This is a genomic window from Pseudomonas sp. AL 58 (assembly GCF_036348395.1).
Lineage (GTDB): Bacteria > Pseudomonadota > Gammaproteobacteria > Pseudomonadales > Pseudomonadaceae > Aquipseudomonas > Aquipseudomonas defluvii.
The window spans coordinates 111,259-167,729 of record NZ_JAZBQR010000010.1; the positions used below are offsets into that span (position 1 = coordinate 111,259).

Annotated in this window: 53 protein-coding genes, 1 other RNA gene and 1 pseudogene (2 of these 55 only partly in view); 38 read left to right on the plus strand and 17 right to left on the minus strand. The window is 59.8% G+C overall.

Going from position 1 to position 56,471, the window contains the following annotated elements; genetic code table 11:
- The 4 genes from UIA24_RS13025 to UIA24_RS13040 all read left to right on the plus strand — a co-directional run.
- On the plus strand, positions 1-191 hold the 3' portion of the coding sequence (locus UIA24_RS13025) for a cytochrome b (protein WP_065761950.1). 1,021 nt of this gene lie to the left of the window's left edge; 191 of the gene's 1,212 nt are visible here — the last part of the coding sequence; the start codon falls outside the window, past its left edge; its stop codon occupies positions 189-191.
- Positions 191-973, plus strand: coding sequence for a cytochrome c1 (locus UIA24_RS13030; RefSeq protein ID WP_065761949.1), 783 nt, complete (start codon positions 191-193; stop codon positions 971-973). The genes UIA24_RS13025 and UIA24_RS13030 overlap by 1 nt, the downstream gene beginning before the upstream one ends.
- A gap of 117 nt (positions 974-1,090) precedes the next feature.
- A complete protein-coding gene (locus UIA24_RS13035; protein ID WP_065761948.1) occupies positions 1,091-1,708 on the plus strand; it encodes a glutathione S-transferase N-terminal domain-containing protein in 618 nt (205 codons plus the stop codon).
- 17 nt (positions 1,709-1,725) lie between these two features.
- Positions 1,726-2,142 (plus strand): ClpXP protease specificity-enhancing factor, encoded by a 417-nt coding sequence (locus tag UIA24_RS13040; protein ID WP_065761947.1) that lies wholly within the window; start codon positions 1,726-1,728, stop codon positions 2,140-2,142.
- Between the two features lie 82 nt (positions 2,143-2,224).
- Here the strand turns inward: UIA24_RS13040 and UIA24_RS13045 are convergent, their stop codons facing one another.
- From UIA24_RS13045 to UIA24_RS13060, 4 genes are all read right to left on the minus strand, one after another.
- Entirely contained in the window at positions 2,225-2,806 is a 582-nt protein-coding gene (locus UIA24_RS13045) for a BON domain-containing protein (protein WP_065758901.1), read from the minus strand.
- Complete coding sequence (locus UIA24_RS13050) at positions 2,803-3,396, minus strand: phosphoheptose isomerase (RefSeq protein ID WP_065758902.1); 594 nt, start codon at positions 3,394-3,396, stop codon at positions 2,803-2,805. The genes UIA24_RS13045 and UIA24_RS13050 overlap by 4 nt, the downstream gene beginning before the upstream one ends.
- Before the next feature lie 132 nt (positions 3,397-3,528).
- Complete coding sequence (locus UIA24_RS13055; RefSeq protein WP_065758903.1) at positions 3,529-3,900, minus strand: YraN family protein; 372 nt, start codon at positions 3,898-3,900, stop codon at positions 3,529-3,531.
- Complete coding sequence (locus UIA24_RS13060) at positions 3,900-5,720, minus strand: penicillin-binding protein activator (protein ID WP_330523019.1); 1,821 nt, start codon at positions 5,718-5,720, stop codon at positions 3,900-3,902. Before UIA24_RS13060 ends, UIA24_RS13055 begins: the two co-directional genes overlap by 1 nt.
- 187 nt (positions 5,721-5,907) lie before the next feature.
- Between UIA24_RS13060 and rsmI the strand changes: the two genes are divergently transcribed.
- The 18 genes from rsmI to lpxC all read left to right on the plus strand — a co-directional run bounded on the left by rsmI (position 5,908) and on the right by lpxC (position 25,294).
- The gene (gene rsmI / locus UIA24_RS13065) at positions 5,908-6,783 is read left to right on the plus strand and encodes a 16S rRNA (cytidine(1402)-2'-O)-methyltransferase (RefSeq protein ID WP_330523020.1); all 876 of its coding nucleotides are present in this window, start codon (positions 5,908-5,910) and stop codon (positions 6,781-6,783) included.
- A 67-nt stretch (positions 6,784-6,850) separates the two neighbouring features.
- Positions 6,851-7,210, plus strand: an RNA gene (gene rnpB, locus UIA24_RS13070) — RNase P RNA component class A.
- 309 nt (positions 7,211-7,519) lie between these two features.
- Positions 7,520-7,975, plus strand: coding sequence for a division/cell wall cluster transcriptional repressor MraZ (gene mraZ / locus UIA24_RS13075; protein ID WP_065758906.1), 456 nt, complete (start codon positions 7,520-7,522; stop codon positions 7,973-7,975).
- A complete protein-coding gene (gene rsmH / locus UIA24_RS13080) occupies positions 7,972-8,919 on the plus strand; it encodes a 16S rRNA (cytosine(1402)-N(4))-methyltransferase RsmH (protein ID WP_065758907.1) in 948 nt (315 codons plus the stop codon). Before mraZ ends, rsmH begins: the two co-directional genes overlap by 4 nt.
- Positions 8,916-9,209, plus strand: a complete 294-nt coding sequence (gene ftsL, locus UIA24_RS13085; RefSeq protein ID WP_099775725.1) for a cell division protein FtsL — start codon at positions 8,916-8,918, stop codon at positions 9,207-9,209. Before rsmH ends, ftsL begins: the two co-directional genes overlap by 4 nt.
- Entirely contained in the window at positions 9,209-10,942 is a 1,734-nt protein-coding gene (locus UIA24_RS13090) for a peptidoglycan D,D-transpeptidase FtsI family protein (RefSeq protein ID WP_330523044.1), read from the plus strand. The genes ftsL and UIA24_RS13090 overlap by 1 nt, the downstream gene beginning before the upstream one ends.
- Positions 10,942-12,405: a UDP-N-acetylmuramoyl-L-alanyl-D-glutamate--2,6-diaminopimelate ligase gene (locus tag UIA24_RS13095; RefSeq protein WP_065758910.1), complete on the plus strand. Its 1,464-nt coding sequence runs from the start codon at positions 10,942-10,944 to the stop codon at positions 12,403-12,405. Before UIA24_RS13090 ends, UIA24_RS13095 begins: the two co-directional genes overlap by 1 nt.
- Positions 12,398-13,765 carry a UDP-N-acetylmuramoyl-tripeptide--D-alanyl-D-alanine ligase gene (locus UIA24_RS13100; protein ID WP_330523021.1) on the plus strand — a complete coding sequence of 456 codons (1,368 nt, stop codon included), beginning with the start codon at positions 12,398-12,400 and terminating at the stop codon, positions 13,763-13,765. Before UIA24_RS13095 ends, UIA24_RS13100 begins: the two co-directional genes overlap by 8 nt.
- Complete coding sequence (mraY, locus tag UIA24_RS13105) at positions 13,765-14,847, plus strand: phospho-N-acetylmuramoyl-pentapeptide-transferase (protein WP_065758912.1); 1,083 nt, start codon at positions 13,765-13,767, stop codon at positions 14,845-14,847. The genes UIA24_RS13100 and mraY overlap by 1 nt, the downstream gene beginning before the upstream one ends.
- A 6-nt stretch (positions 14,848-14,853) precedes the next feature.
- Positions 14,854-16,200: a UDP-N-acetylmuramoyl-L-alanine--D-glutamate ligase gene (gene murD, locus UIA24_RS13110; RefSeq protein ID WP_330523022.1), complete on the plus strand. Its 1,347-nt coding sequence runs from the start codon at positions 14,854-14,856 to the stop codon at positions 16,198-16,200.
- The gene (gene ftsW, locus UIA24_RS13115; protein WP_065758914.1) at positions 16,197-17,411 is read left to right on the plus strand and encodes a putative lipid II flippase FtsW; all 1,215 of its coding nucleotides are present in this window, start codon (positions 16,197-16,199) and stop codon (positions 17,409-17,411) included. Before murD ends, ftsW begins: the two co-directional genes overlap by 4 nt.
- Positions 17,401-18,480: an undecaprenyldiphospho-muramoylpentapeptide beta-N-acetylglucosaminyltransferase gene (gene murG, locus UIA24_RS13120; RefSeq protein WP_099775720.1), complete on the plus strand. Its 1,080-nt coding sequence runs from the start codon at positions 17,401-17,403 to the stop codon at positions 18,478-18,480. The genes ftsW and murG overlap by 11 nt, the downstream gene beginning before the upstream one ends.
- The gene (gene murC / locus UIA24_RS13125) at positions 18,473-19,927 is read left to right on the plus strand and encodes a UDP-N-acetylmuramate--L-alanine ligase (protein ID WP_330523023.1); all 1,455 of its coding nucleotides are present in this window, start codon (positions 18,473-18,475) and stop codon (positions 19,925-19,927) included. Before murG ends, murC begins: the two co-directional genes overlap by 8 nt.
- A complete protein-coding gene (locus UIA24_RS13130) occupies positions 19,924-20,883 on the plus strand; it encodes a D-alanine--D-alanine ligase (protein ID WP_099775718.1) in 960 nt (319 codons plus the stop codon). The genes murC and UIA24_RS13130 overlap by 4 nt, the downstream gene beginning before the upstream one ends.
- A 4-nt stretch (positions 20,884-20,887) precedes the next feature.
- On the plus strand, positions 20,888-21,754 hold the full coding sequence (locus UIA24_RS13135; protein ID WP_065758918.1) for a cell division protein FtsQ/DivIB: 867 nt from the start codon (positions 20,888-20,890) through the stop codon (positions 21,752-21,754).
- Positions 21,755-21,768: 14 nt separating this feature from the next.
- Positions 21,769-23,022 carry a cell division protein FtsA gene (ftsA, locus tag UIA24_RS13140; RefSeq protein WP_065758919.1) on the plus strand — a complete coding sequence of 418 codons (1,254 nt, stop codon included), beginning with the start codon at positions 21,769-21,771 and terminating at the stop codon, positions 23,020-23,022.
- A gap of 57 nt (positions 23,023-23,079) precedes the next feature.
- Entirely contained in the window at positions 23,080-24,270 is a 1,191-nt protein-coding gene (ftsZ, locus tag UIA24_RS13145; protein ID WP_065758920.1) for a cell division protein FtsZ, read from the plus strand.
- Positions 24,271-24,382: 112 nt separating this feature from the next.
- Entirely contained in the window at positions 24,383-25,294 is a 912-nt protein-coding gene (lpxC, locus tag UIA24_RS13150) for a UDP-3-O-acyl-N-acetylglucosamine deacetylase (protein WP_065758921.1), read from the plus strand.
- Between the two features lie 64 nt (positions 25,295-25,358).
- Here the strand turns inward: lpxC and UIA24_RS13155 are convergent, their stop codons facing one another.
- Positions 25,359-25,826: a DUF721 domain-containing protein gene (locus UIA24_RS13155; protein ID WP_099775717.1), complete on the minus strand. Its 468-nt coding sequence runs from the start codon at positions 25,824-25,826 to the stop codon at positions 25,359-25,361.
- 287 nt (positions 25,827-26,113) lie between these two features.
- Here UIA24_RS13155 and secA point away from each other — a divergent pair, with 287 nt between their 5' ends.
- The 4 genes from secA (at position 26,114) to UIA24_RS13175 (ending at position 31,856) form a co-directional block, all read left to right on the plus strand.
- Entirely contained in the window at positions 26,114-28,849 is a 2,736-nt protein-coding gene (secA, locus tag UIA24_RS13160) for a preprotein translocase subunit SecA (RefSeq protein ID WP_099775716.1), read from the plus strand.
- Between the two features lie 127 nt (positions 28,850-28,976).
- The gene (gene argJ / locus UIA24_RS13165; protein WP_099775715.1) at positions 28,977-30,194 is read left to right on the plus strand and encodes a bifunctional glutamate N-acetyltransferase/amino-acid acetyltransferase ArgJ; all 1,218 of its coding nucleotides are present in this window, start codon (positions 28,977-28,979) and stop codon (positions 30,192-30,194) included.
- Between the two features lie 88 nt (positions 30,195-30,282).
- Positions 30,283-30,915: a glutathione S-transferase family protein gene (locus UIA24_RS13170; RefSeq protein WP_330523024.1), complete on the plus strand. Its 633-nt coding sequence runs from the start codon at positions 30,283-30,285 to the stop codon at positions 30,913-30,915.
- The gene (locus UIA24_RS13175; RefSeq protein ID WP_099775713.1) at positions 30,912-31,856 is read left to right on the plus strand and encodes a Nudix family hydrolase; all 945 of its coding nucleotides are present in this window, start codon (positions 30,912-30,914) and stop codon (positions 31,854-31,856) included. Before UIA24_RS13170 ends, UIA24_RS13175 begins: the two co-directional genes overlap by 4 nt.
- Positions 31,857-31,894: 38 nt before the next feature.
- On the opposite strand, the gene UIA24_RS13180 is transcribed toward UIA24_RS13175, so the two are convergent.
- The 3 genes from UIA24_RS13180 to UIA24_RS13190 are packed head-to-tail and all read right to left on the minus strand — an operon-like array spanning position 31,895 to position 35,454.
- Positions 31,895-32,458 (minus strand): cob(I)yrinic acid a,c-diamide adenosyltransferase, encoded by a 564-nt coding sequence (locus UIA24_RS13180; protein WP_099775712.1) that lies wholly within the window; start codon positions 32,456-32,458, stop codon positions 31,895-31,897.
- A 2-nt stretch (positions 32,459-32,460) separates the two neighbouring features.
- Complete coding sequence (locus UIA24_RS13185) at positions 32,461-34,485, minus strand: ATP-binding protein (protein ID WP_330523025.1); 2,025 nt, start codon at positions 34,483-34,485, stop codon at positions 32,461-32,463.
- Positions 34,486-34,536: 51 nt separating this feature from the next.
- Positions 34,537-35,454 (minus strand): putative 2-dehydropantoate 2-reductase, encoded by a 918-nt coding sequence (locus UIA24_RS13190; protein WP_330523026.1) that lies wholly within the window; start codon positions 35,452-35,454, stop codon positions 34,537-34,539.
- Positions 35,455-35,568: 114 nt separating this feature from the next.
- On the opposite strand from UIA24_RS13190, the gene UIA24_RS13195 reads away from it, so the two are divergent.
- The 3 genes from UIA24_RS13195 to UIA24_RS13205 all read left to right on the plus strand — a co-directional run bounded on the left by UIA24_RS13195 (position 35,569) and on the right by UIA24_RS13205 (position 38,378).
- Positions 35,569-36,054, plus strand: a complete 486-nt coding sequence (locus tag UIA24_RS13195; RefSeq protein ID WP_065758929.1) for a YajQ family cyclic di-GMP-binding protein — start codon at positions 35,569-35,571, stop codon at positions 36,052-36,054.
- A gap of 113 nt (positions 36,055-36,167) precedes the next feature.
- Positions 36,168-37,007: a mechanosensitive ion channel family protein gene (locus UIA24_RS13200; protein WP_099775710.1), complete on the plus strand. Its 840-nt coding sequence runs from the start codon at positions 36,168-36,170 to the stop codon at positions 37,005-37,007.
- A 132-nt stretch (positions 37,008-37,139) separates the two neighbouring features.
- The gene (locus UIA24_RS13205; RefSeq protein ID WP_330523045.1) at positions 37,140-38,378 is read left to right on the plus strand and encodes an MFS transporter; all 1,239 of its coding nucleotides are present in this window, start codon (positions 37,140-37,142) and stop codon (positions 38,376-38,378) included.
- On the opposite strand, the gene UIA24_RS13210 is transcribed toward UIA24_RS13205, so the two are convergent.
- The 3 genes from UIA24_RS13210 to UIA24_RS13220 form a co-directional block, all read right to left on the minus strand.
- The gene (locus UIA24_RS13210; protein WP_330523027.1) at positions 38,375-39,931 is read right to left on the minus strand and encodes an AmpG family muropeptide MFS transporter; all 1,557 of its coding nucleotides are present in this window, start codon (positions 39,929-39,931) and stop codon (positions 38,375-38,377) included. The genes UIA24_RS13205 and UIA24_RS13210 overlap by 4 nt on opposite strands.
- 43 nt (positions 39,932-39,974) lie before the next feature.
- The gene (locus UIA24_RS13215; protein WP_330523028.1) at positions 39,975-40,328 is read right to left on the minus strand and encodes an MGMT family protein; all 354 of its coding nucleotides are present in this window, start codon (positions 40,326-40,328) and stop codon (positions 39,975-39,977) included.
- A 114-nt stretch (positions 40,329-40,442) separates the two neighbouring features.
- Complete coding sequence (locus UIA24_RS13220; protein WP_099775708.1) at positions 40,443-41,201, minus strand: SDR family oxidoreductase; 759 nt, start codon at positions 41,199-41,201, stop codon at positions 40,443-40,445.
- Between the two features lie 76 nt (positions 41,202-41,277).
- On the opposite strand from UIA24_RS13220, the gene UIA24_RS13225 reads away from it, so the two are divergent.
- From UIA24_RS13225 to groL, 4 genes are all read left to right on the plus strand, one after another.
- Entirely contained in the window at positions 41,278-42,009 is a 732-nt protein-coding gene (locus UIA24_RS13225; RefSeq protein WP_330523030.1) for a HugZ family pyridoxamine 5'-phosphate oxidase, read from the plus strand.
- Positions 42,010-42,073: 64 nt separating this feature from the next.
- Positions 42,074-42,544, plus strand: coding sequence for an FxsA family protein (locus tag UIA24_RS13230; protein WP_065758935.1), 471 nt, complete (start codon positions 42,074-42,076; stop codon positions 42,542-42,544).
- Between the two features lie 263 nt (positions 42,545-42,807).
- On the plus strand, positions 42,808-43,101 hold the full coding sequence (locus tag UIA24_RS13235) for a co-chaperone GroES (RefSeq protein ID WP_065758936.1): 294 nt from the start codon (positions 42,808-42,810) through the stop codon (positions 43,099-43,101).
- Between the two features lie 49 nt (positions 43,102-43,150).
- Complete coding sequence (gene groL / locus UIA24_RS13240; RefSeq protein ID WP_065758937.1) at positions 43,151-44,800, plus strand: chaperonin GroEL; 1,650 nt, start codon at positions 43,151-43,153, stop codon at positions 44,798-44,800.
- Between the two features lie 168 nt (positions 44,801-44,968).
- Here the strand turns inward: groL and UIA24_RS13245 are convergent, their stop codons facing one another.
- Positions 44,969-45,712: a phosphatase PAP2 family protein gene (locus tag UIA24_RS13245; RefSeq protein ID WP_099775706.1), complete on the minus strand. Its 744-nt coding sequence runs from the start codon at positions 45,710-45,712 to the stop codon at positions 44,969-44,971.
- 226 nt (positions 45,713-45,938) lie between these two features.
- On the opposite strand from UIA24_RS13245, the gene colR reads away from it, so the two are divergent.
- The 5 genes and pseudogenes from colR (at position 45,939) to UIA24_RS13270 (ending at position 49,099) form a co-directional block, all read left to right on the plus strand.
- On the plus strand, positions 45,939-46,622 hold the full coding sequence (colR, locus tag UIA24_RS13250; protein ID WP_065758939.1) for a two-component system response regulator ColR: 684 nt from the start codon (positions 45,939-45,941) through the stop codon (positions 46,620-46,622).
- The gene (locus tag UIA24_RS13255; RefSeq protein ID WP_065758940.1) at positions 46,612-47,922 is read left to right on the plus strand and encodes a sensor histidine kinase; all 1,311 of its coding nucleotides are present in this window, start codon (positions 46,612-46,614) and stop codon (positions 47,920-47,922) included. Before colR ends, UIA24_RS13255 begins: the two co-directional genes overlap by 11 nt.
- Positions 47,923-48,043: 121 nt before the next feature.
- Entirely contained in the window at positions 48,044-48,727 is a 684-nt protein-coding gene (locus UIA24_RS13260; protein ID WP_065758941.1) for a class I SAM-dependent methyltransferase, read from the plus strand.
- A 58-nt stretch (positions 48,728-48,785) separates the two neighbouring features.
- A pseudogene (locus UIA24_RS13265) lies at positions 48,786-48,881 on the plus strand (lipopolysaccharide kinase InaA family protein); the annotation flags it as partial.
- Positions 48,881-49,099, plus strand: a complete 219-nt coding sequence (locus tag UIA24_RS13270) for a hypothetical protein (RefSeq protein WP_065758942.1) — start codon at positions 48,881-48,883, stop codon at positions 49,097-49,099. The pseudogene UIA24_RS13265 and the gene UIA24_RS13270, both read left to right, overlap by 1 nt.
- 59 nt (positions 49,100-49,158) lie before the next feature.
- Here the strand turns inward: UIA24_RS13270 and UIA24_RS13275 are convergent, their stop codons facing one another.
- The 5 genes from UIA24_RS13275 to UIA24_RS13295 all read right to left on the minus strand — a co-directional run.
- The gene (locus UIA24_RS13275) at positions 49,159-52,212 is read right to left on the minus strand and encodes a multidrug efflux RND transporter permease subunit (protein WP_330523033.1); all 3,054 of its coding nucleotides are present in this window, start codon (positions 52,210-52,212) and stop codon (positions 49,159-49,161) included.
- Between the two features lie 13 nt (positions 52,213-52,225).
- The gene (locus tag UIA24_RS13280; RefSeq protein WP_330523034.1) at positions 52,226-53,377 is read right to left on the minus strand and encodes an efflux RND transporter periplasmic adaptor subunit; all 1,152 of its coding nucleotides are present in this window, start codon (positions 53,375-53,377) and stop codon (positions 52,226-52,228) included.
- 126 nt (positions 53,378-53,503) lie between these two features.
- Entirely contained in the window at positions 53,504-54,601 is a 1,098-nt protein-coding gene (locus tag UIA24_RS13285; protein WP_330523035.1) for a DUF1513 domain-containing protein, read from the minus strand.
- 2 nt (positions 54,602-54,603) lie between these two features.
- Positions 54,604-55,668 (minus strand): imelysin family protein, encoded by a 1,065-nt coding sequence (locus UIA24_RS13290; protein WP_065758946.1) that lies wholly within the window; start codon positions 55,666-55,668, stop codon positions 54,604-54,606.
- A 15-nt stretch (positions 55,669-55,683) separates the two neighbouring features.
- Positions 55,684-56,471, minus strand: the 3' portion of a protein-coding gene (locus UIA24_RS13295) for a di-heme oxidoreductase family protein (protein WP_330523036.1). 631 nt of this gene lie beyond the right edge of the window; only the last 788 of its 1,419 coding nucleotides appear in the window; its start codon lies off the right edge, out of view; the stop codon is at positions 55,684-55,686.

The following is a 56,471-nucleotide window of genomic DNA, read 5'->3' on the forward strand; positions in this document are numbered from 1 at the left end:
GCAAGATCTGGCTGGTGGTGTTCTGCATTTCGTTCGTGATCCTGGGCGTGCTGGGTGTTCTGGCGCCGACTCCGGGTCGTACCTTACTGTCGCAGGTATGTACCTTCCTGTACTTCGCCTACTTCATTCTGATGCCGTTCTATACCAGGCTCGAGAAGACCAAACCGGTTCCGGAAAGGGTGACTGGCTGATGAAAAAGCTATTTGCAGTATTGATTCTGGCAGTGATGCCTTCGTTGACCTTTGCTGCCGGTGGTGAAACCGTCGAGCTGCAGAAGGTTGATATCGATCTGACTGACAAGGCCGCTCTGCAGGACGGTGCGCGCACCTTTGCAAACTATTGCATGGGTTGCCACGGCGCCAAGTTCCAGCGTTACGAGCGCGTTGCCGATGACCTCGGTATCCCGCACGAGCTGATGCTCGAGAAGCTGGTGTTCACCGGTGCCAAGATCGGTGATCACATGAAAGTCGGCATGCAGCCCAACGATGCCAAGGCCTGGTTCGGCGCCGCGCCGCCTGACCTGACCCTGGTTGCCCGGGTGCGTGGTACTGACTGGCTCTACAGCTACCTGCATGGCTTCTATGAGGACAAGGCGCGTCCTTGGGGTGTGAACAACACCGTGTTCCCTAACGTGGGCATGCCTAACGTGCTGGTAGGGTTGCAGGGTCGGCAGGTCATCGGTTGCAAGCAGGTCCAGATCGTCACTGACGGCAAGAAGCAATTCGACCCGCTGACCGGTACGCCGTTGACCCATGAGGCGTGTGACCAGCTGACCATCGTGCCGAAATCCGGTACCCTGAACGAAGAGCAGTTCGACGAGAAGGTCAAGAACCTGGTGACCTTCCTGGCGTACTCGGCCAACCCGGTCAAACTGGAAAGCCAGCGCATCGGTACTTACGTGCTGCTGTACCTGGCCTTCTTCTTCGTATTCGCTTACCTGCTCAAGCGCGAATACTGGAAGGACGTGCACTGATCACGCAGTAGTTTCTGGTAGTTGAACGCGCCCTGGGGCGCCTCTGCAACGCAGGGGTGTCCGCAGGGCGCGTTTGCATTTGTACCATTCATAATTACATTCGCGAGGAGGATCACCATGGGCGTGACCAACCGGTTAGCCTGCTACTCCGACCCCGCTGACCACTATTCTCATCGGGTACGCCTTGTTCTCGCCGAGAAGGGGGTCAGTGTCCAGATCATTGATGTGCCTGCCGGTCAGCAGCCGGCAAAGCTGATTGAAGTGAACCCTTACGGCAGTCTGCCGACACTGGTTGATCGCGATCTGGCGTTGTTTGAGTCGACCGTGGTGATGGAGTACCTCGACGAGCGTTATCCGCACCCGCCCTTGCTGCCGGTGTATCCGGTAGCCCGAGCCAACAGCCGGTTGCTGATACACCGCATCCAGCGCGACTGGTGTGGGTTGGTTGATCTGATTCTTGATCCGCGCAGCAAGGACAGCGCGCGCGCTCAGGCGCGCAAAGAGCTGCGAGAGAGCCTTACTGGCGTTTCTCCGCTGTTTGCTGAAAAACCTTGTTTCTTGAGCGAGGAGCAAAGTCTGGTCGACTGTTGTCTACTGCCCATACTCTGGCGTTTGCCGGTGTTGGGTATTGAATTGCCGCGGCCGGCAAAACCGTTGCTGGACTACATGGAGCGCCAGTTCGCTCGTGAAGCTTTCCAGGCGAGCCTGTCCGCTGCTGAACGTGAAATGCGTTAGGTTTTAAGGAGCCGTTTATGAACTCCAGTCGCCCTTATTTGGTGCGTGCGTTGTATGAGTGGATCGTGGACAACGATTGCACGCCGCATATGTTGGTCAATGCCGAGTACCCGGCGGTACAGGTGCCGCAAGGCTTTGCCAGTGATGGTCAGATCGTCTTGAACATTTCGCCCAGTGCCGTGCGTCATTTGCACATGGATAACGAGGCCGTGAGCTTCGAGGGTCGCTTTGGTGGCGTTGCGCATACCCTCTACGTGCCCACAGGTGCGATTCTGGGCATTTACGCTCGAGAGAATGGTCAGGGTATGGTGTTCGAGCTTGAGCCGCCTCTGGTGGACGACGACGAGCTTGAGGGGGAGGATGAATCGGGCGATGACACCGACAATCCACCGCCGCGCCCAAGTGGCCGGCCTAGCTTGAAAGTGGTCAAGTAACAAAAAAGGCGATCCAGGTGGATCGCCTTTTTTGTGCGCGATGCCCGGAGTCCGGGCAGTCGATGGTGCGTCAGGCTGTGGATCAGTCGATGTACTCGAACAGCTTGACGATCTTCTGTACCCCGGACACACCCTGAACCAGACTGGTTGCGCGTGCGGCCTCTTGCTGGGTCATGAGGCCGAGGAGGTAGACGATACCGTTCTCGGTGATCACCTTGATGCGCGAACCGGGTATGTTGGCATCGGCCAGCATCTGGGTTTTGATCTTGGTGGTCAGCCAGGTGTCATTGTTGCGGGCGAGCAGCGAAGAGGGCTGGATGACCTGCAGTTCGTTATGCACCTTCTTGACGCGTTGAACCTGGCTTGCGGCCTGTTCGGCGAGGCTCTTGAGGTCGGCGCGGGGGGTCTGGCCCGCCAGCAGCACGATACCGTTGTAGCTGCTTACGACAATGTGCGAATTCTTGTCCAGGTCGGGACTGGCCTTGGCGACGTTCACCGCCACCTTGGTTTCGATCAGTGAGTCGTCAATCTTGCTGCCGAGTGTGCGCGTGCCGCGATCATCCTCGATCGGGGCTTCGCGGCTTGCGCTAATTACCGAGCTGCAACCGGCATTCAGGCCGAGGCACAAGGTCAGGGCCATCAGGCCCAGGCGTTTTGCGGTCATTCTTCACTCCCAAACAATTGGCTGTCGATCAGATCGCAGAGACAGTGGATCGCCAGCAGGTGGACTTCCTGGATGCGTGCGGTGACGTCGGCCGGGACACGAATCTCGACGTCCTCTGGCAGCAACAACGAAGCCATGCCGCCTCCGTCGCGCCCAGTCAGAGCTACGACAATCATTTCGCGATCATGTGCGGCCTGGATCGCTTGAATAATGTTTGCCGAGTTGCCGCTGGTCGAAATTGCCAGCAGCACATCGCCGGGTTGGCCAAGGGCACGGATCTGCTTGGAGAACACCTCGTTGTAGCTGTAATCGTTTGCGATCGAGGTGATGGTCGAGCTATCGGTCGTCAGGGCGATCGCTGGCAGGCTTGGGCGTTCACGTTCGAAGCGGTTCAGCAGTTCCGAGGAAAAGTGCTGGGCGTCGCCGGCCGACCCACCGTTGCCGCATGCGAGCATCTTGCCCTCATTAAGCAGGGCATTGACCATCACCTGGCTGGCTTGCTCGATGTGAGGTGCAAGGACGTCCATCGCCTGTTGCTTGGTGTTGATGCTGGCCTGGAAAAGCTGGCGAATTCGGGATTGCATGTCCATCAGTGTGACCTTAAGTGGGGCGGCTGGCCGGGCGCGTCGGGAAGCCGGATACCCCGGCACATGACTGTGCAGCCCGTGAAGCAAAGAGCAAATTGAGTTCGGTGGGTAAACGATGCATTGCCAGGCGCTGGCTTAGCATTCGAAGGCATTTTTCAGCCATTCGAGTGCTTGCCCTGCATGGCCGCGACCTTGCAGGGCAATGACATCGAATCGGCAAGGGTGCCTGGCCCATCGTGCTTCCTGTTGCAGAAAATGTTCGGCGGCCAGCGCCAGTTTTTCCTGCTTGCGGGCATCGATACTGCCGAGTGCGCCGCCGAAGCTTGCGTGCAGCCGGTAACGAACTTCGACGAATACTACTGTATCGCTGTCGAGCATGACCAGATCAAGCTCACCGCGTTTGCATCGCCAGTTCTGCGCCAGCAGGTGCAGACCTTGTCCCTGAAGGTACTGCAGGGCCTGCTGTTCGGCGGCTTGGCCGGCCTTCTGGCGCGAACTGTCGGGCATTAGCGTGGTGTATCGGGCAAGCGTTTGACCTGGCCGGCGGAGAACTCCGCCCAGGGCAGTTGGCGTTCGATGCGCTGGCTCTGGCCCATGCTCAGGCTGCCGGAGAAGCCTTCGATACGGGTGTCTGGCAGTGCCTTGAGCTGGCTCAGGCGAGGCGCGAGGCTGTAGGCATCAATACCCATGGCATAAAGACGACCCAGGCTGCCGCCGGCTTGTGGCCATTGGCGAACGACCTGTTGACGCAGCGAATTGCCGGTATCGAGCAGCCATGGGGTTTCGCAGAAGCGAATGCCGTTCATGTCGTTGTACTGGTTGACGTCGCCTGAAGCGCTGTACAGGTGCGAGGTTGCGTACACGGGTACGTCGCCGGCGTACTGGAAGTTCAGGGTCGGCTTGATTTGCTGGGCCTGCTGCGGGGTGGCAGCGAGGAAAATGAAGTCGATGTCCTGGCGGCGTGACGGTTGTGCCGAGACGTTACCGCCGACCGTGCTCTGCAGGCTCTTCGCGCGGCCTTCGCTTTGGCGCAGTTGGAACAGCTCAGCGATTTGCTGGGCGAGGGCCACAGGCTGGTCGATATGCTCGGCTGCGATCAGGGTGCCGCCTTTGGCTTCCCAGTCCTGACGGAAGGCCTTGAGTACGCGGTCGCCCCATTCGCCACGTGGCACCAGGGCTGCAGCGCGGCGCATGCCATCGGCATGGGCGCGGCGGGACACTTCACGTGCTTCGTCTTCGGCGGCCAGGCCGAACTGGAACAGTTGTGGTGGGTTGCCTTGGCCGACGTCGCTGTAGTTCAGGGCGAGGGTTGTGATAGGCAGTTGGGTGCGGGTGCTCAGTTGTTTGACCAGTGGCTTTTCCAGCGGGCCGATGACCAGTTGTACGCCGGCAGCCTGTGCCTGGCGATAGAAGTCATCCAGGGATGTCAGGCGCGAGCTGTCGAACACCTGGATTGCAGGTGGTTGCTGGCCGGCTTGCTGGGCTTGCAGGTGTGCAGCCATGAAGCCGTCACGCAGGGCGCGGGCTACCGATGCCAGCTGACCTTCCTGCGGCAGCAGCAGGGCAATTTTGGTCAATGGCTGACTGGCCAGTTGCTTGAGTTTTACCAATGGCAGCGGCAGTTGCAGGGCAGCAGGGTGTTCGCTGTGTTGGCCGCGCCAGGTTTCGATGGCGACCTGTTGCTGTTCCAGCGTGCCTGCGTTTTTCACGGCCAGCGCCAGGCTGGCCCAGCCGGCCAAGGGGTCGCTACCCATGCTGACGCTCTGCAGTTGCTCGCTCGGCAGGGCGGAAACCAGGCTCCAGATGGCTTCGTGGTTGGCGTTGGCTGCGTTGCCCGCGAGCAATGGTGCCAACTGAACACGCTCCTGGGCAGCCGCCAGGGTTTGGCCGTCGGCCTCAAGGGCGGCGGCGCGCACGCTGTAGGTACGAGCCTGTTGCTCCTTCGGCAGTTCGCTCAGGCGGGCCAGGCTGGGGTGGCTCAGGGCGCTGAGTGCAGCTTTGGGCTGATTACGGCTCATCGCCAGTTCGGCGCTCAAGGTGCTGGCAAAGACCTGTTGTGCGGGCTTGAGTGATTCCAGCGGCACCTGCTCAAGAATCTGCGAGGCACGTGCGTTGTCTTTTTGCGTGTGAGCCAAGTCTGCCGCGCTCAGGCGCAACAGTGCGGCTTTTTCCGGTGTCTTGCTGGTGGCGGCCTGGTCGAGCAGTTGCTCGATGCTGGCATCTGGAGTGCGTGGCAACTCGCCCAGGCTTGATGAGGGCGAACTGGCGCAGGCTGCCAGCAGGGCAGCGAGACAGAGGGCTGAGAGCAGCCGCAGGCTAGCGATCATGTAAATGTCCTGTTACTCGATCAAATTAACCTGCAATTGTACCCAAGCGCTTGCTTGGGTGCGATCTCGCTGGCGCTAAACCTTCACTATAGGTCGCTCGGCTTCGTGCCAGGCAGGTCTTGGTTACGCATTGTTGCTGGCGATCGGGCTACAATAGCGCCTTTGATCTCGATGATGGGTGTGTGCTGTGACCGATGCTTCAGGTGCTTCCAATTCCACCGCCGGTACGTTGTACGTAGTGGCCACGCCGATTGGCAATCTGGATGACATCAGTGCGCGCGCCCTGAAGATTCTGAGTAGTGTGGCGCTGATCGCGGCCGAGGACACGCGGCACTCGGTGCGGTTGCTGCAGCACTTCGGGATCAACACACCCTTGGCGGCGTGTCATGAGCACAATGAGCGTGACGAGGGTAATCGCTTCATTACCCGTTTGCAGGCCGGCGACAGTGTTGCGCTGATTTCCGATGCGGGTACGCCGTTGATTTCCGACCCGGGCTATCACCTGGTCCGGCAGGCGCGCGCAGCGGGTATTGCGGTGGTGCCTGTCCCTGGCGCGTGTGCCTTGATTGCGGCGCTGTCCGCCGCGGGCTTGCCGTCCGATCGTTTCATTTTCGAAGGGTTTCTGCCGGCCAAGGCTGTCGGGCGCAAGGCGCGCCTGGGCCAGCTCAAGGAGGAGCCACGTACATTGATCTTCTACGAAGCGCCGCATCGAATCCTCGAGTGTCTGCAGGATATGGAGTCGGTGTTTGGTGCTGAGCGCCCGGCACTTCTGGCGCGTGAGTTGACCAAAACGTTCGAGACGCTCAAGGGGTTGCCGCTGGCCGAGTTGCGTGCCTTTGTTGAGTCCGACAGTAATCAGCAGCGCGGAGAGTGCGTGGTGCTGGTTGCCGGTTGGGTGGCACCGGAGGATGAGCAAGCCGTCAGTGCCGAGGCGATGCGTGTGCTCGATCTGCTGCTTGCAGAAATGCCGCTCAAGCGTGCAGCTGCATTGGCTGCGGAAATTACCGGTGTACGCAAGAATGTTTTGTATCAAGTTGCCTTGGAAAAACAGAAAGGCGAGTGATATCACCTGGCCATTCTTTCTATTTAAGCTTGTTCTTGAGCCTTTCAACCGTTAACCTTCGCGGCGGAGAGTCGATTGGACAGTCGCTGCCTTCTTTTGTTCTGCAAAAGAGGGGGGAGGAAAGTCCGGGCTCCATAGGGCAGAGTGCCAGGTAATGCCTGGGGGGCGCGAGCCTACGGAAAGTGCCACAGAAAATAACCGCCTAAGTACTTCGGTACCGGTAAGGGTGAAAAGGTGCGGTAAGAGCGCACCGCACGTCTGGTAACAGTTCGTGGCTAGGTAAACCCCACTCGGAGCAAGACCAAATAGGGTTCCATATGGCGCGGCCCGCGTTGGAACCGGGTAGGTTGCTAAAGGCGTCCAGTGATGGCCGTCGTAGAGGAATGACTGTCCTCGACAGAACCCGGCTTACAGATCGACTCTCCACCTTTTTCCCTCCCCTGCTTGAATCGATAGCAGATTCGCTTTGGTAATACCGAAAAAATCTTACTCTTGAGAAACTACTTTAAGTTCACACTCCATCCGTTTGAGTGAGCTCGCAATTTATCGTCAAAAATCCCTCCGATAAGTCTCTTCATTATCCAATGTTGCGCTAAATCTCCGATCTGTAAGGGTTTTCCCTATAAGGGTGCCTTGACGGTGTGGTGGGCGGATTCCTATAGTGTGCGCAAGTGGCAGAAAGTGGCATGAAGTGGGTTTTCAGGCACAAAAAACAAACAATTAGGGAAGCGCAGCCGTGTTCCGCGGAGCAAACGCTATCAACCTCGACGCTAAGGGCCGTCTCGCAATGCCGAGCCGGTACCGTGACGAGCTTGATTCGCGCAGTTCCGGGCAATTGATCGTGACAATTGATGCCGTTGACCCCTGTTTGTGTGTCTACCCGCTTGATGAATGGGAAATTATTGAAGCCAAGTTGCGTGCCTTGCCGTCATTGCGTGAAGAGAACCGTCGCCTGCAGCGTTTGCTGATCGGCAATGCGGTTGATCTGGAGCTTGATGGCAGTGGGCGCTTCCTGGTGCCTCCGCGTTTGCGTGAGTACGCCAAGCTCGACAAGCGCGCAATGCTTGTGGGGCAACTGAACAAATTCCAATTGTGGGACGAGGATGCCTGGAATGCTGTTGCTGCAGCAGACCTGGCGGCCATTCAACAACCGGGCGCCATGCCTGATGAACTACGTGATTTGATCCTGTGACTATAGATAGCGGCTTTAACCACATCACCGTGCTGCTTGACGAAGCCGTCGAGGCTCTCGCCATACGCGCCGATGGCTGCTACCTGGACGGCACGTTCGGTCGTGGCGGTCACAGCCGTTTGATCCTTCGGCATTTGGGGCCGCAAGGGCGACTGCTCGGCTTCGATAAAGATCCTCAAGCGATTGCAACCGGGCAAGCGCTGGCGGCCGAAGACGGCCGCTTTGTTATTGTGCAGCGCAGTTTTGCCGAGCTGGGTGCAGAGGTTTCCGCGCGCGGCCTGGCCGGCAAGGTCAGTGGCGTGCTGCTTGATCTGGGCGTTTCCTCGCCTCAGCTGGATGACCCCGAGCGCGGTTTCAGCTTTTTGAACGATGGCCCTCTGGATATGCGCATGGACCCTTCGCGGGGTATCAGTGCGGCAGAATTCATTGCTACGGCGCCCGAAGAGGAAATTGCCCGGGTATTCAAGGAGTACGGCGAGGAGCGTTTCGCCAAGCGGATGGCCCGTGCCGTGGTCGAGCGTCGTCAGGTGCAGCCGTTTACCCGTACCGCAGACCTCGCCGAAGTGCTCAAGGTAGCCAATCCGGCATGGGAGAAGGGCAAGAACCCGGCAACCCGTGCATTCCAGGGGCTGCGCATTCACGTCAATAACGAGCTGGGTGATCTTGAGGCTGGCCTGGAGGCTGCGCTCGAGATGCTGGAGATTGGCGGTCGTCTGGTGGTGATCAGCTTCCACTCCCTGGAAGACCGGATCGTCAAACTGTTCATGCGCAAACTGGTCAAGGGTGAGGCCGATAACCTGCCGCGCAACCTGCCTGTACAGCACAAGCCTTTCGAGCCGAAGATCAAGGTGCACGGCAAGGCGCAGTTCGCCTCCGACGCTGAGCTCAAGGCTAACCCGCGTTCGCGTAGCGCGGTCATGCGGGTTGCGGAGAAGCTGCGGTGAGCAAGCTTTTTGCCAAGCCTCTACCAGGCGGAAGCTTCCTGATGCTGCTGCTGTTCATTGGCGTGCTCATTTCGGCGATCGCCGTGTCCTACAGCGCGCACTGGAATCGTCAACTGCTTAACACCCTCTATGGCGAATTGAACGAGCGCGACAAGGCGCAGGCCGAGTGGGGTCGTTTGATCCTTGAACAAAGTACCTGGACCGCCCACAGCCGGATCGAGAGCCTGGCTAGCGAGCAGTTGAAAATGCGTATTCCTGGCGCCGATGAAGTAAGGATGGTGGTGCCATGATGAAGCTTGAGGGTGCGCTTTATCCGTGGCGGTTTCGCGTGGTGCTTGCGCTGCTGGCCTTGATGGTCGGCGCCATTGCCTGGCGAATCGTCGATTTGCAGGTAGTCGACCGTGACTTTCTCAAGGGGCAAGGCGATGCGCGCAGCCTGCGCCATATTCCCATTCCTGCACACCGTGGGTTGATTACCGACCGCAACGGCGAACCGCTGGCGGTCAGTACACCGGTTACCACGCTGTGGGCCAACCCGAAGGAGATGCAAGCAGGCAAGGACCGTTGGCCGGTGTTGGCGGCCGCCCTCAAGCAGGATCCCAATCAGTTGAGCCAGCGTCTTGAGGCGCAGGCCAACAAAGAGTTCATTTATCTGGTGCGCGGCCTGACCCCAGAGCAAGGACAGGTTGTGCTCGACCTGAAAATACCGGGCGTCTACGGCATCGAGGAGTTCAGGCGGTTCTATCCGGCCGGTGACGTAACTGCGCACATGGTTGGTTTCACCGACCTTGATGATCACGGTCGGGAAGGTGTGGAACTGGCCTACGATGACTGGCTGGCCGGGGTCCCGGGAAAACGTCAGGTGATCAAGGATCGGCGTGGCCGACTTATCAAGGACATCCAGGTAACCAAGAACGCCAAGGCAGGGAAGACCTTGGCGTTGTCCATTGACCTGCGTCTGCAGTACCTGGCTACCCGCGAGCTGCGCAATGCGATTGCCGAGCAGGAAGCCAAGGCCGGTAGCCTGGTGATCATGGACGTGAAGACTGGCGAAGTCCTGGCAATGGTCAACCAGCCAACCTACAACCCGAACAACCGTCGCAGCATGTTCCCCGCTGCGATGCGTAACCGGGCCATCATCGATGTGTTCGAGCCAGGCTCCACCGTCAAGCCATTGTCGATGAGTGCGGCGCTGCAAAGCGGACGCTGGAAGCCGACCGACAAGGTCGAGGTGTATCCCGGTACCTTGCAGCTGGGCCGTTACACCATTCGTGACGTTTCCAAGACCGAAGGCCCGATCCTCGATCTGACGGGCATCCTGATCAACTCCAGTAACGTCGGCATGAGCAAGATCGCCTTCGATATTGGCGGCGAGGCGATCTATCGCGTCATGGCTCAATTGGGCCTGGGCCAGTACACCGGCCTGGGGTTCCCGGGCGAGCGCGTCGGTAACTTGCCGAACCACCGTGAGTGGCGCAAGGCCGAGACCGCCACGCTGTCTTATGGCTATGGTTTGTCGGTTACCGCGTTGCAGTTGGTGCACGCGTATGCGGCATTGGCCAACGACGGCAAGATGGTGCCGTTGAGCATTCTCAAGACCGACAAGGCACCTGAAGAAACCCAGGTAGTGCCGAAGGAAACCGCAGAAACCATTCAAGGCATGCTGCAGCAAGTAATCGAAGCGCCGCGTGGGGTGTTCCGTGCGCAGGTGCCGTTCTATCACGTCGGCGGCAAGAGCGGTACGGCCCGTAAGGCCACCATTGGTTCCAAAGGTTATACCGAGAACGCCTACCGATCCCTGTTCGCCGGCTTCGGGCCCATGAGTGATCCGCGTTACGCCATCGTGGTGGTCATCGACGAGCCGAGCAAAGGTGGTTACTTCGGTGGCCTGGTTTCTGCGCCGGTGTTCAGCAAGGTCATGTCGGGCACCCTGCGTTTGATGAACGTTCCGCCGGACAACCTGCCGGCACCTATTCCACCGCAGCAGGTCAATGCTGCGCCCGCCAAAGGAGGGCGCGGATAATGACAATGCCATTGAGTAAGCTGTTCGCCCAAGCCTCGCGCGATCCATTGATTCGCGAGCTGACGCTCGACAGTCGTAACGTGCGTCCTGGCGATCTGTTCCTGGCGGTGCCGGGGACGCGTGTGGACGGGCGCGAGCACATTGCCGATGCGCTGGCGCGCGGTGCCGCGGCTGTTGCCTATGAGGCTGACGGCGCCAGCGTGTTGCCGCTCACGGATGTGCCGTTGATTCCGGTCAAGGGCCTGGCTGCCCAGTTGTCGGACATCGCCGGGCGTTTCTATGGCGAGCCCAGCCGTCTGCTGGACCTGGTGGGTGTCACTGGAACCAACGGCAAGACCAGTGTGACTCAGTTGGTGGCTCAGGCGTTGGACCGTCTTGGCCAGCACTGCGGTCTGATCGGTACCTTGGGCACCGGGTTTTATGGTGCTTTGCAAAGTGGCCGCCTGACGACGCCTGACCCTATTGCGGTACAGGCCACGCTCAACGATCTGAAAAACCAGGGCGCTCGTGCGGTGGCCATGGAAGTGTCCTCTCACGCGTTGGATCAAGGCCGGGTCGCAGCCCTTGCGTTCGATATTGCTGTGATGACCAATTTGTCGCGTGATCATTTGGATTACCACGGCAGCATGCAGGACTACGAGGCTGCCAAGGCACGCCTGTTTGCCTGGCCGAACCTGCGGTGCCGGGTGGTCAACCTGGACGACGACTTTGGTCGCCGCCTCGCTGCCGAATCCAGTGATGCGCGTCTTATCAGCTACAGCTTGATCGATGCCGAGGCCTCGCTTTATTGCCGCGAAGCTCATTTCGATGATGATGGCGTGCGCGCCGTGATCGTGACGGCTCAGGGCGAACGTACCCTGCGTAGCCGCCTGCTTGGGCGCTTCAATCTGAGCAATATGCTGGCTGCGGTCGGCACATTGCTGGCGCTGGATTACCCGCTGGATGAAATTCTCAAGGTCACCCCCGAGCTGGATGGGCCGGTTGGGCGCATGCAGCGCCTGGGTGGCGGCAAGCGGCCTTTGGTGGTGGTCGATTACGCACATACCCCGGACGCCTTGGAAAAGGTACTTGAAGCTCTGCGCCCGCACGCCAAGGGGCAGTTGTTGTGCCTGTTCGGGTGCGGTGGTGACCGTGATCGCGGCAAACGACCGCTGATGGCGCAGGTTGCCGAGCGTCTGGCTGATCGTGTGCTGGTCACTGACGACAACCCGCGCAGTGAAGATCCGCAGCAGATTTTTGCGGACATTCGTGCAGGCTTCGATGACGTGACAGCCGTCGAATTCGTTGCCGGGCGCGGTGAAGCTATCGCCCAACTGATCGCCAGTGTGGCGGCCGATGATGTCGTCGTCCTGGCCGGCAAAGGGCACGAAGATTATCAAGAGATCAATGGCCAGCGGCATGCGTTCTCCGATCTGGTTGAAGCCGAGCGCGCGTTGAGCGCCTGGGAGGTTACTCATGCTTAAGCCACTGTCGCTCAGCGAGTTGACCGTAGCATTGCAGGCACGTGTGCATGGCAGTGATGCCACGTTCAATGGCGTCAGTATCGACAGCCGTGCAATTACCCCGGGGCAGTTGTTCGTGGCGCTGACCGGGCCGCGTTTCGATGGGCACGACTACCTGAACGATGTTGCAGCCAAGGGGGCTGTGGCGGCGTTGGTCGAGCGTGAAGTGCCAGGTACTGGTTTGCCACAGCTGATCGTGGCCGACAGTCGTCTGGCACTGGGCCAACTGGGTGCGCTGAACCGTGTCCGGTTCGACAAGCCTGTCGCGGCGATTACCGGCTCTAGCGGTAAAACCACGGTTAAAGAGATGCTCGCCAGTATCCTGCGCACCCGTGGGCCGGTGTTGGCCACCCGTGGCAATCTGAACAACGACCTTGGCGCGCCATTGACGCTGCTGGAGTTGGCATCGGAGCACACTGCGGCGGTTATTGAGCTGGGTGCTTCGCGCATCGGCGAAATCGCCTACACCGTTGGCCTGACCCGGCCGCATGTCGCCTTGATCAACAATGCCGGTACGGCTCATGTCGGCGAATTTGGCGGTCCGGAAAAGATTGTTGAAGCCAAAGGTGAAATCCTTGAGGGCCTCGATCAGGATGGCGTGGCGATCCTCAACCTTGATGACAAGGCGTTCGCTACCTGGAAGCAGCGCGCAGGCGATCGCCGTGTGATCAGTTTTGCGCTGAACAATGCTGCCGCTGATTTCCATGCCACTGCGCTTGATCGCGATGTGCGCGGTTGCCCCGCATTCGACTTGCGTAGCCCTCTGGGTTCGGCGCGGGTGCAGTTGAACCTGCTCGGCACGCACAACGTCAGCAATGCCTTGGCTGCCGCCGCTGCCGCCTATGCCTTTGGTCTGACACTTGAAGGTATTGTTGCCGGCCTGAATGCCGTGCAGCCCGTCAAGGGCCGCACCGTGGTACAGATGGCTGCAAATGGCGTTCGGGTGATCGATGACACTTACAACGCAAACCCCACCTCCATGTGTGCTGCCGTTGATATACTCGCCGGCTTTTCCGGGCGCACTGTTCTGGTGCTCGGGGATATTGGCGAACTGGGCCAGTGGGCCGAGGAAGGGCATCGGCAGGTGGGCGACTACGCCAAAGACAAGGTTTCGGCACTCTATGCCGTAGGGCCAATGATGGCTCACGCTGTTAAGGCGTTTGGCATCAATGCCCGCCACTTCGCTACTCAAGCCGACCTGATCGAAGCCGTTCGTGGCGAGCAGGCTGGCAATACCACCATTTTGATCAAGGGTTCGCGCAGCGCTGCGATGGAAAACGTCGTGGCGGCCTTGTGCGGTTCCAGCGGGGAGAAACATTAATGCTGCTGCTGTTGGCCGAGTATCTGCAACAGTTCTACAAAGGCTTCGCGGTCTTTCAGTACCTGACCCTGCGCGGGATTCTGGGTGTGCTGACGGCGTTGTCGCTGGCCCTGTGCCTGGGGCCCTGGATGATCCGCACGCTGCAGATTCGCCAGATCGGTCAGGCGGTGCGTAATGACGGCCCGCAATCGCACTTGTCCAAGTCCGGTACCCCGACCATGGGTGGTGCCTTGATCCTGTCGGCCATTGCCATCAGTACGCTGCTTTGGGCCGACCTGAGCAACCGTTATGTGTGGGTCGTGCTGATCGTCACGCTGCTGTTTGGCGCCATTGGTTGGGTTGACGACTACCGCAAGGTGATTGAAAAGAATTCGCGTGGCCTGCCGAGCCGCTGGAAGTATTTCTGGCAATCGGTGTTCGGCCTGGGCGCTGCGATCTTCCTGTACATGACGGCACCGACCAGCGTCGAGACCACGCTGATCGTACCGATGCTCAAGGATGTCACCATTCCGTTGGGCATTGGCTTCGTGGTGCTGACCTATTTCGTGATCGTCGGTTCGAGTAACGCGGTCAACCTGACCGATGGCCTCGATGGCCTGGCCATTCTGCCCACGGTGATGGTTGGCGGCGCCTTGGGTATCTTCTGCTACCTGTCGGGTAACGTGAAGTTTGCTGAATACCTGCTGATTCCTTATGTACCGGGCTCTGGCGAGCTGATCGTGTTCTGTGGCGCCTTGATCGGTGCGGGCCTGGGTTTCCTCTGGTTCAACACCTATCCGGCTCAGGTCTTCATGGGTGATGTCGGCGCGCTGGCACTGGGTGCTGCACTGGGCACCATTGCCGTGATCGTCCGCCAGGAGATCGTGCTGTTCATCATGGGCGGCATTTTCGTCATGGAGACCCTGTCGGTGGTCATCCAGGTGGCGTCCTTTAAATTGACCGGTCGTCGTGTGTTCCGCATGGCGCCTATCCACCACCACTTTGAACTCAAGGGTTGGCCCGAGCCGCGTGTGATCGTCCGTTTCTGGATTATCACCGTGATTCTGGTGCTGATTGGCCTTGCCACCCTGAAACTGAGGTAGACACGCGTGTCCCTGATCGCTTCTGACCACTTCCGCATTGTTGTCGGCCTCGGCAAGAGCGGCATGTCCCTGGTTCGCTTCCTGGCGAGCCGGGGCGTTGCGTTTGCGGTCGCCGATACGCGCGAGAACCCGCCGGAGCTGGCAACGCTGCGGCGCGACTATCCACAGGTGGAAGTACGTTGCGGCGAACTGGATGTGGACTTTCTGTGCCGTGCTGACGAACTGTATGTCAGCCCGGGCCTGGCGCTGGCGACACCTGCATTGCAACAGGCGGCTGCCCGTGGCGTGAAACTGTCGGGTGATATCGAACTGTTTGCCCGCAATGCCAAGGCACCTATTGTCGCGATCAGCGGCTCCAATGCCAAAAGCACTGTGACCACCCTGGTCGGGGAGATGGCTGCGGCAGCCGGCAAGCGTGTTGCGGTGGGTGGCAACCTGGGTACCCCCGCCCTGGACCTGTTGAGCGACGACGTTGAACTGTACGTCCTGGAGCTTTCCAGCTTTCAGCTGGAAACCACGGATCAGCTCAACGCCGAAGTGGCGACCGTGCTGAACATCAGTGAAGACCACATGGACCGTTACAGCGGCCTGCCGGCGTATCATCTGGCCAAGCACCGGATCTTCCGCGGCGCGCGTCAGGTTGTGGTCAACCGCCAGGATGCCCTGAGCCGTCCCCTGCTGACCGAGGGCCAGACCTGCTGGACCTTCGGTTTGAATGCCCCGGATTTCAGGGCATTCGGTTTGCGTGAGGAGAATGGCGAGAAGTACCTGGCCTTCGAATTCCAGAACCTGATGCCGGTGCGTGAGCTGAAGGTTCGCGGCGCTCACAATCAGTCCAATGCCCTTGCCGCGCTGGCGCTGGGCCATGCTGTTGGCCTGCCGTTCGATGCCATGCTGAGCAGCCTGCGCAGTTTTACCGGCCTTGCACACCGTTGCCAGTGGCTGCGTGAGCGTGACGGGGTGAACTGGTACGACGACTCCAAGGCGACCAACGTCGGTGCAGCCTTGGCCGCTATCGAAGGCCTGGGCGCCGATATCGACGGCAAGCTGGTGCTGGTGGCTGGCGGTGATGGCAAGGGTGCAGATTTCAGCGCCCTGCGTGCTCCGGTGGCAGCCCATTGTCGCGCTGTGGTGCTGCTGGGTCGCGATGCCGAATTGCTGGCCCAGGCCTTGGGCGACAGCGTGCCGCTGATTCGTGTGAAGACCCTGGACGAAGCCGTCCAGCAATGCGCAGCGCTGGCCCGTCCGGGTGATGCCGTGTTGCTGTCACCCGCCTGCGCCAGCCTCGACATGTTCAAGAACTTTGAAGAGCGTGGGCGTCTGTTCGCCCACGCGGTGGAGGGGCTTTCATGATCTTTGGCATCATCAAGCCCTACCCATCACCGTTGATCACCGGGCGAGGTATCGACCTCGACTTCCCGTTGCTTGCCGGTTGCCTGGCCTTGTTGGGCCTGGGTCTGGTGATGATCACCTCGGCTTCCTCGGAAGTGGCGGCGGCGCAATCGGGCACACCGCTGTACCACATGTTCCGTCACCTGGTTTACGTGCTGCTGGGCTTGGGCGCTGGCGTAGTGACCATAATGGTGCCGATTGCCACCTGGCAACGCATGGGCTTCCTGATGCTGGTGGGTGCCTTTGGCCTGTTGGTGTTGGTGCTGGTGCCAGGCATTGGCCGGGAAGTGAACGGTTCGATGCGCTGGATCGGCTTCAGCTTCTTCAACGTGCAGCCGTCGGAAATTGCCAAGGTTTTCGTGGTGATCTACCTCGCCGGCTATCTGGTACGACGGCAGACAGAGGTACGCGAGAGCTGGATGGGCTTTTTCAAGCCATTCATCGTTTTGCTGCCGATGGCCGGCCTGTTGCTGATGGAGCCTGACTTCGGTGCCACCGTCGTGATGATGGGGGCGGCTGCGGCGATGCTGTTCCTCGGCGGTGTTGGGTTGTTCCGCTTCAGTCTGATGGTGGTGCTGGCGGTCGGAGCCGTGTTTGTTCTGGTACAGGCCCAGCCCTACCGGATGGCGCGTTTGATTACTTTTACCGACCCGTGGTCCGATCAGTTCGGTTCGGGATACCAGCTGACGCAGGCACTGATTGCGTTTGGTCGTGGCGAGTGGTTTGGTGTCGGCTTGGGCAACAGCGTACAGAAGCAGTTCTACCTGCCTGAAGCGCACACCGACTTCGTGTTTTCGGTGCTGGCTGAAGAACTGGGCGTCGTTGGCTCGCTGGCGACCGTTGCCTTGTTCCTGTTTGTTACGGTGCGGTCGCTGTACATCGGTCTGTGGGCCGAGAAGGCCAAGCAGTTCTTTGCCGCGTACATGGCGTTCGGCCTGGCCTTCCTGTGGATCGGTCAATTCTTGATCAATATCGGGGTGAACGTCGGCCTGCTGCCGACCAAGGGCCTGACGTTGCCGTTCCTCAGTTACGGTGGCAGTTCCCTGGTGATCTGCTGTGCCTGTGTGGGGTTGCTGCTGCGAATCGAGTGGGAGAGTCGAACCCACCTGGGCAGTGAAGAGCACGAATTCGATGAAAGCGATTTTGCCGAGGAGCCGAATCATGGCCGCTAATGGCAAGAACGTCTTGATCATGGCAGGCGGCACTGGGGGCCACGTGTTCCCGGCGCTGGCCTGTGCCCGTGAGTTCCAGGCACGCGGTTACACCGTACATTGGCTGGGAACGCCGCGAGGCATTGAAAACGAACTGGTTCCTCAGGCTGGGCTGCAGTTGCACCTGATCAACGTCAGTGGCCTGCGTGGCAAGAGCAAGCTGTCGCTGCTCAAGGCGCCGTTCACGGTGCTCAAGGCTGTGTTGCAGGCGCGCCAGGTGATTCGTCGGCTCAAGCCCGTATGCGTACTGGGTTTCGGCGGCTATGTCACCGGCCCGGGCGGCGTTGCGGCGAAGCTCTGTGGCGTGCCACTGGTGATTCACGAACAGAACGCCCGTGCGGGGACGGCCAATCGTTTGCTGGTACCGCTGTCTGCGCGTGTCTGCGAAGCGTTCCCGGACACCTTCGCCGCTTCGGAAAAACGTCGTACCACCGGCAATCCGGTACGCAGCGAGTTGTTCCTGGAGCCTGTGCGCGAACCGCTGGCCGGTCGCCGTCCGCACCTCTTGATCCTCGGCGGCAGCCTGGGTGCCGAGCCGTTGAACAAATTGTTGCCCCAGGCATTGGCGCTGGTTGCGGAACCAATCCGCCCGAAAGTGTTCCATCAGGCCGGGAAACAGCATGATCAGATCACTGCCGAGCGCTATCGCGAAGCGGGGGTCGAGGCTCAGGTAGAGCCCTTTATCAAGGACATGGCCCAGGCCTATGGCTGGGCTGATCTGGTGGTGTGCCGTGCAGGTGCGTTGACGGTCAGTGAGCTGGCGGCAGCAGGACTGCCGTCGTTGCTGGTGCCATTGCCCCACGCAATCGACGACCACCAGACCCATAACGCCCATTATCTGGCTCGTGAAGGCGCCGCCTTCCTGATGCCACAAGCGACAACTGGCGCAGCGCAGCTCGCTGAACGCCTGAACGAGGTGCTGATGCAACCGGAAAAACTCAACACGATGGCCAGCACCGCACGGCGCTTGGCCAAGCCCGCTGCCACCCGCACCGTGGTCGATATCTGCCTGGAGGTGGCCCATGGTTGAGAATCGCAAAGCCATGCCTCAACCTGAAATGCGCCGTATCCGTCGTATCCATTTCGTCGGTATTGGCGGTGTGGGGATGTGCGGCATTGCCGAAGTGCTGTTGAACCTGGGTTATCAGGTCTCGGGTTCTGATCTCAAGGCTTCGCCGGTCACCGAGCGCCTGCTGTCGTTCGGCGCCGAGATCTTCATCGGCCACCGCGCCGAGAACGCTGCCAGCGCCGATGTGCTGGTGGTCTCCAGCGCGGTCAATATAGCCAACCCTGAAGTCGCTACGGCCCTGGAACGTCGTATTCCCGTGGTGCCGCGTGCCGAGATGCTCGCCGAGTTGATGCGCTACCGTCACGGTATTGCCGTTGCCGGCACCCACGGCAAGACCACCACGACCAGCCTGTTGGCCTCGGTGTTCGCCGCAGGTGGCCTGGACCCGACGTTTGTCATCGGTGGTCGTCTGAATGCAGCCGGTACCAATGCCCAGTTGGGCACCAGCCGCTACCTGATCGCCGAAGCCGATGAGAGCGACGCCAGCTTCCTGCACTTGCAGCCGCTGGTGGCGGTGGTCACCAACATTGATGCCGACCATATGGCGACCTATGAGGGTGACTTCAACAAACTGAAGAAAACCTTTGTCGAGTTCCTGCACAACCTGCCGTTTTATGGCTTGGCAGTGGTATGCCTGGACGACCCGGTGGTACGTGAGATTCTGCCGCTGATCAAACGCCCGACCCTCACTTACGGCGTCAGCGAAGAAGCTGACGTACGGGCAATCAATATTCGCCAGTCGGGCATGCAGACGCACTTCACCGTGCTGCGTCGTGACCGCGAGCCGCTGGATGTCTCGGTGAACATGCCGGGCAACCATAACGTGCTCAACGCCTTGGCAACCATCGCCATCGCGACCGATGAAGGCATCACCGACGAAGCCATCGTCCAGGGGCTTTCGGGCTTCCAGGGTGTTGGTCGACGCTTCCAGGTCTATGGCGAGCTGCCAGTGGACGGCGGCAGCGTGATGCTGGTGGACGACTACGGCCATCACCCGACCGAAGTGGCTGCCGTGATCAAGGCCGTGCGCGGTGGTTGGCCGGAGCGCCGTCTGGTGATGGTGTACCAGCCGCACCGTTATAGCCGCACCCGCGACCTCTACGACGACTTCGTGCAGGTACTGGCCGATGCCAACGTGCTGCTGTTGATGGAGGTTTATCCCGCTGGAGAGGAGCCGATCCCCGGCGCCGACAGCCGTCAGCTTTGCCACAGCATTCGCCAGCGCGGCCAACTCGACCCGATCTACATCGAGCGCGGCATCGAACTGGCGCCGCTGGTCAAACCTCTGCTGCGTGCCGGCGACATCCTGCTGTGCCAAGGGGCAGGTGATATCGGTGGCCTGGCCCCACAATTGCTGAAGAGCCCGTTGTTCGCGAGTGCTGCAGCCAGCGAAGGGAAATCGAAATGACTGTTAACGACTATTCGAAACTGCATTCACACATCGCACCGAAGGATTTCGGTCGGGTTGCCGTGCTCTATGGCGGCAAGAGCGCTGAGCGTGAGGTCTCGCTCAAGTCGGGTGCCGCGGTCATTGACGCGCTGCAGTCTGCTGGCGTCGACGTGGTTGCCATTGACGTTGGTGACGATCTGCTCAGCCGTCTGCAGAACGAAAAGATCGACCGCGCGTTCATCATTCTCCATGGCCGCGGCGGTGAAGATGGCAGCATGCAAGGCCTGTTGGAGTGCCTGGGCATTCCTTACACCGGCAGCGGCATTCTCGCGTCGGCCCTGGCCATGGACAAATTGCGGACCAAGCAGGTCTGGCAGAGCCTGGGTATTCCAACCCCGCGCCATGCCGTGCTGGCCAGCGAAGCCGACTGTGTTGCCGCGGCGTCGGCCCTGGGCTTCCCGCTGATCGTCAAGCCTGCCCATGAGGGTTCGAGCATCGGCATGGCCAAGGTGCACAGCCGTGACGAGCTCATCGTGGCGTGGAAGGACGCTGCCCGTTATGACGCTCAAGTGCTGGTCGAGCAGTGGATTCAGGGGCCGGAATTCACCGTGGCCGTGTTGCGCGACAAGGTGCTGCCACCGATTGCCCTGGGTACGCCGCACTCGTTCTACGACTACGACGCCAAGTACCTGGCCAACGATACCCAGTACCGCATTCCCTGCGGCCTGGACAGCGCCAAGGAACAGGAACTGATCGACCTTACCGCACGTGCTTGCGAAGCCATCGGCATCGCAGGGTGGGGGCGGGTTGATGTGATGCAGGACGAGCAGGGCCGGTTCTGGCTGCTCGAAGTCAATACCGCACCAGGCATGACTGATCACAGCCTGGTCCCGATGGCGGCTCGCGCAGCCGGCCTGGACTTCCAGCAGTTGGTGCTGGCAATCCTGGCCGCTAGCGTTGAGGCGCGAGGTTAAGCCCATGCAAGGCGCGATGTTACGTCATCAGCAACCCGCCACCGGCCGCAAGCCGGTGCCGCGTGGTGCCAGCCGGATGGTGGCCAAGGAGCCACTGTCGGCGCGCCTGCCCAAGGCAAGGTTCAGTGTTTTCAAGCGTCTGCTGTGGCCGGTATTGCTGGTGGTCGCCGGTTTCGGTGCCTACGAGGGCGCGCAACGCCTGATGCCGTACGCCGATCGGCCGATTACCAAGATCGCCGTACAGGGTGACCTGAGTTACATCAGCCAGCAGGCGGTGCAGCAGCGAATCGCGCCTTATGTCGCGGCGAGCTTCTTTACCGTAGACCTGGCGAGCATGCGCGCCGAGCTGGAGCAAATGCCCTGGATCGCTCGCGCCGAAGTCCGTCGCGTCTGGCCGGATGAGGTCGTGATCCACCTGGAAGAGCAGTTGCCGATTGCGCGTTGGGGGGATGATGCCCTGCTCAACAACAAGGGCCAGGCCTTTGCCCCGCGCGAGCTGGCCAACTATGAGCACCTGCCGCAGCTGATCGGGCCGCAGCGGGCGCAGTTACAAGTGATGCAGCAGTATCAGATTTTGAACCAGATGTTGCGGCCCATGGGTTTCTCGATCGCTCGCCTGGAATTGCGTGAACGTGGCAGCTGGTTCCTGACCACGGGCGCTGGCAGTGCCGGTCCGGGTATCGAGCTGCTGCTGGGGCGCGACCACTTGGTGGAAAAAATGCGCCGTTTCATTGCCATTTACGACAAGACACTCAAAGAGCAGATCACCAACATCGCCCGCATTGATCTGCGATATGCCAACGGCCTGGCCGTCGGCTGGCGGGAACCGAATGCACCGACGACGGCCCAACCCGCCGTTGCGAAGAATTAGAGAGAGGCAGGACCATGGCAAATGCGCATAGCGGCAAAATGATCGTCGGGCTGGACATTGGCACCTCCAAGGTGGTGGCGCTGGTGGGCGAGGTCGCGGCTGACGGTACCCTGGAGATCGTCGGGATCGGTACGCATCCATCGCGCGGCCTCAAAAAGGGCGTAGTCGTGAACATCGAGTCGACCGTACAGTCGATTCAGCGCGCGGTTGAAGAGGCCCAACTGATGGCCGGTTGCCGCATTCACTCGGCATTCGTTGGCGTTGCCGGCAATCACATCCGTAGCCTGAACTCCCACGGTATCGTTGCCATTCGCGACCGTGAAGTCAGCGCCGCCGACCTTGAGCGCGTCCTGGACGCTGCCCAGGCCGTGGCCATCCCTGCCGATCAGCGCGTCCTGCACACCCTGCCGCAAGACTACGTGATCGATAACCAGGAAGGTGTGCGCGAGCCACTGGGTATGTCTGGCGTGCGTCTGGAAGCCAAGGTTCACGTGGTGACCTGCGCGGTCAATGCCGCCCAGAACATCGAGAAGTGTGTACGTCGCTGCGGCCTGGAAATCGACGACATCATTCTCGAACAACTGGCCTCGGCCTATTCGGTACTGACCGATGACGAGAAAGAGCTGGGCGTGTGCCTGGTGGACATCGGTGGTGGCACTACCGATATCGCCATCTTCACTGAAGGCGCTATCCGTCATACCGCAGTGATCCCGATTGCGGGCGACCAGGTGACCAACGACATCGCGATGGCCCTGCGTACCCCGACCCAGTACGCCGAAGAAATCAAGATTCGCTATGCCTGCGCCCTGGCCAAGCTCGCCGGTGCTGGGGAAACCATCAAGGTGCCGAGCGTGGGTGATCGTCCTCCGCGTGAACTGTCCCGTCAGGCGCTGGCTGAAGTGGTCGAGCCACGTTACGACGAACTGTTCACCCTGATCCAGGCCGAGCTGCGTCGTAGCGGTTACGAAGACCTGGTGCCCGCGGGCATCGTCCTGACCGGCGGTACCTCGAAGATGGAAGGCGCTGTAGAGCTGGCGGAAGAGATTTTCCACATGCCGGTACGCCTGGGTGTACCGCACAGCGTTCGCGGCCTCAGTGATGTGGTCCGCAACCCGATTTATTCCACCGGTGTGGGCCTGCTGACCTACGGGCTGCAAAAGCAGTCCGACGGCGTGACCCTGACCGGTATTAACAGCAACAGCTATGGCGATGAACCGAAGGCACCCGTGCTGGAACGCTTGAAGCGTTGGGTGCAGGGCAACTTTTAAAGTTTCAAAGCAGTAGTAGTAGGCGCAAAAAACTAGAGAACTGTAAGGAGAGGGAAAATGTTCGAGCTCGTAGACAACGTCCCGCAAAGTCCGGTCATTAAAGTGATCGGCGTCGGTGGCGGCGGTGGCAACGCCGTCAATCATATGGTCAAGAGCAACATCGAAGGCGTCGAGTTCATCTGCGCCAACACCGATGCTCAGGCGCTGAAAAACATCGGCGCGCGCACCATCCTGCAACTGGGTACTGGTGTGACCAAGGGCCTGGGTGCTGGTGCCAATCCTGAAGTCGGTCGTCAGGCGGCACTGGAAGACCGTGAGCGCATCGCTGAAGTACTGCAGGGCACCAACATGGTGTTCATTACCACGGGCATGGGTGGTGGTACCGGTACCGGTGCGGCGCCGATCATCGCCGAAGTGGCCAAGGAACTGGGCATCCTCACCGTTGCCGTGGTCACCCGGCCGTTCCCGTTCGAAGGTCGCAAGCGCATGCAGATTGCCGACGAAGGCATTCGCGCGCTGGCTGACAGCGTCGACTCGTTGATCACCATCCCCAACGAGAAACTGCTGACCATCCTGGGTAAAGACGCCAGCCTGCTGTCGGCGTTCGCCAAGGCCGATGACGTACTGGCGGGGGCTGTTCGCGGTATCTCCGACATCATCAAGCGCCCAGGCATGATCAACGTCGACTTCGCCGACGTGCGCACCGTGATGAGCGAAATGGGTATGGCGATGATGGGTACTGGCTGCGCCAGCGGCCCGAACCGTGCTCGCGAAGCCACGGAAGCGGCCATCCGCAACCCGCTGCTCGAAGACGTCAACCTGCAGGGCGCCCGTGGCATCCTGGTGAACATCACCGCAGGTCCTGACCTGTCGCTGGGTGAATACTCCGATGTGGGTAGCATCATCGAGGCGTTCGCGTCCGATCACGCCATGGTCAAGGTCGGTACCGTTATCGATCCGGACATGCGTGACGAGCTGCACGTTACCGTAGTGGCTACCGGCCTGGGTGCGAAAATCGAGAAGCCGGTCAAGGTTATCGACAACACCATGCAGACCGCATCCGTGCAGACCCCTGCACCTGCGCCAGTACGCGCCGAGCAACCATCGGTGAACTACCGTGATCTGGAGCGCCCGACTGTAATGCGCAACCAGGCTCATGCCGGTGCTGCAGCGGCTGCTAAACTCAACCCACAAGACGATCTGGATTACCTGGACATCCCGGCATTCCTGCGTCGTCAGGCTGATTAATGAAATTTATCAGGGGTATAAGGGTGATTGGTGTTCAGCAAAGGCCGGGTCTGCTATTATCCCCAGCCTTTGTTGATACCAGTTCGCAATTTGCGCTGAAGCGGCCAATGCCATGATTAGACAACGCACCCTGAAGAATATTATCCGTGCCACAGGTGTCGGCCTGCACTCCGGGGAAAAGGTTTACCTGACCCTCAAACCCGCCCCTGTGGATACCGGCATCGTATTTTGCCGCGCCGACCTCGACCCCGTGGTGCAGATTCCTGCCCGCGCGGAAAATGTTGGCGAGACCACTATGTCGACGACGCTGGTCAACGGCGATACCAAGGTAGATACGGTAGAGCATCTGCTCTCGGCCATGGCTGGCCTGGGCATCGATAACGCCTACGTCGAGCTCTCCGCGTCCGAAGTGCCGATCATGGACGGTAGCGCTGGGCCCTTTGTATTCCTGATTCAATCTGCCGGCCTGGAAGAACAGGACGCAGCCAAGAAGTTCATCCGCATCCTGCGCGAAGTGACAGTGGAAGACGGCGACAAGCGCGCTACTTTCCTGCCATTCGACGGGTTCAAGGTGAGTTTCGAGATCGATTTCGATCACCCGGTGTTCCGCAACCGTACCCAAAGCGCCAGCGTGGACTTTTCCAGCACCTCGTTCGTGAAGGAAGTCAGCCGCGCCCGTACCTTCGGGTTCATGAGCGACATCGAGTACCTGCGCAAGCATAACCTCGCACTCGGCGGCAGCGTGGAAAACGCCATCGTCGTCGACAAGGAAGGCGTGTTGAACGAAGACGGTCTTCGCTACGAAGACGAGTTCGTCAAACACAAGATCCTCGACGCCATCGGTGATCTCTACCTGCTGGGCAACAGCCTGATTGGCGAGTTCCGTGGCTTTAAGTCCGGGCACGCGCTGAACAACCAGCTGCTGCGCAAGCTGATTGAGGAAAAAGATGCTTGGGAAGTGGTGACTTTCGAAGATGCCAGTACGGCGCCGATCTCTTACATGCGTCCGGTTGCGGCAGTGTAAGTACGAACACTCTCTTCTTTAGTTTTTGGGGCCACCTTCGGGTGGCCTTTTTTATGCGTGTCGTTCAGTCGTGCGCGGGATTTTTGTCCTTGGCGTGACTGGCCAGGCGCTCCAGCGCAGCGCGCAGTTTTGGATCACTGATGCCCTCGGCTGTCGCCTGAATGTTTTCGGCGGCCCGGTTGGAGATATCGAGCGGGTGCCCGTGGGCTTTGGGTGCGGTGGTGGGGGGCTGCACCTTGAACAGGATTCGGTTCAGGTTGTAGAACGCTTCCAGGCTCTGTAGCTGGCGTTGCAAGCGTTTTTGTTGATACCGCAGGCGGGTCGCCCAATGACCGTCAGTGACGATCAGCAGCAGTGTCCCTTCGCGCCAGGAGGCGACGTGGCAATGCTCGCGTGCTGCGGGTTGCAACTGGCTTTCCACCAGGCGCTGCAAGTGTGCCAGGCGTTGTGCCTGGTTGAGCAGAGCCTTCAGAGGCCGCGCCTCGCGCAGCAAAATGGCTGGCGCGCGTGCAGTCAGGGGGCGAAAAGCCATGGTTGGTTACCTGAGGTTACAGAGCCCATAGCTTACCAGATCGCCCTGCGCTGACCGCGTCAGAGGTGCTGTAAATGCAGTCTTGTCGCAGTTATGGGTTGAAACTGACGAAAAAGCCCTTATTTTAGGAAAGCCCCGTCAAAGCGCTGTGCCAGCACTGTGGAAAACAACGCCACTTTCCTCTCCATCGTTTCCGGGTAGAATGCTCGTTCGCATGCGGCCATAAGGGCTGCACGGGCGACTCACGGGGCCGCCCTCCATCCCTACGTGTGGAAGATCCTGCCGATATGTTTGCGCCTTTGTTAAAGAAACTTTTTGGAAGCAAGAATGAGCGTGAAGTCAAACGCATGCTCAAGACGGTACAGATCGTCAATGCCTTCGAAGAGCAGATGGTGGCCCTTTCGGATGAGCAACTACGCGGCAAGACCGCCGAGTTCAAAGAGCGCCTGGCCAAAGGCGAGACCCTGGACAATCTGCTGCCTGAAGCCTTCGCGGTTGCTCGCGAGGCCGGTAAGCGGGTCATGGGGATGCGTCACTTCGACGTGCAGTTGATCGGTGGCATGACCTTGCACGAAGGCATGATCGCAGAAATGCGTACCGGTGAAGGCAAGACCTTGGTCGCAACCCTGGGCGTCTACCTCAACGCATTGTCTGGCAAGGGCGTGCACGTGGTCACGGTCAACGACTACCTGGCCCGTCGCGATGCCAACTGGATGCGCCCGCTGTATGAGTTCCTCGGCCTGACCGTCGGTGTGGTTACACCGTTTCAGCCGCCGGAAGAGAAGCGTGCGGCCTATGCTGCCGATATCACCTACGGCACCAACAACGAATTCGGTTTCGACTACCTGCGCGACAACATGGCGTTCAGCATGGAAGAGAAATTCCAGCGTGAGCTGAATTTCGCCGTGATCGACGAAGTCGACTCCATCCTGATCGACGAAGCGCGTACCCCACTGATCATCTCCGGTCAGGCGGAAGACAGCTCCAAGCTGTACATCGAGATCAACAAGCTGATCCCGCGCCTCAAGCAGCACATCGAGGAAGTCGAAGGCCAGGTCACCCAGGCCGGTCACTTCAGCATCGACGAGAAGAGCCGTCAGGTCGAGCTCAACGAAGCCGGTCACCAGTACATCGAAGAGATGCTCTCCCAGGTCGGCCTGCTGGCCGAGGGCGAAAGCCTTTACTCGGCCCACAACCTGGGCCTGCTGACCCACGTTTATGCTGGCCTGCGCGCGCACAAGCTGTTCCATCGCAACGTCGAGTACATCGTCCAGGACGGCCAGGTCCTGCTGATTGACGAGCACACCGGTCGTACCATGCCGGGCCGACGCCTGTCCGAAGGCCTGCACCAGGCGATCGAAGCGAAGGAAAACCTGAATATTCAGGCCGAGAGCCAGACCCTGGCGTCGACCACCTTCCAGAACTACTTCCGTCTGTACACCAAGCTGTCCGGCATGACCGGTACTGCTGATACCGAGGCGTTCGAGTTCGCGCAGATCTATAACCTGAACGTTATGGTCATTCCGCCGAACAAGCCGCTGGCCCGTAAGGATTTCAACGACCTGGTCTACCTGACGGCAGAAGAGAAGTACGCTGCCATCATCGCGGACATCAAGGAAAGCCTGGCCCAGGGCCGTCCTGTACTGGTAGGTACCGCGACGATTGAAACCTCTGAGCACATGTCCAACCTGCTCAAGAAGGAAGGCATCGACCACAAGGTCCTCAACGCCAAGTACCACGAGAAGGAAGCCGAGATCATTGCGCAGGCCGGTCGTCCGGGCGCGCTGACCATCGCTACCAACATGGCGGGTCGTGGTACCGACATTCTCCTGGGCGGTAACTGGGAAGTTGAAGTGGCGGCCATGGAGAACCCGAGCCCTGAGCAGGTCGCACAGATCAAGGCCGACTGGCAGAAGCGTCACCAGCAGGTGATCGAGTCTGGTGGTCTGCACGTGATTGCGTCCGAGCGCCACGAGTCGCGTCGTATCGACAACCAGTTGCGCGGCCGTTCCGGTCGTCAGGGTGACCCGGGTTCCAGCCGTTTCTACCTGTCGCTGGAAGACAGCCTGATGCGCATCTTCGCCTCTGACCGGGTGAAGAACTTCATGAAAGCGCTGGGTATGCAGTCCGGTGAGGCGATCGAGCACCGTATGGTGACCAACGCCATCGAAAAAGCACAACGCAAGGTTGAAGGGCGCAACTTCGATATTCGTAAGCAATTGCTCGAATTCGACGACGTGGCCAACGAGCAGCGTAAGGTGATCTACCACATGCGCAACAGCCTGCTGGCTGCTGACAACATTGGTGACACCATCGCTGACTTCCGTCAGGAAGTACTGGATGCCACCGTCAGCCAGCACATTCCGCCGCAGTCGCTGCCCGAGCAGTGGGACGTGGCTGGTCTGGAAGCAGCTCTGGCCAGCGATTTCGGGGTCAAGCTGCCGATCCAGAAGTGGCTCGACGAAGACGATCACCTGTACGAAGAAACCCTGCGCGAGCGCCTGCTGAACGAGCTGCTGGCGGCGTATAACGAGAAGGAAGAGCAGGCCAGCGCCGATGCCCTGCGCACCTTCGAGAAGCAGATTCTGCTGCGCGTTCTGGATGATCTGTGGAAAGACCACCTGTCGACCATGGACCACTTGCGTCATGGCATCCACCTGCGTGGTTATGCACAGAAGAACCCGAAGCAGGAGTACAAGCGCGAGTCGTTCAACCTGTTCCAGGAGCTGCTGGACTCGATCAAGCGCGATACCATCCGCGTGCTCTCGCACGTTCAGGTTCGCCGCGAAGACCCGATCGAAGAAGAGGCGCGTCTGCGCCGCGAAGCCGAGGAATTGGCCCAGCGCATGCAATTCCAGCATGATGCTGCACCCGGTCTGGAGCAGAATGACGAGCAGGAAGAAGGCGCTGAAGTTGCTGTTGCCGCTGCGCCGGTGCGCAACGAACAGAAGCTGGGGCGTAACGAACTGTGCTGGTGTGGTTCGGGCAAGAAGTTCAAGCATTGCCACGGCCAGATCAACTGACGATCCCGCCCAGGTAACACGCTGACATTTGAACACCGCGCCGCGACAGGCTTCCTGCCTTCGCGGCGTTGTTCCATCTCAAGCGCCGCGGCAACGAGCTCGGCGTATTTTTTTTAGGAGCGCTTTCATGGCTGTTGGTCTTGGTCCTTTGCCAACGTTGCACCCGGTCCCAGGTTTTGAACTCGGCATCGCCTCGGCGGGCATCAAGCGCCCAGGGCGCAAGGATGTCGTGGTCATGCGCTGTGCCGAAGGCTCCAGCGTGGCAGGTGTGTTCACCCTGAACGCCTTCTGTGCGGCACCTGTAATCCTCGCCAAGCAGCGTGTACAGGGCACCGTACGTTACCTGCTGACGAACACTGGCAATGCCAACGCTGGTACCGGTGCACAGGGCCTGGCGGCTGCTGAGCGCGCTTGCGCCAAGCTGGCCGAGTTGGCTGGCGTTGATGCCAGTGCGGTGTTGCCGTTCTCCACCGGCGTCATCGGCGAGCCGCTGCCGGTCGAAAAGATTGAAGGCGCTCTGCAAGCCGCGCTGGACGATCTGTCGGAAAACAACTGGGCAAACGCTGCGACCGGCATCATGACCACCGACACCCTGCCCAAGGGCGCGAGCCGTCAGTTCCAGCACGATGGCGTCACGGTCACCGTGACCGGCATCAGCAAGGGCGCGGGCATGATTCGCCCGAACATGGCGACCATGCTGGGCTACATCGCCACCGATGCCAAGGTTGCACCGCACGTGCTCAAGGACCTGCTGCTGGACGGCGCGAACAAGTCGTTCAACCGCATTACTATCGATGGCGATACCTCGACCAACGATTGCTGCATGCTCATTGCGACCGGCAAGGCCGCAGTACCTGAAGTCACCGAAGCCAGCGGCCCGCTGTTCGCGGCGTTGAAGCAGGCAGTGTTCGAGGTATGCATGGAGGTGGCACAGGCTATCGTTCGCGATGGTGAAGGTGCGACCAAGTTCGTGACCGTTGAAGTCAACGGCGGTGGCAATCATCAGGAATGCCTGGACGTTGCTTACGCAGTGGCCCACTCGCCGCTGATCAAGACCGCGCTGTTCGCCTCCGACCCGAACTGGGGCCGTATTCTGGCGGCAGTAGGCCGTGCGGGTGTGCCGAACCTGGATGTGAGCCTGATCGACGTCTACCTGGGTAGCGTCTGCATCGCCAGCAAAGGCGGTCGCAGTGCCAGCTATACCGAAGAGCAGGGCGCCGCTGTCATGGCGCAGGAAGAAATCACCATTCGCATCGAGTTGGGCCGTGGCCAGTGCAGCGAGGTCATCTGGACCACTGACCTGTCCCATGAGTATGTGAAGATCAACGCCGAATACCGGAGCTGATCGACTCGTTGACCAGGCCGGCTCCAGCGCGAGCCAGCCTGGTCGGCGACAGCGGCGGTACATTCTCCAAACCTTCTGGAGCCGAACCATGAGCTACCACCTGATCATCGGCGACAAGCTTTACTCCTCCTGGTCACTGCGCGCCGCCCTGGCGCTGGAACTGACCGGAGCGTCCTACACCGAGCAACTCGTCAAACTCAATCAACCTGATACCCGCGCCCGCCTGCTCGAGCATTCGCCGACCGGCAAGGTGCCGTTGCTCAAGTCCGAGCATGGCACCATCGCCGATTCCCTGGCGATTGCCGAGTACCTGGCCGAGCGTCATCCGGACGCCCATCTGTGGCCGACCGACGTTGCTGCCCGTGCTCAGGCCCGCTCTGCCTGTGCGCAGATGCACAGCGGTTTCTTTGCCCTGCGTGGCACCATGCCATTCGACCTGAGCCGTGACCAGGCGTTGGACGCGACCCCGGCGGACGTCCAGGCGGATATCGACCGTATCGTTGCCTTGTGGGCCGAGTGCCGTGCTGCCGCAACCGCCAGCGGCCCGTTCCTGTTTGGCACGCCTAGCCTGGCCGACGCGTTTTTTGCGCCAGTGGCGGTTCGCCTGCGCACTTACCGGGTTGAACTGCCGGTTGAAGCGCTCAACTACATCGAAGCGATTTACCAGTGGCCCGCTTTCCAGGCCTGGCAGAAAGCGGGATTGGCGGAGTGTGGACGGTGAAACGTATTCATGTAGCTGCCGCCGTGATTCGCGGTACCGATGGCCGGGTGCTGATTGCTCGGCGTGCCGACAGTCAGCATCAGGGCGGCCTTTGGGAGTTTCCGGGCGGCAAGGTCGAGGAGGGCGAAGCCGTACAGGCTGCGTTGGCCCGTGAGCTTCAGGAAGAGCTGGGTATTGCCGTCAGTGCGGCGCGGCCATTGATCAAGGTCAAGCACGACTACCCGGACAAACAGGTGCTGCTGGATGTGTGGGAGGTGTCCGCGTTTACCGGTGAGCCCCACGGTGCCGAGGGCCAGCCGTTGGCCTGGGTGGCACCACGTGAATTGGCGCAGTACGACTTCCCTGAAGCCAACCGGCCGATTGTGGCGGCTGCGCGTTTGCCCGGTGAGTACCTGATTACCCCGGACGGCCTGGAAACGTCCCAGTTGCTGCGCGGTATGCAGAAGGCGATTGCTGGCGGCGTGAAGCTGCTGCAATTGCGTGCGCCGAACATGTATGACCCGCAGTACCGCGACCTCGCCGTGGATGCTGTCGGCCTCTGTGCTGGCAAGGCACAGTTGATGCTCAAGGGGCCGTTGGAGTGGTTGGGCGACTTCCCGGCGGCCGGTTGGCACCTGACTGCGACACAATTGCGCAAGTACGCCAGCAAGGGGCGTCCGTTCCCGCAGAACCGTTGGCTGGCAGCGTCCTGCCATAACGCCGAAGAGTTGGCGTTGGCTGAGCAGATGGGGGTTGATTTTGTCACCCTCTCGCCGGTGCAGGCGACGCAGAGCCATCCGGATACCGCGCCATTAGGCTGGGAGCAGGCCTCGCAGTTGATCGAGGGCTTCAATCGTCCGGTGTTCCTGCTCGGTGGCGTTGGCGATGCAGAGCGTGAGCGGGCCTGGCAGAGCGGTGCGCAGGGTGTTGCCGGGATTCGGGCCTTCTGGCCCGAGATGTAACCACTGCGAATCGTGCTTGATGGGCGCTGACTGGCGCCTCAGGGTTTGGCTGCAGGCTGCCACAGCACCTCGGCCACGCCCTGGCGCCGCCCAATCAGTCGTGCTGCTACAAACAGCAGGTCGGACAACCGATTGATGTAGGCCAAACCAACCCCAGTCAATGGCTCAATGGCGTTCAGCGCTTGGCAGCGTCGTTCGGCACTGCGGGCCAGGCTGCGGCAGACATGGGCCTGGGCGACCAAGGCTGAGCCTCCGGGCAAAATGAAATTCTCCAGCGGTCCCAGTTCATCGTTCCAGCGATCGATCACCTGCTCCAGTGATTCCACTTGCGCGTCATTCAAGGCTTGATAACTGGGCATCGCCAGCTCGCCTCCCAGATCGAACAGTCGATGCTGACAAGGTGAAAGCACTTCGATCAGTTCTGTCAGGGCAGGGTCCGTCGCAAGGCCTGCCAGCAGCACGCCAAGCTGGCTGTTGAGCGTATCCACTTCGCCAATGGCTTCAATGCGTGGGTGATCCTTCGGTACTCGGCGGCCATCGCCCAAGCCCGTTTCACCCTTGTCGCCCGTGCGGGTGTAGATCTTCGACAAACGAAAACCCATGTTCAAGACTCCATCTTTTGGTTCGGTGTGGGGGTTGCCAGGGGCAGGCGCAAGGTGAAGCAGGTGCCTTGACCGGGTGCTGACTGCACCTCCATCTGGCCTTTGTGGTTATTGGTGATGATGAAGTAGGAGACGGACAGCCCCAGCCCGGTGCCCTGGCCAATTTCCTTGGTGGTGAAGAACGGCTCGAAGGTCCGCTTGCGTACGGCTTCCGTCATGCCGACACCGTTGTCTTCGACCTGGATCTCGGCCCATGGTGGATTCAGTCGCGTGCGCAGGATGATGCGACCGGGCTCGCGATCATCCTGACGCTGGTGAATGGCCTGAGCCGCGTTTTTAAGCAGGTTCAGCAGCACCTGTTCAAGCTCGTTCGCCGTGCAGGGTACCGGCCCCAGCTCAGGGTCGAACTGGCGGACAATGGCTTGGCCTTTGAAGTCGAAACCGATGGTCAGGTCGAAGTCGTTGCTGGCGATTTCTACCGCCTGGTCGATCAAGGCTGGCAGGTCGCAAGGCACCAGTTGGCGATTGCTGCGGCGGCTGAAGCTGAGCATATGGGTGACGATCTTGGCCGCTCGGGTGCCGGCCTGCTGGATGCCGTCGAGCAGTTGCGGCACTTCGCGCAGTTGTAGGTAATGGTTGACGACGCTCAGGTCGATGCCCGCTTCGTTGGCTTGCTCGATGTTCTTCGGCAAGTCAGGCGACAGCCGCCGCCGGATGTTCTGGACGTTGTGCAGAATCGCCCCGAGTGGGTTGTTGATTTCATGCGCCATGCCCGCTGCCAGGCCGCCGACCGAGAGCATTTTTTCCGATTGCACCATCATTTCCTCAAGCGACAGGCGCTGGGTGATGTCGTCGATACGGATCACCACGCCACGTCCGCCACCGCCCATGAGTGGGTAAAAGGTCAGGGCATAGTGGCGAGGCTCGTCGTCCTTGGTCCAGGTGACGCGTTCAATTTTCGCTACCCGGTGCTTCTCGACGCTTTCCTTGAGTTGCGGCAGGAAGGGGCGTAATGGCTCGAAGGCGAGGAAAATCGGCTGGTTCAGCGCCTCGTCCAGCGGTGTGCCGGAGAGGGCGGTGGCTTCCTGGTTCCACTGGGTGACGTAGAGCTGCTCGTCGAGTGCGATCAGGGCCGAGGGCATCGAGTCGATAATGCTGTTGAGGTAGTTCTGAAACCCGGTGAGCTTTTTCTCGATCTTGCTGCGTACCTGGACTTCCAGTTCAAGCTTGCGGTTGGTATGGCGTGTTTCCTCGGCCAGGCCCTGAGCCTGGTCGAAGGCATCCTGGAATTCGTCGCGAGCGCGCTTGAGCTGTTGTTCGCGTGCTTCGATGCGCGAAAGCATCGTGTTGAAGGCTTCTGCGAGGCTGCCGATTTCGTCGCGGTTACCCGGCTGGGCGCGCAGGGCATAGTTCTCTTCACGGGTCACCTGGCGCGTGAGCTGTTCAAGCCGGTCGATGGGCTCGGTAATCAGGCGCTTGATCTGCCGGGCGATGATCATCCATAGCAGCACACTGAACACCAGAATCCCCAGGCTGGCGGTCAGCGTGCCGGTGTAGAAGGCCATCGGCAGTTCGCTAGTGGCCACCAGCAGCAAGTGGCTGGGCGGTGAACCAGGGCGTGGCAGCGGGATCAGTTGGGTGTTGCGAAATTCGGTGAGCCGCCAGGTTTCGATGTTGCGATAGCGTTTGGGCAGGTCGAGTAATTCGCCGTGCTGCAATTGCGCGAGACGTTTGCCATCGCTGCCATACAGGGCGGCAGCGCGCAGTGGCGAATAGCTATCCAGCTCCCTGAGCAGCCGGTCGGCGGCTTCCGGTGAGTCGCTAGCCTGTTGCGCCAGTTGAGGGTTGGATACCAGTCGACCGATGGTCTGCAACGCCTGGGGCGCCATGCTCTCTTGAGAGATCCAATAGGCAGCACTGATGAAGGTCAGGTTGGCGACCAACATTACGGTAATCAGCAGCACCAGCAGGGCAGCTAGTAGCTTTTGCCCAACGGGCAGGTTTTCCAGGCGTTCGCGCAATGGCATGGTTGAGGCGTGATCCTGGTGGGGGTTTAGGCGGCCAGAGTACCGCCCGAGTCAGTCGCTGGGCAATCCATGCGCATTCAGGTACTCGACCAGGCGCCGGTGGAGCCGTTCCAGATGCGGCAATTCGCAGCCATGACGGGCGGCAATGCGGCAGGCATGGCCGAGCAGGTAGTGGATCTCTGTGCGGCGTTCCTGACGGACGTCCTGGTACATCGATGAGTAGTTGGCGGCGGTAGCCTGAATCACTCGCTCCACCTCCTCGGCAAGGCCCTCGGCGGCTTGTGGTTGACCACAGCGGCGCAACAGCTCGGCGAGCTCCAAGCACAGGGTCGCCACTTCGCAGTGGTGTTCGCTCAGGCCGCCATTGCGGCACTCATGCAACACCGTCAGTGGGTTGATGGCGCAGTTCAAGGCCAGTTTGCGCCAGAGGCGGGTAAGGATGTCGGGTGTCCACTGGTGTGGTATCCCGGCGTCTTCCAGTTCATCGAGCCAGTCGGGCGTGCTGGGCCTGGCGGGATCGCCCAGCCAGTTGAAGCCGTGGCCGGCAAACACCACCTGCCAGTCAGCCTGACGAAAGGCGCCTTCCGTGCTGGAGGCGAAGATACAACGTGCGTGGGGAACCAAGGCGGCAACCTCGTCCTGGCTGCCCAAGCCGTTCTGCAGCAGGATCAGCTCGGCATTGGGGGCCAAGCGGGGCAGCAGGGGGGCAACCGCCTGGTGTGCGTCGTAGGCTTTGCAGGCCACCAGCAGACGGTGGATAGGCCCTGCGCCCGTCGCTGTCTGTGCGGGAATCGCATGGGTGTACGCCTGATCCTGTTCGATCAGCGTCAGGCCGCCCGCGGCCTCATAGGCAGCCACACGTTCATCGTCCCGCAAGATCAGGCGTACTGCTTTGCCTGCGCGAGCCAGACGACAGGCCCAAAGGCTGCCCAGACTGCCGGCGCCGAGAATATGCCAGGTGCTGCTCATCCGCGTTTCGCAACCGTTATAATGAGCGAGCATTTTAACCGTCAAACCCGGCGCGCTCCATCGTGCTCTTTCATCAGGGCAGGTAGCGTGTCTTTTATTTTTGGAGAAAAGGATATGCCGTCGTTCGACGTGGTATCGGAACTGGACAAACACGAAGTCACCAACGCGGTAGACAACGCGATCAAGGAACTGGACCGGCGCTACGACCTGAAAGGCAAAGGCAGCTTCGAGTTCAAGGAAAAGGAGCTGACTGTCAACCTGACAGCCGAAGCCGAATTCCAGCTTGAGCAGATGATTGAAATCCTCAGGTTGTCGCTGATCAAACGCAAGATCGACGCCCAATGCCTGGAGATCAAGGATGCTTACCCGTCCGGTAAGGTCATGAAACAGGAAGCCGTCCTCAAGGAAGGTATCGACAAAGAGCTGGCGAAGAAGATCGTTGCCCACATCAAGGAGGCCAAGCTCAAGGTTCAGGCCGCCATCCAGGGCGAGCAGGTACGGGTAACCGGCAAGAAGCGCGACGACTTGCAAGAGGCCATCGCCGCCTTGCGTGCCAAGGAATTCGGCATGCCATTGCAGTTCAATAATTTCCGCGACTGAGCACCCTGCGTCAGGAACCTCGGCGCCGTTTTGGCGTCCGAGCTTCTCTAGGCCGTTGATACGATTGCGGTGGGATATTTACGCTTTTTGCCATTTGGCATCAGGAGAGCACTATGGATTTGAACGCTGAAGTCGATCAACTGGTCAAGACCTCACAAAGCTGGATTCCATTGATCATGGAGTACGGCAGCCGTTTTCTGTTGGCGCTGCTGACGTTGTCCATCGGTTGGTGGCTGATCAACAAGGTGACATTCCGTCTGGGCAAGTTGCTGGCTTTGCGTAATGCCGACCTTGCACTGCAGGGGTTCATCAGTAGCCTGGCCAACATCGCCCTCAAAGTGTTGTTGATGGTCAGCGTCGCTTCGATGATCGGCGTAGAAACCACGTCCTTCGTTGCCGCCATTGGTGCCGCAGGCCTTGCCATCGGCTTGGCATTACAGGGCAGCCTGGCGAACTTTGCCGGTGGCGTGCTGATTTTGCTGTTCCGTCCTTTTCGCATTGGTGATGTGATCGAAGCGCAAGGGGTCAGCGGAACGGTGGATAGCATCCAGATCTTCCACACGGTGCTGCGTACGGGTGACAACAAGACCGTGATCATGCCCAACGGCAGCCTGTCCAACGGCATTATCACCAACCACAACCGTCAGCCGACCCGTAAGGTCGTGTTTGATGTTGGTGTCGACTACGATGCCGACTTGCAGGCTGCGCGCCGCGTGTTGCTCGAGCTGGCCAATGATCCACGGGTTCACAAGGATCCGGCGCCACAAGCCGTCGTGTCGACCCTGGGTGACAGTTCGATCACCATTTCCCTGCGTGCCTGGGTCAATACCGGTGACTACTGGGATGTGTTGTTCATGCTCAACGAGCATGCCCGTGATCGCCTGCGTGCCGAGGGGATCGACATTCCCTTTCCGCAGCGCGTGATTCGCGTGGTCCAGGAAGCGACTGCCTAAAACGTTGCCTCCGCAGGCGCCAACCTTGCCGATAGCGTTGCCGGCAGGGTTGGCATCTGGAATGTCCTATCGCGAGCGTGACTTTTCTGGCATACAGGCTGGCCAAATGTCGTTTGGCCTGGCGTTCCCATGTTGACCCCGCTGCTGCAAATCACCCCGTTGCGTGCATTCTGCTTCGCACTGACCTTGGCGCTCTTCGAGCTGCTGACCTATATCGCCAGTGATGTGGTAATGCCTGCCATGCCGACGGTGGTGAATGACCTGCAGGCGAGTGCAGATTTCATCCCCCATGCCCTGAACCTCTATCTGCTTGGCGGCGTTCTGCTGCAATGGTTGATCGGGCCGTTGGCGGACCGTTATGGTCGGCGCCCGCTGCTGCTCGGTGGCTGCGTGTTTTTCAGCCTGATGTGCCTGCTCACCCATTGGGTGGAGGGGATTGAGCTGTTCAACCTGCTGCGATTGTTGCAGGGCATTGGTCTGGGCTTTGTGGTGACGGTGAGTTATCCCGCCCTGAACGAAGCCTTCAGTGAAGCGGATGCGGTGCGGATGATGGCCCTGCTCGCGAATATCGCCTTGCTATCCCCCTTGCTGGGGCCTTTGCTCGGCACGCTGTTGCTGGAGTGGATGTCCTGGCGTTGGATTTTTGTACTGATCGGCGCCGGTGGCATGCTTGCCTGGTTGGCGCTGTATCGCTTCATGCCTGAAACACTCGGTGTTGAGCGGCGTGACGGCAGCAGGCTGGCGTTTCAGCCGATTCATCTGCTGCCTTTGTTGGCCGGCTATCGACAGTTGTTGCTCAACCGTTACTTCGTCGCGGGCAGCATGGCGCTTGGTTTGATCGGGTTGCCGTTGATCGCCTGGATCGGGCTTTCGCCGGTACTGCTCATTCACGGCCAGGGCTTGAGTACGCTGGACTACGCGCTGTGGCAACTGCCAGTGTTCGGCGGCCTGATTGCCGGAAACCTGATCATTAACCGGATTGCCGAGCGCTATACACTGCTGGCCCTCGTGCGCCGTGGGCTGTGGCCGCTGGTGGGTGGTTTGCTGGCAATGATGGTTGTCGCCTGGTTGTACCCGTCGGTGATCGGTGTGGTTGCAGGCCTGTCGGTGTACGCGCTTGGCCTTGGGGTCTGTAATGCCGTGTTGTACCGCATCACGCTGTTTGCCAGCGAGCAAAGCAAAGGCCTGGTGTCGGCGATGCTGGGCATGATCACCATTGCTTTGCTCGGCCTGGGAGGCTCCTTGCTGGCAATACTGGGTGCGGGTGAGGGCTTGCTGACGTTCGCTTGGGTCGCGGGTGTCGCCGGCCTGCTGGCGCTCTGGCCGTTGCGTACGGTGCTGAGCGCTGGCGAGCCGGTTGTCTCGGATTAAGGGCGTTCGCCCACCGAGTTCTGTGGCTGATCCTGAGGTTCAGGCTTTCCACGGCGGGCTTCTTGATGCCAGTGCAGGGCAATCAGGATAAGCGTGGGTACACCCAGCAGTGCCGTAATCAGGAAGAAGTCGTGGTAGCCGAACTTTTCCACCATGACGCCTGAGTATCCACCGATCAGCCTTGGCAGCAACAGCATGATGGAACTGAGCAGGGCATACTGGGTGGCCGAGAACTTGAGGTTGGTCAGGCTCGACAGGTAGGCGACAAACGCCGAAGTCGCCATGCCAGAGCTGAAGTTATCCAGCGAGATGGTGACGATCAGCATGTTCAGGTTGGGGCCCATGTCTGCCAGCATCAGGAACAGGATGTTGGTGCTGGCCGAGGCTGCGCCACCGATGAACAGGATCGGCAGGATGCCGAAACGGACGATCAGCAGTCCGCCTAGGCCGGCGCCCACCAAGGTCATGATCAACCCGAAGATCTTGCTGATGCTGGCGATCTGATCCTTGGTGAAGCCTTGATCGATGTAGAACACGTTGGCCATGACGCCCATCACTGTATCGGACATCCGGTAGGTTGCGATCAGCCCAAGCAATAGCAAGGCCTGCCAGCGGTAGCGCGTAATGAAGTCGTTGACCGGGGTCAGCACCGGGGCCAGGCCACGCCGGCCCATTGAGGACAGGCACAACGCTGTGAGCGTGATGTACAGAATCGCGCGAAGGAACGCGCGGTCTTCCAGCAGCAGGTCAAGCAGGCTCACGCCCTCGAACAGCACACTGGCAAAGTCGGTGTAGTACAACTGGGTAAACGTTGCCGGTACCGACACGAGCAGTACGATCAGCACGAACACGGATACCAGTTGGTGGGCAAAGCCATAGCGCGCCGCCGACAACTGAGTGCGCAGTGGTACAGGCGGTTCGCGCATCAACAGGCTGGTAACCAGTGCCGGCACCATCATCACACCGAACAGCACATAGGTACCGGTCCAGGCTTTGTGGAGGTAGTTGAAACCGGTGGAGCCGAAACCTTCAGCGAAAAACAGGGCGCCCGCGGTAGCCAGCAGGGCCGCGACGCGGTAGCCGGCCATATAGCTGGCTGCCAGGGCTGCCTGGCGCTGATCGTCGGCGATCTCCAGGCGATAGGCATCAACGGCAATATCCTGTGTTGCCGAGGAAAACGCGACAAGTACGGCCAGTGCAATCAGCCAGGACAAGTGTTTTTGGGGGTCGCAGAACCCCATCCCGATGAGGCCCACCACGACCAGCACCTGCGATAACACGAGCCAGGAGCGGCGTCGACCGAGCTTGCCCAGCAGTGGCAGGCGCCACTGGTCGAGCAGTGGCGACCACACCCATTTAAAGGCGTAAGCCAGGCCTATCAGGCTGGCATAGCCAATCGTCTCGCGGGCCACACCGGCCTCGCGCAGCCACACGGACAGGGTTGAGAACACCAACATGTACGGCAGGCCGGCGGCAAAGCCGAGCAGCAACAGCACCAGCGTTGACGGGCTGGCATAGGCAGCGAGCGCATCGCGCCAGGTTTTACGGGGCATGGGCCAACATCTGCCTCAAGTTTACGAAAACAAAGCGCGCACTCTAACCGCTGTGCTCCATTGGACGCCAGCCATGGCACGACATATCCACACGATTATTCTGGATGGTGACCCCTTCTGCACGCAGCCTGGCACGTTGTTCATCACCTGAAGGTGTGCCCTGCGCAAGGCTCAGGCGGCCACCGGCAGCAATCACGCGGTGCCAGGGAAGCTGTGTCGAATCGGGCAGTTGCCCGAGGGTACGCCCGACCCAGCGCGCAGCACGCCCCAGCCCGGCCATTTCGGCCAATTGACCATAGCTGACGACTTTGCCTGCAGGTACCTGGTTCAGTACCACATAGAGTGCCGTTCGTCTGGCTTCAGGCGTTTGCCTTGGATCACCGGGCACGGCGTTCACTGTTGTGCACTCTGCGCGACAGCCTGTCGGGTCGCAGTGAGCCGGGAAACAGCAATTGAACACATTGGCATGGTTTGGCTCCGTCCTCGCCCGGGGCGTATCTGGATAACGCTTTTACAGGCGCAAACCACCGTCCAGTTCCAGAATGCGCCCGCTGAAGTAATCGTTTTCAAGAATGTAGGCGGCCGAATGGGCAATTTCCGCTGGCGTGCCCATGCGCTTGAGTGGAATGCCAGCCGTCATTTTCTCCAGCGCCTCGGGCTTCATGCTTGCGGTCATCTCGGTTTCGATGAACCCGGGGGCAATGCCGGCCACGCGGATACCATAGCGGGCCAGCTCTTTTGCCCAGGTAACCGTGGCGGCCGCGACGCCTGCCTTGGCGGCCGAGTAGTTGGTCTGGCCCAGGTTCCCCGCGCGGGAAATCGAGGAAATGTTGATGATTGCGCCCTGGTTTTTCAGTTCGATCATTTTTGCTGCCACTTCACGGGTGCAGAGGAACACCCCCGTGAGGTTGACGTCGATCACGGACTGCCATTGGGCCAGGCTCATTTTGCTCAGTTGGCCATCCTTGACCTTCACCAGCAGGCCGTCACGCAGGATGCCCGCGTTGTTGATCAGGCCGTGAATGGCACCGAAATCCGCCGCCACCTGCTCAACCATCTGGACGACCTGGTCTTCGTCAGCGACATTGCACAGGTAGTGGCGTGCTTCGACACCCAGCGCCTTGCACGCCGCGACGGTGTGCTGGAGTTTTTCTTCGTTGAGGTCGACGAGCGCCAGGCGTGCCCCTTTACCTGCCAGGTACTCGGCCATTGAACGGCCCAAACCCTGGCAGCCGCCGGTGATAATGATTACTTTGTCAGTCAACTGCATAAGGATGCTCCACGGGCAGATTTGGGGCGGGCGAACACATTTTATTTATGACGAATTCTAGTCTGGGGGTCACAACGTGAGCGCTAAAGCGACGAAGCATGCACGAGAACTGCTGCTCAAGGAATACCGTGGCGTCCTGTCGACCCACTCCAAGTCGATGCCGGGCTTTCCGTTTGGTTCGGTGGTGCCCTATTGCCTGGATGCCGAAGGCCATCCGCTGATCCTCATCAGCCGTATCGCTCAGCACACTCATAACCTGCAGCGTGATCCGAAATGTTCGTTGCTGGTCGGCGAGCGGGGCGCTGAAGACGTCCAGGCGGTGGGCCGTCTGACGCTGCTAGCCGAGGCCCGGCAGCTTGAGGACGCCGACGCCATTGAAGCGGCAGCCGAACGTTATTACCGTTATTTTCCGGAGTCGCGTAATTACCACCGCGCGCATGATTTCGATTTCTGGGTGCTCAAACCCGTGCGATATCGCTATATCGGCGGCTTTGGCGCGATTCACTGGCTGGACCACGTGGCCCTTGCCAACCCGTTTGCCGGGAAGGTTGAGGCCAGTATGGTCGAGCACATGAATAGCGATCATGCCAAGGCGATTGCTCACTATGTGGCCTTGAGCGGCTTGCCGCAGACCGTGCCTGCGCAGATGGCCGGTATCGACAGCGAAGGCATGCACTTGCGAATTGGCCATGGCCTCTACTGGCTGGCGTTTGGTGAGCCTTGCAACACGCCGACACAAGTACGCGAAGCCTTGGTTTTTCTGGCCCACACCGACGATTGGCCGAGTAACGAGCCGGTTGAGGCTTGAAATTGCAATGGACTGCAACCATTAACCGGGTATTGGAAGGTCGTCTTCCGTCGAGGAACCCTTGATGCGTGCTTTTCTACTGCTGTTTCTGCTTTTTCCGGTGCTCGAGCTCTATGTGTTTTTCAAGGTCAGCACAGCCATTGGTTTTTTTCCGGCGTTGCTGCTGATCATTGCCTCTTCTGCACTGGGTGTGCTGGTCATGCGGGTGGCTGGTCTGGCTACCGCGCTGCGCGCCCGTGAAAGCCTGCAGCGTGGCGAACTGCCTGCTGAGGAGATGTTCCAGGGGTTGTTGCTGGCCGTCGGTGGCGGTCTGCTCCTGGTGCCTGGTTTCATTACTGACGTGCTGGGCCTGATCTGCCTGCTGCCGTTCACCCGACGCCTGATCGGTCGACGTTTGCGTGAGCGTGCCGAGGCGCAGGCCATGCGTCAGCGGGCGTTTTCCGATGACCCGTTTGCAGGCCGTCCTGGTGCTCAGGGCGGTACGCCGCGGCAGCCGAATGTGATCGAAGGCGAGTACGAGCATCGCGACTCTTGAACCCTGGCGATAACCTGACGGCCCCATACGGGGCCGTTTTTCATTCGCCCGCTCGACAAAAAAATTTTCATGTACAGCCTTGTAATCGCCTTGAGCGACCTCATGTATGGGTCACCGAAAGGTTTCTGGTTACAAACACCAGACAAGACATGCGTGGTTCGCTTGGCGAGCCACCAACGGTCGGGCCAACTTGGGCCACGCCGATAGCCTCAACCAGCCGGTTTAAACCGGCCGATGAAAACCACAATTAGGAGAGATCGACAATGAAGCTTCGTCCTCTGCATGACCGCGTCGTCATCCGTCGCAGCGAAGAAGAATCGAAAACCGCTGGCGGTATCGTTCTGCCAGGTTCGGCTGCTGAAAAACCTAACCGTGGCGAAATTGTCGCTGTAGGTACCGGCCGCATCCTGGATAACGGTGAAGTACGTGCGCTGGCCGTGAAAGTGGGTGACAAGGTTGTTTTCGGCCCTTACTCCGGTAGCAACACTGTGAAAGTCGACGGCGAAGACCTGCTGGTGATGAGCGAGAACGAAATTCTCGCGGTCATCGAAGGTTAATCAACCGCTGGTTTCCCGTTACTTCAAAGTATTCAAGGATTAAACGATCATGGCTGCTAAAGACGTAAAATTCGGCGATTCCGCCCGTAAGAAAATGCTGGTTGGTGTCAACGTTCTGGCTGACGCGGTAAAAGCGACCCTGGGCCCGAAAGGCCGTAACGTAGTTCTGGCCAAGAGCTTCGGCGCACCGACCATCACCAAGGACGGCGTTTCTGTCGCCAAAGAAATCGAGCTGAAAGACGCGTTCGAAAACATGGGCGCTCAGCTGCTCAAGGACGTCGCTTCCAAGGCTAACGATGATGCCGGTGACGGCACCACCACCGCTACCGTTCTGGCTCAAGCCATCGTCAACGAAGGCCTGAAAGCCGTCGCTGCCGGCATGAACCCGATGGACCTGAAGCGCGGTATCGACAAGGCGACCATCGCCATCGTCAAAGAGCTGAAAGGTCTGTCCAAGCCATGCGCCGACTCCAAGGCCATTGCTCAGGTTGGTACTATCTCGGCCAACTCCGACAACTCCATCGGTGACATCATTGCCGAAGCCATGGAAAAAGTCGGTAAAGAAGGCGTCATCACTGTCGAAGAAGGCTCGGGCCTGGAAAACGAACTGTCGGTTGTTGAAGGCATGCAGTTCGACCGTGGCTACCTGTCCCCTTACTTCGTCAACAAGCCAGACACCATGGTTGCCGAGCTGGAAGGCCCGCTGCTGCTGCTGGTTGACAAAAAGATCTCCAACATCCGCGAACTGCTGCCAGTTCTGGAAGCCGTTGCCAAGTCCGGCCGTCCGCTGCTGATCGTGGCTGAAGACGTTGAAGGCGAAGCGCTGGCGACCCTGGTCGTCAACAACATGCGCGGTATCGTCAAGGTTGCTGCAGTCAAGGCACCTGGTTTTGGCGACCGTCGCAAGGCCATGCTGCAGGACATCGCTGTCCTGACCGGCGGTACCGTGATCTCCGAAGAAATCGGCCTGAGCCTGGAGTCCGCTACCCTGGAGCACCTGGGTAACGCCAAGCGTGTCACCCTGTCGAAAGAAAACACCACCATCATCGACGGTGCAGGTTCCGAAGCCGACATCGAAGCACGCGTCAAGCAGATCCGTGCCCAGATCGAAGAGACTTCCTCGGACTACGATCGTGAAAAACTGCAAGAGCGTCTGGCCAAACTGGCTGGCGGTGTTGCCGTGATCAAGGTCGGTGCTGGCACCGAAGTTGAAATGAAAGAGAAGAAAGCCCGCGTTGAAGACGCCCTGCACGCTACCCGTGCAGCCGTTGAAGAAGGCGTGGTGCCTGGCGGTGGTGTAGCACTGGTCCGCGCTCTGCAAGCCATTTCCGAACTGAAAGGCGACAACGCTGATCAGGACGTGGGTATTGCTCTGCTGCGTCGCGCTGTTGAAGCGCCGCTGCGCCAGATCACTGCTAACGCCGGCGACGAGCCAAGCGTTGTGGTTGACAAGGTCAAGCAAGGTTCGGGCAACTTCGGTTACAACGCTGCTACCGGTGAGTACGGCGACATGATCGAGATGGGCATCCTGGACCCAGCCAAGGTTACCCGTTCGGCTCTGCAAGCTGCAGCGTCCATCGGTGGTCTGATGATCACTACCGAAGCGATGGTTGCTGACGCTCCAGAAGACAAGCCAGCCGGTGGCATGCCTGATATGGGCGGCATGGGTGGCATGGGCGGTATGGGCGGCATGATGTAAGCCAGCCTTACCCGCTTCAAAATAAAACCCCTGGCCGAAAGGCCAGGGGTTTTTTGTTTTACGGGGATATCGCTGCCACAGGGCCTACCTGCGAAGGTAGCGGTAGGTCAGTGTGTTCGCTGCAGTTGGATCACACTGCTTGAACACATCCCCTGTAGGGTAATCCGCTTATCGGGTTTGGACTGTTGCCGGTGCAGGCACTTCAGCGGTGGCCGGTCTGCGGTACAGCACGGCGTAGTAGCAGCCCAGGCTGATCAACCAGCAGAACACGGCAGTCCAGACGTTGTGCGAGAAGAAGTGCGCGCCTTGCAGCATACGCCCGACTGAAAACACGGTACCCAGCCCAAAGGCAAACCACAGTGCTGCCCGTGCCATGCGTGGGCGTCGATCACGGAGCACGAAGAACAGTGCGAACAGGGTAAAACCAGTGGCCGCATGGCCGCCTGGCCAGCAGCGTCCGGGTTTGTCCGTTGCTGGGCGTGGGCTGAGCAGTTCGCTGTAGGTCTCTTTGCCGCCGAATTCCTGCAGGCTCCAAGGACACTGCACAGCGGTTACTGCCTTGAGCGGGGTTACAAAGCTGGTAGACACGGCCATTGCCATTACCAGGCAACCCAGTTCGCGGCGCCAGGGGTTGAGTTTCTTCAGCAGCAGGCTGGCGATAAACCCGACAATCGCTGCCAATCCCAAGACGATTACAACTTGTTTGGCCCGATCATGCAGGATGTCTTCAAGAAAGAAGCTGTGTCGTCCGATGAACTGGCCTGCCACAGGGTCATAGGCCCACTTGGCAATGTTCATGTCCAGGCTGGTCAGTTCCAGAAGGAGCAGGGCGGTGGCGACTAAAAGGGGAAGGCCGAGGTACAGCCAGGCGTTGATGGGGCGCGATGGTGGGCGGATGTGGGCTTCAGGCATGACAGGTCCTGGCAAACAAAATGGACAGTCCCGGTCGGCAAGCCCGAGCCGGGTATAGGCTTGACGTAGCGACCGGCGATTTTCTGTGGAGGGGGGTGCGTAGTCTGTGAATACTCGGTGAAAAAAACGTTAACCAGTGATAAATCTGTTCTGATCTGGCAGTACGTGAGCGATGGCCTTAAGCTGCGCCTGCCAAGCAGGCAAATGCAGTGAACGGGGGATACCCATGCGAATTCTATTGGTTGAAGACAACCGCGATATTCTGGCCAATCTGGCAGATTACCTTGGCCTCAAGGGCTACACGGTCGATTGTGCCCAGGACGGCCTCTCGGGTTTGCACCTGGCGGCGACCGAACACTATGACCTGATTGTGCTCGACATTATGTTACCCGGTATTGACGGCTACACGCTATGCAAGCGCTTGCGCGAGGATGCCCGGCGCGACACGCCGGTGATCATGCTCACCGCCCGTGACCAACTTGACGACCGTCTGCAGGGTTTTCGCTCGGGCGCCGACGATTACCTGCTCAAGCCATTTGCCCTGTCGGAGTTGGCCGCACGTATTGAGGCGGTGCTGCGTCGTGCTCAGGGTGGCGGACGCCGCAGCCTGCAAGTCGGTGATTTGAGTTATGACCTGGACACGCTTGAGGTCACGCGCCAAGGGCGCTTGCTCAAGTTGAACCCGGTCGGCCTGAAATTGCTTGCCGTACTCATGCAAAAAAGCCCCCATGTGTTGCGCCGCGAAGTGCTTGAAGAGGCGCTCTGGGGGGATGACTGTCCTGACAGTGATAGCCTGCGTAGCCACGTTCATCAACTACGCCAGGTGATCGACAAGCCGTTCGACAAGCCATTGCTGCACACGGTACATGGTGTGGGGTACCGCATGGCCGAGGGCCGCGATGGAGTTTAAGCAAAGCCTGGCGCAGCGGATCATCATCGCCTTTGCCTTGATGAGCGCCTTGGTCGCGGGAGCGTTCGCTTTCGGTATTGTGGCGACAGTACATCTGGTCGAAGAGCGTTTGATCTCTGCCGTATTGGGTGGCGATCTGCAGCGGTTGTTGTTGATGGACAGCGTGAGTGACTGGAGCCACAGGCCGCGGCCAGATCAACTGTTCTACTTCAGCGGCGGGCGCGATGACTTTGCCTTGCCCAAGGATCTCAGGCACCTGGACCCGGGGTTTCATGAGGTCTTTCGTGATCAACTGTCGTATCACGCGATGGTCGAGATCGTAGATGGTCGTCGCTATGTCCTGTTGCAGGATCAAAGTGATTTCGAAGAGCGCGAGCGTGTGCTTTTTGCCGTCGTGGTGGTCGGCTTTGTGTTGAGCCTGGCGCTGGCGGTGTTCCTGGGCTGGGTGTTGGCGCGCAAGGTAATGGCGCCGGTGATCCGTTTGGCTCGTCAGGTTCGTCACCGCGATCAATTGTTGGGCCTCGCACCGCCTCTGGCTCCGGATTATGCCGCGGATGAGGTCGGGCAACTGGCGGTGGCATTCGATGCCACCTTGGGCCGATTACGCGATGCGTTGACCCGTGAGCGCCTGTTCACCAGCGATGTCAGTCATGAGTTGCGTACACCCTTGATGGTGCTGGCCACGTCCTGCGAATTGCTGCTGGAAAACACGAAGCTCGACGACCGCGCAAGGGCGCAGGTCGAGCGTATCGCCAGGGCCAGCGAGGAAATGCGTGAGTTGGTCAAAACCTTCCTGATGTTGGCTCGGGCTCAGCGTGATGAGGGGGCCGTTGCCTCGCAGGCGACCCTGAAAGAAGTCGCTGATGACCTGCTGGGGGTGTGGCGCGACACCATTGAACAGAAAGGCCTGCAGTTGTACTACAGCGCAGGCGCTGCGGGATCGGTTCTCTACAATGCAACCTTTCTGCAGGCGGTGATGGGCAATCTGCTGCGTAATGCGGCGCATTACACTGAACGCGGTTTCATTCGCTTAACCTTGGAGCCCTCCGGGTTCATGGTTGAAGACAGTGGCGTGGGCATTCCTGAAGAGCAGCGTGAAGCCATGTTCCAGCCGTTTGTACGCGGTGGAGAAAAGCGTGGTGAGGGGCTGGGGTTGGGGTTGTCATTGGTACAGCGGATCTGTGATGACCAGTGCTGGATTGTCAGCCTCACGGCCATGACACCCAATGGCTGTCGCTTCCATGTCGATCTGAGCCATGGTCGAAGTCAATTGACTGATCGGGATGAGATCATCGGCTAACCCCGTCCTGAAACAGGATGAAGTTGGTGTGAACGTGTTTAACGTTTTTTTCACATCCGCATGACCTGACGCCAACGCTCACCTGAATAAGGTGGGCGCCAATGGAGTCAGGAGAGGCAGAATGCGCAGTCCCATCAAGCTCGAGTTTTCCGAGAAGCACGATCAGCAACAGGCTCAGGATTGCTTTCTCAAGCATCAAGATGGGTTGGCGCGCCGTCTGTCCCACCAGCGTGATGAACAGTTGGCGCGTCGTGCGCTGGCGCTGTCGGGGGAGCCGGGTCTTGTGCTTGATCTGCCGTGTGGTGCCGGGCATTTTTGGCCGTTGCTGGCGGAAAAAAACAATCGTGTGATCCTCGGCGCCGACAACTCGGAAGCGATGCTTGAAACCGCTCGCACGTCGCAACCGGCCGGTGTCGTCGAGCGTGTGCGCACCCTGCAGACCTCTGCATTCAACATCGACTTGCCCGACAATGCCGTCGACAGCATTTTCTGTATGCGACTCTTTCAGCAGGTTGGTGAAGCGGCGCACCGCAAGGTCATTCTCTCCGAGTTTCAACGTGTCTCCCGTGACAGCGTGATCCTCTCGCTCTGGGTCGATGGCAACTTCAAAGCCTGGCGACGTAAAAAGCTGGAAGCACGTCGCTTGGCGAAAACAGGTTCAGAAGAGGCTCGCCAGAATCGCTTTGTGCTGCCTGCTGCCACGGTGGAGCAGGAGTTCGTCGAAGCAGGATTCCGCATTCAGGAACGGTTGGATTTTTTGCCGTTCTACGCCATGTGGCGCGTTTACGTGCTGCGTAAAGGCTAGGAGGCGCCTGCCTGTCACCGCCACGGCAGCCGTTTGGCCGCCTACAACGATCACATAGTTGCGTCACCATTCGTCGTGGCGCAACGCAGACTGGCAAAAGCTGCTCTATTTTTACCTCAGGGTGTTTGGCAGCGCTGTCAAAGGTTTAGAGTAATGAAACTAGAAATTGCTCGAGGTCTGTTCTTCCTGGGTGGTCTGGCAATAGCCACCGCTGCGGCAGCCGCGTGGGATGAACCCGGCCCTGGTATCCTCAGCGACACGGCCCACTGCCCTACGCCACATGTTGTCAAGGATCGGGTCGTGGCCACGCCCGATCACGACTTGCTACTGTTGTTGTTCGGCTTGAGGCAAGGGCTTCGACCCCAAAGCTGATCCTGTTTTGGGTTACCTGAAAAGCCTCGTCAACGACGGGGCTTTTGATTATGGGCTATTCAGGTTGGTTGTGAGTCCCCGACCCCTGCCGGAGCGTCCGCCTTGGCCAGCAGGGTGTAGACGCAGGGCAGGACAAAGAGCGTGAACAGGGTTCCCACCGACATGCCGGTGGCAATCACGGTGCCGATGTCGAAGCGACTGACCGCCCCGGCGCCGCTGGCCAGAATCAAGGGCACCATGCCAAAGACCATCGCGGCAGTGGTCATTAGTACCGGGCGCAGGCGAATCGCAGCGGCTTCTTCGATGGCTTCTCGTACCGACAAGCCATTTTGCCGACGTAACTGATTGGCGAATTCGACGATCAGGATGCCGTGTTTGCTGATCAGGCCGATCAAGGTGACCAGCCCGACCTGGGTATAGATGTTCATGCTCGACAGGCCAAGGAACAGCGGAATCAGTGCGCCGCAGATTGATAGCGGGACTGTCACCAGAATGACCAGAGGGTCGCGGAAACTCTCGAACTGCGCTGCCAGTACCAAGAAGATGATGGCCAACGCCAGGCCAAAGGTGACCCACAGTGCCGAGCCCTCCTGGATGAATTGCCGTGCAACGCCACTGTAGTCAAAGGCATAGCCGGCGGGGGCTTCTTCGCGGGCGATGTTGCGTACGGTTTCGATGGCCTCCCCCATACTGACCAGCGGTACGCCCTGGATAATGGCCGAGTTCAGCTGTTGGAACTGATTCAGTTGGCGCGGTCGTGCGCGGTCGCTGACGGTTATCAGCGTCGACAGAGGCAGCATTTGCCCTTGTTCATTCTTGACGTAGTAGTTGTTCAGCCAGCCAGGGTTGTCACGGTAGGCGCGCTCGACCTGGGCAATGACCTTGTAGCTGCGTCCTTCAAGGGTGAACCGGTTGATCTCAGCCTCACCCAGCAAGGTCGCGAGTGTGCTCCCTAGCGTGGCCATGGTCACCCCCATTTGTGCGGCCTTGGCCCGATCAATATCGACGACGACTTCGGGCTTGTCGAAGGCCAGATCGATGTCGAGAAAGGCAAATTTGCCGGTGGCCTCGGCGCGTGTTTTTACCTGCTCGGCCACTTGCAGCAGCGATGCGTAATCGTTCGGGGTGTTGATGACGAACTCGAAAGGCAAACCTTGGGTCGTACCGGGCAGTGATGGCAGGTTGAAGCCGAAGACCTGCAGGCCACTGATCTGGTTGAGCTTTGCCTGAACCTCTGGCAATAGTGCCATTTGGGTTCGCTCCCGCTCATTCCAGGGCTTTAGCAGGAAACCTCCGATGCCTGACTGCACCCCGTTGAAGCCGTTGATCTGGAAGGATGAGTAGTACTCCGGGAATGCCTTGAAAATGTTTATGAATTCGTCGGTGTAGGCATTCAGGTAGTTCAGGTTGGCTGGCTGTGGTGCGGTGGCCAGCATGAACACGATGCCTTGGTCTTCGTCCGGTGCCAGCTCTTTCTTGGTGAACATCAGCAGCACCGGAATCAGGCACAGGACGATCACGGCAAACACCAACACTACGGGGCGCGTGTTGAGTGTGCCGTGGAGGATTTTCTGGTAACGCTGCTTGAGGCGTTCAAATAGCTGGTCGAGGCGATAGGCCAGGCCGTGGGTGTTGGCTTCATGGCGCAGGAGCATTGAGCACATCATGGGCGACAGGGTCAGGGCGACGATCCCGGAGATGATCACGGCGCCAGCGAGGGTCAAGGCGAACTCTTTGAACAGTGCGCCGGTAAGGCCTTGTAAAAAGCCAATCGGCGCGTACACCGCTGCCAGCGTGATGGTCATCGAGACCACGGGGATCGCAATTTCTCGCGCCCCTGCCAATGAGGCCTCCAAGGGCGTCTCGCCAGCTTCAATGTGCCGGTGGATGTTTTCCACAACGACAATGGCATCATCCACCACCAGACCAATCGCCAGCACCATGGCCAGCAGGGTCAGCAGGTTGATTGAGTAGCCCATCAGTTGCATGAAAAACAGTACGCCGATCATCGACAATGGAATGGTGATGACCGGAATCAGCACCGAACGCAGCGCCCCGAGGAACAGAAAGACCACGACGATCACGATCAGTACGGCCTCCGCCAGGGTTTTGATCACTTCGTTGATCGAGGCCTGGATGAACAGTGTGGCGTCGTAAGCGATGGAGGCTTTCAGGTTGGGCGGTAACTGGCTGTTCAGTTCCGGCATCAGTTTGCGCACTTCCTTGATGACATCCAGCGGGTTGGCCGCTGGCGTCGCCTTGATGCCGATGTAGACCGACGGGGTGCCATCGAAAGAGCTGACCGTATCGTAGTTCTCCGCGCCCATTTGCACCCGGGCCACATCGCGCAGCAGCACCCGGCTATCGCCCATGGTTTTCAGCGGGATGGCGGCGAAGGCTTCGGCCGACTTGAGCTCAGTGCTGGCGTTGATACTGGTGACTACGTATTCGCCTTTGACTTCGCCCGCCGCAGAAAGGAAGTTGTAGCGCCGTACTGCGTCAGTCACATCGCTGGCGCTCAGGCCATAGCCGGCGAGTTTGACCGGGTCGATCCAGATGCGCATCGCGAACAATTGGTTGCCGAGGATCTCTGCTTCAGCCATGCCCGGCAATGTTGCCAGCTTGGGCTGGATCACCCGTGACAGGTAATCGGTGATCTGCGGGTTGCTCAGTTCGCTGCTGTAGAAGCTGATGTACATCAGCGCTGAGGCGCCAGCGGCCTCCTTGCTCAGGACCGGGTCTTCGGCATCTTGAGGCAGTTTGTTCTTTACCTCATTGGCCTTGGCCAGCAGTTCGGTAAACATCCGGTCACTGTCCGAGCCGATTCGGGCGTAGATCGAGATCACCGAGAAATTCTGCCGGCTCACTGAGGTCATGTAGTCAATACCCTCTGCGCTTGCCAGGCTCTGCTGCATGGGCTGGGTGATGTAGCCTTGAATGGTTTCCGCGTTGGCGCCGGGGTAGGCGGTGGTCACCGTGATCAGGGCGTTTTCCATCTGCGGATACTGACGGATCGGCAACGAGCTCCAGGCCTGGAAGCCGAGCAGGACGATCAGCAGGCTGACCACACTGGCCAGAACAGGGCGGCGAATGAACGGATCGGTTAAGGCCATGAAGGTTCCTTGATCAATCGACGCGTGGCGAGGTGGCCGGCTCGCCCGTCAGGGTCTTGTCCGGGCTGACGGTGATCAGGGCGCCTTGGCTGAGTTTCAGCTGACCGGCCGTCACCACCTGTTCACCTGCCTTAACGCCTTTGGCGATGACCACCAGGCCTTCACGGCGCTCGCCGGCTTCAATGAAACGGCGCTCTGCCACCCACACCGGTTGGCCGTCAGGAGTCTTTTGTGGCTCGCCGTCCTCGGCGGTCTTGGGCACTGCGACGTACACCGATGTGCCATACAGGGTGTAGGTGACCGCAGTCTCAGGGACGACCACTTCCGTGCGCGGGTTGGGCAGCAGTATTTGCAGGCTGGTGAACATGCCGGGTAACAGCTTGCCATCGGGGTTCGCCAGGGTGGCGCGGACCTGTACATTACGGGTGCTGTCTTCAACCTTGGGGTTGATAGCGCTGATGGCGCCAGGGAACGTCTGGTTGGGGTAGGCTGCAACGCTGACCAGTACTTGCTGGCCGATGCCCAGTTTGGGAAACGCCTGTTCGGCCACGTAAAAGTCCGCGTACAGGCTGCTCAGGTCCTGAAGGGTGGCGATCACTGTGCCACTGGGCAGGTAGTCGCCGATATCGACCTGGCGGATACCAATGGTACCGCTGAACGGCGCAAGGATTGTCTTTTTCGCCAAGGAACCTTTGAGCTGGGCGACCACGGCTTTGCTGCGCAGCAGTTGTGCTGCGAGGCGATCAAACTCGCCTTTGGAGATTGCCTGACTGTCGATCAGCTGGCTGCCGCGTCCATACTCGACCTGCGCCAGCCCGAGGTCCGCCATCGCGGTGCCCAGCAAGGCGCTTTCCACGTCGCTGTCGAGCTGCAAGAGGGGCTGGCCTACTCTGATCCGCTGGCCTGACTCGAACAGCAGGGTCTTGACCGTACCGGCGGTCTCCAGGCTCAGATTGACCCCCTGAAACGCCTTGAGGCTGCCAACTGCGGGCAGTCGACTCTGCCAGAGCTGTTCGCGCGCGGCAGTCGCCGCTACGCTCACGGGAGGTCTTGGCGCGCTGAATTGCTGAATTTGCTGATAGATACTGAAGGCTTTGTAGCCTCCCAGAATCAGCACAATCAGCAACACGACACCCAACATGATCAGCATGCGGCGGCGCAGCATATTCCATTTCCTTGGAGGCTAGACAGGCAGGCACAGCACTGACGAACACCTGCTCACTGTTGTGCAGTGTTGTCGAATATTACGCCTTTGCCTAATGCAGGGAAGTCCATTTCCCCTTGATGCTACTCAAGTCAGGTGCAGATGGTTGTCCCAAAGCCCGGGCGGCAACTGCAACGGTTGGCCGACCGGTTCTGCCTTGCGGCAATCATAGAGCCGGCAGCGGCCCTGGCCCGAGGTGACGACGAAACCGTCTGCGACTGCACCAACACCGGCGCAGTCGGGCATCGGGGCATCCAGGCGCGTTGCACCCGTGTCCAGATCCCAGATGAACAGGCGGTTGGCCCGAGGTGCGGTCAGTGCAACCAGTCGCAACTCACTGTGTACCGCGACACTGGCGGTGTAGTTCGCCATCGACTGCAACTGTGCCTGCGCCACGGGGAATGGCTGGAAGGGCTGCCCTGGGCGTTTGATCGCCAGCAGTTCAGCAGTCTCGTGAGCGTCGCCCATGAACTGCTGACAGGCGACCAGCGTGCCGTCGCTGGCAACGGCCAGGTGACGAACGCTGTTCATTTGCTGGCTCAGGGTTTCCTTGCTCAGCAAGGTGCCGTCGCGGTGCATCAACACCAGGCTGGGTTCCATGGCATCGAGGTTCATCTCGACGCGGCTTTCGGCTTCGGTGCGAATACCGCCGTTGGCGACCACCAGGGTTTCACCATCGGGTAGCCAGGACACCTGATGCGGGCCAAGGCCGTGGGTGGGCAGCTCGCCACTGTGCTGCAGCCGTTCGCCCTCGAATCGGTAGACCCCAAGTACACCCCGCCCCGGATCAGTGGTGTCGTTCTCGGTGGCATACAGCCATTCACCGCCCTTGTGAATCACCGCGTGGCCATAGAAATGACGGTTCGGCTGTGAGGTGACGGTTTGCAGCAGGCGGCCGTCGCGCAAGTCGACCAGATAGCTCTCGGTACCGGGTCGACGCGCCACGAACAGGGCGATGGGCAGTTCAGGGTGATTGATGATGTCGTGGCAACGCTGTCCGACCTGGGTCGCGAATACCTGGCTACCGTCCAGGCGGTAGCCGACGGCGTAGTGGTTGCCGTCGCTATCGTCGCGGGCCGAGAGCAGCAGGGGCTGCTGACGCTTGTTCTGGAACAGGGTCCATCCGCCTAGCGTGAGGGCAGCAAGCACCGCGCTACCGACTTTCAGAGCCTGACGTCGCAACATGATCAGTCACCGTCGTTGGCGTTGAAGCCCAATTGAATGCCCAGCGCCTTGGCCAGATCAGTCTCGTGCAGGCGGTGGACGGCGTTCAGGCTGTCATAGATTGCGTTCAACTGCTCACGACCGGCTTCATCTTCCAGCAGCTCGCCAAGGGGCTTCGGCGTGTCGGCCAACAGCTTCAGCGATGCCGCATAGGCAGCGTCGATCTTGTCGGCAAGGGCCTTCTGGTCGCTGCCGAGCAGGCTGCGCAGCCCTTGATTGTCGACCCCGGCCCATACTGTCTGTGCAGCACTGAGGCTGGCATGCAGGCTCTTCAGCGACGACTGGCTACGCCAGGCTTCTGCCTGCAGTGGCTGCGGGATGCCCTTGCTCATGCGACCCATCGGCGTGCCGAGTTTTTTCTTCAGGGTGTCCAGCGCAGTGACCTGGGCGCGGAGCACGTCGGCAATCGCTTCGTGAGAGTCGGCATAGCGCTGGTTCGGGAACTTGGTCATCTGTGCGAGCACGCCGTCGTTCTTGTTCCAGCCCTTCAGGATTTCTTCGGCCAGGGCTTTCTGACGCTCGCCGATGGCAACCAGCAGCGGGCAGTAGCGGGCTTTCTGCTCGGCATTGGCGGTGTCCGGCTTGCTGTCAAACAGGATGTACTCGTAAGCCGAGAGCCCCTGGACCACGACGCTGGAGTTGGCGAGGGTGCTGGCATCGATCGGCTTGTCACTGTTGATCAGTTGTTCTACCTGGCGTCCTACCAGGTTTTTCTTGTCTGGCCAGAACTGCACCTGCCAGGCGCGGTTGCCCTCGGCCAGCGGCCCGATCAGCAGTGGTTGCAACTCTGCCCAGGCCTTTTGGGCGTGAAGGAAGTCAGCTCGTGCGGTTTCCAGGCTGTTCTTGCCTTCGCAGAAGGCCAGCGCGCTGACGGCCAACTGACGGTCGGCTTCGACCCAGCGGCTGTAGGTGGGCAGGATCACTTGCTTGGCAATCGCTGCGGAAGTGACCGCTTGCGGATCCTGCGGCGAGCAGGCGCCCAGCGCTAGGGCGGCGAGGCTGGTAAATAACAGTTTGGGACGGAACATGCCCGGCTCCTATGGCTAGAGTGAGTTCAGGAATGCCAGCAGCGCGGCGCGTTGCTCTGCATTGAAGGTCAAGACGTGTTGTTGGGCGGCCTTTGCTTCGCCGCCGTGCCAAAGCACCGCTTCGAGCAGGTTGCGCGCCCGGCCGTCGTGCAGGAATTGGGTGTGGCCACTGACTGTTTCGGTCATGCCGATGCCCCACAGCGGTGCGGTACGCCAGTCGCGGCCACCGGCGGCAAACTCGCTGCGATCGTCCGCCAGATCCGGCCCCATGTCGTGCAGCAGCAGGTCGGTATACGGGCGGATCACCTGGTTGGCCTGTTCCGGCTCCGCGGCGTTTGCCGAGGTGGTGAACGTCGGGATATGGCAGCGTTGGCAACCGGCTTCGAAGAACAGGTTCTTGCCGGCCAACACCTGTGGTGAGTCGACATCCTTGCGTGCGGGCACTGCCAGATTGCGGGTATAGAACAACATCAAACGCAGAATGTTATCGCTGACCTCCGGTTCACCACGGTCTTGGCGGGCATTCAGGCAGTCGGTTTGTGTCGGTGTGCAGTCGTCTATCGGGCGCAGGCGGGTGGTCAGGCCCATGTCGCCGGAGAAGGCGTGCACGTTTTGCTGGTTGAGATTCGGTTGCCCGGCTTTCCAGCCAAAGCGGCCCATGACGGTTTTACCCTGGGCATCGTCCCACACCTGATTGGCATAGCCTCGGATGCCGTCACCGTTGCTGTCGTAGGGATCGGCGTTGGCCAGGATGGCCTCTTCCGGAATGGCTTCCAGCAGACCGAGGCCAATCATCGGCGGTG

Excerpts from the sequence above, each read along its gene's own strand:
- UIA24_RS13030 (WP_065761949.1), top strand. The coding sequence starts at position 191 with ATGAAAAAGCTATTTGCAGTATTGATTCTGGCAGTGATGCCTTCGTTG.
- UIA24_RS13035 (WP_065761948.1), top strand. The coding sequence starts at position 1,091 with ATGGGCGTGACCAACCGGTTAGCCTGCTACTCCGACCCCGCTGACCAC.
- UIA24_RS13040 (WP_065761947.1), top strand. The coding sequence starts at position 1,726 with ATGAACTCCAGTCGCCCTTATTTGGTGCGTGCGTTGTATGAGTGGATC.
- UIA24_RS13045 (WP_065758901.1), bottom strand. The coding sequence starts at position 2,806 with ATGACCGCAAAACGCCTGGGCCTGATGGCCCTGACCTTGTGCCTCGGC.
- UIA24_RS13050 (WP_065758902.1), bottom strand. The coding sequence starts at position 3,396 with ATGGACATGCAATCCCGAATTCGCCAGCTTTTCCAGGCCAGCATCAAC.
- UIA24_RS13055 (WP_065758903.1), bottom strand. The coding sequence starts at position 3,900 with ATGCCCGACAGTTCGCGCCAGAAGGCCGGCCAAGCCGCCGAACAGCAG.
- UIA24_RS13060 (WP_330523019.1), bottom strand. The coding sequence starts at position 5,720 with ATGATCGCTAGCCTGCGGCTGCTCTCAGCCCTCTGTCTCGCTGCCCTG.
- UIA24_RS13090 (WP_330523044.1), top strand. The coding sequence starts at position 9,209 with ATGAAGCTTGAGGGTGCGCTTTATCCGTGGCGGTTTCGCGTGGTGCTT.
- UIA24_RS13095 (WP_065758910.1), top strand. The coding sequence starts at position 10,942 with ATGACAATGCCATTGAGTAAGCTGTTCGCCCAAGCCTCGCGCGATCCA.
- UIA24_RS13100 (WP_330523021.1), top strand. The coding sequence starts at position 12,398 with ATGCTTAAGCCACTGTCGCTCAGCGAGTTGACCGTAGCATTGCAGGCA.
- mraY (WP_065758912.1), top strand. The coding sequence starts at position 13,765 with ATGCTGCTGCTGTTGGCCGAGTATCTGCAACAGTTCTACAAAGGCTTC.
- ftsW (WP_065758914.1), top strand. The coding sequence starts at position 16,197 with ATGATCTTTGGCATCATCAAGCCCTACCCATCACCGTTGATCACCGGG.
- murG (WP_099775720.1), top strand. The coding sequence starts at position 17,401 with ATGGCCGCTAATGGCAAGAACGTCTTGATCATGGCAGGCGGCACTGGG.
- murC (WP_330523023.1), top strand. The coding sequence starts at position 18,473 with ATGGTTGAGAATCGCAAAGCCATGCCTCAACCTGAAATGCGCCGTATC.
- UIA24_RS13130 (WP_099775718.1), top strand. The coding sequence starts at position 19,924 with ATGACTGTTAACGACTATTCGAAACTGCATTCACACATCGCACCGAAG.
- UIA24_RS13135 (WP_065758918.1), top strand. The coding sequence starts at position 20,888 with ATGCAAGGCGCGATGTTACGTCATCAGCAACCCGCCACCGGCCGCAAG.
- ftsA (WP_065758919.1), top strand. The coding sequence starts at position 21,769 with ATGGCAAATGCGCATAGCGGCAAAATGATCGTCGGGCTGGACATTGGC.
- ftsZ (WP_065758920.1), top strand. The coding sequence starts at position 23,080 with ATGTTCGAGCTCGTAGACAACGTCCCGCAAAGTCCGGTCATTAAAGTG.
- lpxC (WP_065758921.1), top strand. The coding sequence starts at position 24,383 with ATGATTAGACAACGCACCCTGAAGAATATTATCCGTGCCACAGGTGTC.
- UIA24_RS13155 (WP_099775717.1), bottom strand. The coding sequence starts at position 25,826 with ATGGCTTTTCGCCCCCTGACTGCACGCGCGCCAGCCATTTTGCTGCGC.
- secA (WP_099775716.1), top strand. The coding sequence starts at position 26,114 with ATGTTTGCGCCTTTGTTAAAGAAACTTTTTGGAAGCAAGAATGAGCGT.
- argJ (WP_099775715.1), top strand. The coding sequence starts at position 28,977 with ATGGCTGTTGGTCTTGGTCCTTTGCCAACGTTGCACCCGGTCCCAGGT.
- UIA24_RS13170 (WP_330523024.1), top strand. The coding sequence starts at position 30,283 with ATGAGCTACCACCTGATCATCGGCGACAAGCTTTACTCCTCCTGGTCA.
- UIA24_RS13180 (WP_099775712.1), bottom strand. The coding sequence starts at position 32,458 with ATGGGTTTTCGTTTGTCGAAGATCTACACCCGCACGGGCGACAAGGGT.
- UIA24_RS13185 (WP_330523025.1), bottom strand. The coding sequence starts at position 34,485 with ATGCCATTGCGCGAACGCCTGGAAAACCTGCCCGTTGGGCAAAAGCTA.
- UIA24_RS13190 (WP_330523026.1), bottom strand. The coding sequence starts at position 35,454 with ATGAGCAGCACCTGGCATATTCTCGGCGCCGGCAGTCTGGGCAGCCTT.
- UIA24_RS13195 (WP_065758929.1), top strand. The coding sequence starts at position 35,569 with ATGCCGTCGTTCGACGTGGTATCGGAACTGGACAAACACGAAGTCACC.
- UIA24_RS13200 (WP_099775710.1), top strand. The coding sequence starts at position 36,168 with ATGGATTTGAACGCTGAAGTCGATCAACTGGTCAAGACCTCACAAAGC.
- UIA24_RS13210 (WP_330523027.1), bottom strand. The coding sequence starts at position 39,931 with ATGCCCCGTAAAACCTGGCGCGATGCGCTCGCTGCCTATGCCAGCCCG.
- UIA24_RS13220 (WP_099775708.1), bottom strand. The coding sequence starts at position 41,201 with ATGCAGTTGACTGACAAAGTAATCATTATCACCGGCGGCTGCCAGGGT.
- UIA24_RS13230 (WP_065758935.1), top strand. The coding sequence starts at position 42,074 with ATGCGTGCTTTTCTACTGCTGTTTCTGCTTTTTCCGGTGCTCGAGCTC.
- UIA24_RS13235 (WP_065758936.1), top strand. The coding sequence starts at position 42,808 with ATGAAGCTTCGTCCTCTGCATGACCGCGTCGTCATCCGTCGCAGCGAA.
- groL (WP_065758937.1), top strand. The coding sequence starts at position 43,151 with ATGGCTGCTAAAGACGTAAAATTCGGCGATTCCGCCCGTAAGAAAATG.
- UIA24_RS13245 (WP_099775706.1), bottom strand. The coding sequence starts at position 45,712 with ATGCCTGAAGCCCACATCCGCCCACCATCGCGCCCCATCAACGCCTGG.
- colR (WP_065758939.1), top strand. The coding sequence starts at position 45,939 with ATGCGAATTCTATTGGTTGAAGACAACCGCGATATTCTGGCCAATCTG.
- UIA24_RS13255 (WP_065758940.1), top strand. The coding sequence starts at position 46,612 with ATGGAGTTTAAGCAAAGCCTGGCGCAGCGGATCATCATCGCCTTTGCC.
- UIA24_RS13260 (WP_065758941.1), top strand. The coding sequence starts at position 48,044 with ATGCGCAGTCCCATCAAGCTCGAGTTTTCCGAGAAGCACGATCAGCAA.
- UIA24_RS13270 (WP_065758942.1), top strand. The coding sequence starts at position 48,881 with ATGAAACTAGAAATTGCTCGAGGTCTGTTCTTCCTGGGTGGTCTGGCA.
- UIA24_RS13275 (WP_330523033.1), bottom strand. The coding sequence starts at position 52,212 with ATGGCCTTAACCGATCCGTTCATTCGCCGCCCTGTTCTGGCCAGTGTG.
- UIA24_RS13280 (WP_330523034.1), bottom strand. The coding sequence starts at position 53,377 with ATGCTGCGCCGCCGCATGCTGATCATGTTGGGTGTCGTGTTGCTGATT.
- UIA24_RS13285 (WP_330523035.1), bottom strand. The coding sequence starts at position 54,601 with ATGTTGCGACGTCAGGCTCTGAAAGTCGGTAGCGCGGTGCTTGCTGCC.
- UIA24_RS13290 (WP_065758946.1), bottom strand. The coding sequence starts at position 55,668 with ATGTTCCGTCCCAAACTGTTATTTACCAGCCTCGCCGCCCTAGCGCTG.